The following is a 43,505-nucleotide window of genomic DNA, read 5'->3' on the forward strand; positions in this document are numbered from 1 at the left end:
GCCGGGCCGAAGCTCGTGGGGAAGCTCATGCCGCCGCTCGCGCCACGCCCCCCGTTGCGCCCCTCGGCGGGCTTTGCGTCGTCCGGCTCGACCCACCGCACGCCGCCCTCCATGCCTGCCTCGTCGCCGCCCTGCAGCCCCAGGCCCACGGGCAGGTCCGCATGGCCGCCGCCGCGCCCGCCGATGCTGTCCAGACGCCGCTGCAGGTCGGCGAGCAGCCCTTCGGTTTGCTGGCGCGCGCTGGCCGCCTGCTCTTGGTCGCGGCGCAGGTTGGACCGCTCGGATTCGAGCGCCGAGTTGATGCGCTGGTCGATGGAGTTCTCGCGCTGGCGCAGTCGCTGGTTCTCTTCACGCTGCGACTTGTTGTCCGAGAGCGCGGTCTGAAGTTCGGTGCGCAACTGCTTGACCTGCGCAACCAGCGTTGCCACGGTGTCGCGCGGGGTATCGCCCTCGATGCCCAGCGCCTTCATTTCATCGGGCGTGAGCTGGGCGCCGTTGTCCGCCGCGGGTGGCGCCGTGCTGCCTCCACCCGAGAACAGCCGGATACCGACGAACAGCACCAGGATGGCGACAGGGATCATCAGCCACTTGAGTAGGCCGTTACTGCGCATGGCGGGCCTTCTTGGCGTTCTCGTCGCCGTCCGGCTGCGGCAGATGCACGGCAGGGTCGAAGCGGTGAATCGCCGGCAGCAGCGACTGCGCGAGGCCGCGGCCGCGCGTGACCAGGTACAGGACGGTCGTGTCCTCGGGCGTGCCGCGCGGGCCCAGCGCCTCGTGCTGGAAGGTGGCGGTGAGGAAATCGCCTTGCAGCACGCGCGGGTCGAGCGTGATCCAGCCGCCGCTGCCGTTGGTCAGGCGCACGGCAGTGACCCACTGGTCCTCCAGCCGCCACGACGCGAGCGCGACCGCGCGCACGGGCAGCGTTGGCATCAGTGTGTCCAGGTCGAGGTCGCGGGGCAGGTTGACCCGCATGACGCCCGGCAGCGGCTCCACGGTGCGCAACGGCGCGTAGAGGTGCTGCGCGGCGAAGCGCGTCAGGACGACAGGGACCGGGGTTTCGCGCCGCGCGGTCCGCGCACCTGCCTGGCCCTGGGCGCGTGCCGGGGCCTCGGCACTGTCGGCCTGCTCGCCATAGCGTCCCGGTGCGCTGTCACCCTCGACGATGCGCACCGGCTCCAGCTCGGCTTCCCCGTCCTTGGGTGGTTCGGCTGCGATGTCCAGCAGGATCAGCGCGCCCGTGTCGGCGTCCTGCAGTTGCAACCGCGTGGGCTCGATCGGCTCGCTGGCGCGCAGGTACACCGCGCCGCCCGCACTCTGCACGCGCAGGCGTTCGCCCACGCCCGCGGGCACGCCCACGCGCACGTTCCGGTCAATGAACACGATGCGTTCCTGACCGACCTTCAGCGGCACTGCCAGTGGCATGCGTTCCCAGCGCAGGATCTCCACTGCATGGGCGATGGGTGCCGCGGCCACGGCCAGTAGCCCCAGCAGCGCGAATACAGGATGCTTCATGGGGTGTTTCCTCCTTGAGGCGCTTGCGGAGACAGGCCACTCGGCGCCGGGCGCGTCGGCTCCGGTGCACTGATGCGCTGGGGCGCGCCGTCGTAGCAGTCCAGCGCCAGGCCGAACGGGTTGCGGGCGGGATCGACGTCCACCCGCGTGACCTTGATCGGATAGCGCACCAGGGCGCGCTTGACCTGCTCGGCGCCGTAGTACTCGTCCGCCGTGATGTCCAGCGTCACCACCCAGTCGCGATCGGACACGGTGCGCACGCGCGCCGTGGGGTCGTCGCCATAGCCGCGGCCGGGAATCTCGTAGATGCCGCGCACGCGCTGACGCAGCTCGCCCGTGGAGCGGCGGTAGTCATAGTCCGCCCGCAGGAAGGCCTGGCAGGACGGGGTGAGGTACGGCGAGAGCGTGTGGAGGTTGCGCGAGTAGTCTTCTTCGCCATTGGTTGGCCAGCGGTTGAGGGTCTGGAACACGTAGAACGTGAACGCATAGACCGATTCGGGCGGCACTTCCCACCACTTGCGGGTACTGCCGGAGCGCAGGTCGGGCGGGACGTGGATGGTCAGGTCGCGCGGCGCGCTCCACCAGCCGCCGCCCATGACCAGGGCGACGACGACCAGCGCGCCCGCGCCCAGGCGCAAGGTCTTGATGTGCGCCTGCAGATGGGTAATCTCGTTTTTGAAGCGGCTCATCGCATGCTCCTGCGGGTGGACCAGAAGCCCGAGCGCGAGATCAGCACATGGCCACCGACCCAGCCTGCCATCAGCGGATGGCGCGTGGCGATGCGCCATTGCAGTTGCCGATACAGCCAGGTGTCGGGACGCCCACGCTTGAGGCGGCGCAGGATGCCGCCGCCGATGAAGACGCCGAGCGCCACGCCCAGGACGACGAACGTCGGCGCCAGCGCGATCGTGCGGAACACCCAGGACAGCGGCGCGCCGACCAGCAGGCCGGCGGCGCCGGACAGGCCGCAGCAAATCCAGAGTTCGTCAGCGGTGAGGCCGCGCACCACAACGGGATGGCGGTTGAGCCGGTGCGGAAGGAAGGTGACCGTTCCGTCCGCACGGACGTGCTGCTGCTCGGACATACCGGCCTCGCTTACAGGATGCCGGTGGCTTCGGTGAGCAGCCAGATGCCGATCACGAGCAGCACGGCGCCGATGGCGACCGTGAGGCCGAACTGGCCCCACGTCTTGCGGCCGGTGTGGATCTCCGCGTAGGTCCCGTAGGCGTGGTAGCAGACGCCGATGAACATCGACGCCACCACCAGCAGGGCCACGAGCATGATGATGTCGTAGCCGTAGTTGCGGATGGTCTCCATGATGCCGTTGCCGGTGCCGCGCGTGGGGTTCTCCAATTGCGGCAGACCTTGCGCGAACGACAGCGCGGGCAGCGCGGCGGCGCCCAGGGCCACGGCGGCGCGCTGGGCAAAACGGGAAGTGAGGTTGCGGTTGTGCATGGTCGGGCCTTTCAGGTCAGGACAGAAGGAAGAAACTCAGAACGAGGTACATCGCGACGAAGCGAATGCAGACGCCGAGGAACTGGCGCTGGTTGAGGCGGCTCTCGGACCACCCCACGTAGGCCGTTCGGATGGCCCAGACGCCCCACACGAGCAGGACCGCGAGCACGACGCCGACCAGGACGGTCGCCATCGCGGAAGGCGCGATACCGCTGTTGGCTTGAAATGCCGAGACCTGGGCGCCGTTCATTGCTTGCCCCCCGCAGTCGTCGCCGGCAGCGGCTCGGCCGCCCGCTCGGTGCGGTAGTCGCCGGCCAGTTCGGAGGGGTCGCGCGGCTGAGCGCGCGATGGCGTCAGGTGAAACTGGATGCCGGCGCGAACGCGCGCCAGGTCAGCCAGCAGCCGCGGGTAGTCGAAGTGGTAGCGCTCGCCCGGCTGGATGGGGGCATGCGCGGCGCTGTCCGCGACGGTGCGCTCCAGCGCGTCGAGCTGGCGCAGTGCGGCGACCAGCTCCTGGCGCTGTGCCGGGGACTCGGCCAAGGCCATCTGGGACTGACCCAGCAGGAGGGCCGTCACGAGAAAAGTGGGCACGCCGCGATGCGCGGCGCGCAGCCAGATCGAAGCCACCATCGCGCCATTCCTGTGTGATCAGCAATGGGGTGATCGTGGAGATCAGGGCTGTTTTAGGCCGCAAACAATAGGAACTGGCGGACGACCGGATTGGGCATACCGCGAGCGAACCTACAAAAGCCCGGGTTGAGTTTCGATTATTGCGTTTTTCGAGTGTTTCGAATATGATCGGCTCTGCAACCGTTTTCGCTTAGGAGCTACCCATGACCACCGCCACTGCCCAATCCAAGATGACCCTTCCCGCCGCGGGAGAGGTTAAGGCAGCCGTCCAGGGTCAACGTGCCTTGGCGGCTTACCTCGCAACCCAGTTCGAGACGCAGCACATCCAGATCTTTGATGACCACAAACAGGCTCATCAGGTGGAACTGCCTACCTCGGCTTTACGCCTGCTGGTCGACATCCTGGCCGAGTTGGCCGATGGCAATGCAGTAAAGGTGGTGCCCGTCCATGCAGAGCTGACGACCCAAGAGGCGGCGGACTTGCTCAACGTGTCCCGTCCCCATTTCGTCAAGCTGCTAGAAGATGGGGTGTTGGCATTTCATCGCACCGGCAAGCACCGCAGGGTGAGGTTCGCCGATCTGATGCAGTACAAGGAAGCGCGCGAGCGCGCCAGTGAGCAGGCGATGGCCGAACTCGCTCAGCAGTCGCAAGAGTTGGGAATGGGATACGAATGAGGCATTCCCCATTCACCGCCGTCTACGACGCGTGCGTTCTATATCCCGCGCCACTGCGGGATTTCCTGATGTGGCTCGGCCTGTCTGGCCGCTTCCGGGCGCGGTGGAGCCAAGCCATTCATGAGGAGTGGAAACGCAACCTGTTGATCAACCGCCCCGATCTCACCCGGGTTCAGGTCGACAGGACGTCGGATCTCATGGACAGGGCCATTCCGGACGGCTTGGTGGAGGGCTACGAAGCGCTCGTGGCAGGCCTGACATTACCCGATCCGAATGATCGGCACGTCCTGGCTGCGGCGATTCGCTGCGGTGCGAGCGTGATTGTGACGTTCAACGAACGTGATTTCCCGAACGATCTGCTGGCTCCGTACGGCATCGAATCGCAGCACCCCGATGAGTTTGTGGACAACCTGCTGGATCTGGATGCGGCCGCCGTAGTGTCGGCTGCGCAGCGCCAGCGTGCCCAACTCAAGCATCCGCCGATCGATGTGGACCGCTATCTCGAAATCCTGCTGCGCCAAGGCCTTGTGCAAACGACCAAGGTGCTGGCGACCTATCGCACCATTCTCTGACCCGCCGAGAGCCACGGATGACCAAGAATCCTTCATCAGACGCCACTTTGCCGAAAGGCATCCATCGAAGCTGGAAGCTGCCGGATAAGTCGCTGGGTGACTTGTGGGATTCGATCGTGATGGACGAAGCCATCAAAAAACAGTTGCTGTCACAAGCGATCGTCAACTTCACGGTGCGCCCCAAGGTGGAGCGCACGGTACTCCCCCTGCACGGCGTGATCTTGTTGGTCGGCCCGCCGGGGACTGGGAAGACCTCCTTGGCACGGGGCTTGGCGCATCGTGTGGCCGAATCTTTTTCTTCTGCGAAGTTTCGATTGCTGGAAGTGGAGCCTCACACGCTGACGAGCTCTGCAATGGGAAAGACTCAACGCGCCGTGGCAGACCTGTTCTCGCAATCGATCGCAGAATCCGCAGCGGCGGGCCCGACGATCGTCCTTCTGGACGAGGTCGAAACGCTTGCGGCTGATCGAGCGAAGCTCAGCCTGGAAGCCAACCCGGTTGATGTGCACCGGGCCACCGACGCGGTGTTGGTGCAGTTGGACATGTTGGCCGAACGCAACCCGCATCTGCTGTTCGTGGCCACCAGCAACTTCCCACAGGCCGTCGACAGTGCCTTCCTATCTCGTTGCGACATGGTGATGGAGGTGCCACTGCCCGGCAAGGATGCCTGCAAGCAGATCCTAGTGGACTGCCTGAATGGCCTGGCAAAGACATTTCCGGGGATTGGCAAGCTTTCCTCGGCTCACCAGTTCGACGTGTGCGCTGGCGAGTGCGTCGGATTGGATGGTCGGGCCATTCGCAAGGTCGTAGCCAACGCCCTCGCGGCCGACCCGCAAGTGGCTATCGATCCGAACAAGCTTTCCGTAGAGCACCTGCGCAGTGCGATACGACAGGCAAAGCAAATGCGCCTTCAAGGAGGGAAGCAAAAATGACCACCGTTGTCAGCCGGACGTTTCGCAGCTCGCCGCACCGCGATGCGTTGCAGACATGGGATGCCATTGTCGAACTGCTCACTCAGGGCAAGGACGGCACGGCTCGCTCTGAACTCAGGGCCGTGACGGGCGTGGCCGCCAGCTTGATCGCCGACCAGGCACCCAAGAGCGCGCCCATCGTTGCGACATGCGATGGACCACGGACCAGGATCTACTGCCTCTTCGACGAAGACGCGATCGATGGTGATGATGCCAACGAAGAAGTCTTGGGGTTCGAGCCGTTGAAGGGAGACTGGGGAGTCTCGCTGCCGTGTCCGAAGGAGCAGCTCGGCTGGGTGCAAAGCGCGCTCAAAAAGCACAGTTCTCGCATCATTGCACGGGACTTGAGCCAAGGAATTGCCACGCAGGCGCAGGCCGATGCTGGGCAAGCGCTGTCGCTCGACCTCGGAGGTTTCCTCAAGTCATGAGCACCGTCGCCACCTACTCGTACACGCACTCGGTTACCTATGTGACCGACAACATCCTCAAGAGCTTGAAAGACATCATCCTGCTCAGTGGGCTGGACCCTGAGCACTTTGCGGATCGCTGGGAGAGCAATACCCGAGCCATCAAGACGTGGCTCGGGACCGGTGATCTGCGCAAGGTGATTCTGGAGATCTACAACCCGGCAACCGACAAGCTCGTGACCCGATGGGATATCGACATCGTGTATGGGTGGTCCGATGGCGACGGCAGCTTCTGGACAGATACCGAGCAGTTGAAGTACGCGATCAAGAAAGCTGGGCTGCTGCCATCGCAGGCCAAGTACAAGTTAATGCTCGATACAAAGCCAGGGCGACCTGATGTGGAGGGATGGAGCAAAGGAAGTTATCGCTCGACGGATGGAATGGTCAAGCAGAGCCTAGGCTCGACTGTCGAACACAGCGGCCTGGCGGGTCAGGCCGGATATTGGAGGCAACGCTGATGCTGTCGATCGATGAAGCTTTTCGCAAGTTCAAGTCGCGTCTGGAACTCAACGAACGCGAACAGAAGAATGCCTCGCAACGCCAGAACGAAGTGCGGGACTACCTGCAGACCAAGTTCGGCATTGCGCGCAGCTTCCTGACCGGTTCCTATGCTCGATACACGAAGACGAAGCCGCTCAAGGATATCGACATCTTCTTCGTGCTGAAGGACTCGGAGAAGCATTACCACGGCAAGGCCGCATCGGTAGTGCTGGATGATTTCCACTCTGCATTGGTGGAGAAATACGGTTCGGCGGCCGTGCGCAAACAGGCGCGCTCGATCAACGTGGATTTCGGTGTTCACATCGACGCGGAGGACAACACGGACTACCGGGTGGTCAGCGTGGATGCGGTGCCCGCATTCGACACCGGCGACCAGTATGAGATCCCCGATACGGCGTCCGGAAAGTGGATCAAGACGGACCCGGAGATCCATAAGGACAAGGCGACCGCAGCGCACCAAGCCTATGCCAATGAGTGGAAAGGTCTCGTGCGCATGGTGAAGTACTGGAACAACAATCCCAAGCACGGCGATCTGAAGCCGGTGAAGCCCTCGTTCCTGATCGAGGTAATGGCCCTTGAGTGTCTTTACGGCGGCTGGGGAGGATCGTTCGATCGCGAGATCCAGTCGTTCTTTGCCACGCTTGCCGATCGAGTTCATGACGAGTGGCCGGATCCCGCCGGACTTGGCCCGGCGATCAGCAACGATATGGATGCCGCGCGCAAGCAGCGCGCGCAGCAGCTGCTGTTCCAGGCGAGCCAGGACGCAAGCATCGCCATCGACCACGCGCGTCGTGGTCGCAATATCGAAGCGCTTCGCGCCTGGCGCGCACTGTTTGGCCCCAAGTTCCCACTGTCCTGATTCCATCGGCTTCCATACACGTCCCATCGAGGTACAGCATGTCCCAGTGGTCGCTTTCCCAGCTCCTGTCGTCCCTGCATGAGGACATCCAGCAGCGCTTGTCCGTAGTACGCAAGACCTTCGGTCACCCGGGTACGAAGGGGGATGCGAGCGAGAACGTCTGGATCGACATGCTGGATACCTATCTGCCCAAACGGTACCAGGCGGCCAAGGCGCATGTGGTGGACAGCCTGGGGAACTTCAGCCAGCAGATCGATGTGGTGGTGTTTGATCGGCAATATTCGCCTTTTATCTTCACCTACGAGAACGAGACGATCATTCCAGCCGAAAGCGTGTACGCCGTTTTCGAGGCCAAGCAGACGGCTGACGCGGGGCTTGTGGCCTATGCCCAGGAGAAGGTCGCCAGTGTGCGCAGGCTGCACCGCACGAGCCTGCCGATCCCGCACGCTGGCGGGACCTACCCAGCGAAGCCGTTGATTCCGATTCTGGGTGGCTTGCTCACCTTCGAGAGCGAATGGAGTCCTGCATTGGGTCCATCCATGGACAAGGCGCTGAACGCAAACCTCACCGAGGGGCGTCTGGACATCGGATGCGTTGCCGCCCACGGGCACTTTTTCTATGACCAAGCCAGCGGCGCGCACAGCTACACCAACGAAAACAAGCCGGCGACCGCGTTTCTTTTCAAGCTGATCGCGCAGCTTCAGTTCAGTGGAACGGTCCCCATGATCGATGTGGAGGCTTACGGTCAGTGGTTGACCAAGTGAGGGGGCGCTGTGGCAAGCATACGTTCGGAGTACCACCGGTTCCTGGCGCACTTGGCGCAGCGGCACGTGCACGACGACGTGCGCCGGCTAGCGCACCTGGTGCTCGATCACCTGCAGCCACTGGCCGAGGTCGGTGCTGCACGCCGGGGGCGCTCCACGCGCTTGGCGCCGCTGGCCATCGCGCATCTGGCGCAAATGCCTGTCGCCTACGACGGGGACGCGCGCGGCCCCGAAAACGGGCCGGCGCTCGGGCGACTGCACCAGCTCGAAGTCGGGCCGTTTCGAGGATTCATGCGGCAGGAGACGTTCGACCTCAGCCATGACATCACCTTGGTCTACGGTGCCAACGGCACCGGCAAGAGCAGCTTCTGCGAAGCCTTGGAAGTGGCGATGCTCGGTTCGATCAGCGAAGCGCAGGCCAAGCGGGTCGACCAGCGGACGTACTGCAACAACGCTCGCCTGCGCCGCCACGTCGCGCCAGTCCTGTCGTCTACGGCGGCGGGCGAAGCGCAGGCCGTCCAGCCCGACGAAGCTGAGTATCGCTTCTGCTTCATCGAGAAGAACCGCCTCGACGATTTCGCCCGAATCGCCGCGCGGACCCCGAGCGATCAGCGCCAGCTCATCGCCACCCTGTTCGGCGTGGACCAGTTCAGCGAGTTCGTGCGCGGCTTCAACCCCTCGCTCGATCAGGACCTGATGCTTGCCGGCGTGCAGGCGGCGCAGCTGGCGCAGCGTCGCCTGCGGTTGGCGAGCTCCGAACAGACCATCGCCGCCTACCCGCAGAAGATCGCAGCGGTCGAGGGCCTGGAACAAGCTTTGGCGCAGCGCATGTCACCTGGCGCGACCTATCAAGCCTGCGTGGACTGGCTGCTGGGTACGCCGCAGCAGCAAGGACGGCTACCGTATGTCCAGGCTCAGCTGGACGCCAACCCGCCTGCCATTCACGAGGTGACCCAGGCCCGCCTGCAAGCGTTGCTGGCAGAGGCCTACCGCGTCCAGGGACTGTGGCAAGCGTCTTCCGCGCAACTCGCGGCCCGCGCGGGCGAGGTGTCGTACGCGAAGCTCTACGAGGCCGTGCAAGCGTTGGCGGACGGGGCGACCGCGTGTCCGGCATGTGGAACCGGACTGGCCGCTGTGGCACAGGACCCGTTCGCCAGGGCGCGAATGGGCCTGGAGCAGCTCGCGCAACTGGCCGTCCTGCAGCAGCAAGAGGCCGGGCATCGGACGCAGTTGAGCGAGGCGGTCCGAGCGCTGTGGGACGAAATGCGCCGCGTGGTGGCGGCGGCTGGGGTCGCTTGTCCTGCCGAATCGCAGGCCGCGGGCCTGCCACTGCTGCCTCCCACGTCGGCGGGCAATTGGCTCGGCGGCTGGGTGAATGGGGACCAGCGCGCCTGGCAAGCCCTCTTACGGATCGCACAGATCATCGAAGGCTTCGACGCGCAGGCGCGCGACGTGCATGCCCAGCGCGGCGCGATGGCCCAGGAGCGCGACCGCCTGCAACAGCATCAGCTGGAGATCGAACGGCTGCGGACCATGCGCACGACTGCGGATCAGGAGCTGGCGGCCGCCCGCCAAACCGTGGCCCAATTCGACGACGCGAACCGCGGCCTGATCCAGGCGGCCACGGACGAAATGCCGGTGGTGGTGCACCATCAGCGGGTCAAGGCCGCCTACGACGGCTTCCTACCCGAGATTCAGGCATACCTGACCGCTCTGCCGGGGGTTCTGCTACAGGGGCTGGGAGACCAAGCCCGCCATCTCTACAACGCATTCAACCGGGCCGATCCGCCCGGCGATCTGCTGCACGCGCTGTGGTTGCCCGTGGCCGAGAACGGCAAGATCGAGGTGGAGTTCGCCGGCGAGCCGGGCGTGCGCTACGACGCGTTGATCGTCTTCAGCGAAGGGCACATCAAATGCTTGGGTCTGGCGATTCTGCTTGCCAAGAACCTCGCGCAGGGCTGCCCCGTGGTCATCTTCGATGACGTCGTCAATGCGATAGACGACGACCATCGCGATGGCATCTGGCGTACCTTCTTCGAGGACGGTTTGCTCCACGGCAAGCAGGTTATCCTCACCTCGCACGCAGAGGAGTTCCTGCACCGCATCCAGCAGGAGTTGGGCGTGCGCCGCGCCGCGGCCATCAAGCGCTACAAGTTTCTCCCGCATCAGGGAGAGCACGAACTGCGGGTCGACAGCGACCCGCCAGCGAAGAACTATGTTCTTCTGGCCCAGCAGGCGTTGGCGGCTGACGAGAAACGCGAGGCACTGCGCCAGGCCCGGCCGGCGCTGGAGAGTCTGACGGACCGCCTGTGGACGTGGCTGGGTCGGCGGGCGGACGGCCGGATCGACATCAAGCTGAGCGGGCCCCGCGCGCCTTGGGAGCTGAACAATAAATGCACCAAGTTGCGGTCGGCCGTCGAGCGTATCGCGGCGCAACATGCGGGTGCGCCGGATGCCGTAGGGGCGTTGGTCAGGCTGCTCAATGTCAGCGGTACGAGTATTGAATGGGGTTACCTCAATAGCGGTGTGCACGACGCTCAGCGCGATCATGAGTTCGATCGGGCGACGGTAAGAACGGTCGTCGAGGCGGTTACGGCGTTGGATGCTGCTCTTGATACCCTGCAGAACCGATGAACGGCACACGGCTTTGCAGAGCAGTGCCGCCCGTGTCACCTCATAAGTACTTCTTGAAGCTGCCTGCGGTCAGGCTGACTGCCATCCCCAGCATCGCCGCGCTGGGCAGCAGGATGACCAGAGGATGCACCGATATGGGCAGAGCGAGATAGGTGACCCAAGGCAGCACGGCCAACGGCATCAGGCTGGCCTTCGCGCGGTGGTAGATGAAGCCGGATTCGCGGCCCGCGCCGAACCGGCGCACATCCCGTCGCACCAGGCCGTCAATCAGGCCGACGAATGCCGCCGTGAGGATCAGCGGCAGCGTGAGCACCAGGACCAGCAGGCGCACCAGGAAGGTGAGCGTCGTGAAGGCCGCAGCGATCAGGTAGCTTTCGGCCCAGACATAGACCTGGCTGATGTAGTAGCGGAAGTTGCGGCTCTGCCCGTGGCTGGGCGCGCGGACGCGCTCGGCGGTCTGGCTCATGCGCTCCAGCAACCCCGAGCGCACGAACACCCACTCGTACCCGGTATCCACCAGCTCGTGCGCCGTGCGCCCGGGCTCCTGCACCACCACGCTGCGCGTGAAGTGGTTGGACAGGTGCCCGAGTTCGTACTGCAGCATCTGCTGGGAGTGGCGCCAGCCCTGGTCCTTCCAGAACAGGTGCATGCCGACGCACTCCACCACGATCGAGAACAGCAGCGAGCCAATGAGCACCCCGAGCAGCCGGAACGGTAAGGTGATGGTGCCGACGATCAAGCCTTGGCGTTGGTTCTGCTCCCGCTGCGCGGTCGAGGTGGCATCCTTCATGGCACGGCCTCGTTGCCCGAGCCATCGTCGGCGCCAGTGGCCACCGCGCCGGGCTCGGCCGCAGCGGCATCGTCCAGCAGGTCGTCGGGCAAGGCCGCATCCTGCAAGGCCGGCGAGCTGGTGAACTCCCACCACTGCGTGGCCTCGCTGTAGCTCTGGCGCATGTACCCGGCCAGTTGCTGCAGGTCCGCCGGCATCACTTCATCCGGGTCCGGCGCCGGCAGCGGCATGCGTACCTTCCAAAGCTGGCCGCCCTGCAGCAGCGCGAAGCACTGGCCCTTGGGCAGACCGACGACGTGTGACGGCTCGATCATCGGCACGCTGGACATGCTGATGCGGTCCTGGGTGTTCGACGTGAAGTCCGTCGCGCCGCGGATGTCTGAGCTGTCCGTCGCGCCCGAGACGATGGTGGTCGTATAGACCTCGACCTTCGGCAACTGCCTCGTCAGCAGTTCCGCGGTGGCCGTCTCGCGCACGCGCAACATGAATAAATTGTTGAAATTCCCGATCACTTGGCCGGCCTTCGCGCGATTTCCGATGCGGGCCTCGATGTCCGAAAGCGTTTGCGTGTAGGCGGTGACTTGTAGGCCCGCGCCACCGCCCTTGTTGATGAGCGGAATGAACTCGTCACCCATCAATTCATTGAACTCGTCCGCATGCACGTTGATCGGCACGCGCGCACCAGCCGATGCGCCCGGCAGGCCATCGTCGATTCCGTGCTTGTAGATGTGTCCGGCCACCGAAACCAGGTCAGAGAACATCGAATTGCCGACCGCTGCGGCGACCTCGGCGTCAGACAACGCATCCAGACCCACATAGACGATGGCCCGCTTTCGGATGACCTGCATCCAGTCGAAGATCGGGCGCGGGTCGGCCAGGTCGGAGTAGTTCGGCGCCAGGAGATGGGCGATCTTGCCGCTCGTGAGCTTTTCCAGCAGCGGCAGCAGCGATGCAACGATCTTGTCGAAGTAGGTCTTGTCGTAGCGCACCGCCGAGCGCAGGCCATCGAGCACAGGGTCGTAGTTGCGCGCCTGGGAGAGGTATTGCTCCAGCGCCACCACACGCTTCTCGCGCCCGATCATGTTCCTTGGGATGTTCTTCTCGTTGAGCTTGGCCTCGATCTGGACGATCACCTCCCAGGCCTTGGGCTCCGTCTTGGCAAAGTAGTGCTGGGCGTACTCAATGAACAGCGCGTCGATGTTGATGACGTGGCGCTGGATCAGCATGTAGTCCGGGCGCTGCCCCAGTTCCACCAGGGCGCGGGCGATGATGTTCACGAAGCGCCATGCGAACTCGCGGAACGCCGCGCTGTTGCCTTCGCCGGAGAGCTGCCCCGCGATGCGTGTCGCCACTTCCGAGATCCGACCGAAGCGGCCCACGGCGTTGTAGCGGGCGCTGATTTCCGGCCAGCCCAAGTGGAAGATGTAGAACTCGCCTTCGCGGCCAGCGCGCTGGGCTTCGACGTACATCCGTTTCAAGAGATCGGCATCCCCCTTGGGGTCGATGACGATGACGACCTCATGCTCGCCGGCAGCATTCCTGCGGCGGATGTCCTGCGTGACGAACAATTCGGCCAGGCGCGTCTTGCCCACCCGCGTGGTGCCCAGCACCAGCGAGTGCCCGACGCGCTCGCCCAGCGGCAGGCTGACGTCCACTTCGTCGGGCTCGATGCCGTGCAGCCTTGGCAGGCCGCCGACAGGCGGCAACGGGCGCACGGGGTTGAAAGGCACGTCCCAGCCGGTGAGCTTCGGCAGGCGAGAGAGCGGCAATGGCGCGAACTCCAGCCGTTCCTCCAGGCGCCTGGCCAGCCGGTAGGCCGGCGTCGGCTCGACGTAGCGGCGGAACTCGGGCCGGTACGTCTGCATCAGCCGATGCGTGTGCTTCTGCTCCCAGAGAAAGCCGCGCCCCACGAATAGGCGCTGCTGGCTGACCGGCACGTCCTTGCTGGTCATCACGTAACGCGGCAGACGGCGGATGTTGCGCCGGTAGCGCAGGATGATGCGGGCATCGCGGTAGCGGATCGCGCCGTAGGCGCCGAACGCCAAGGCGCTGCCGATGCCCATGGCCGGGCTCAGCGCGAGCGACCATGGGGCCACCAGGCACAGAAACGCGGCGCCTGCACACGCCGCGACGGTGTATAGCTCCACCGCTGGGCGTAGCAGAACCTCGACCGGCTGTTTGCCTGACATGGCTTCATTGCTCGATGCCGGTGGCCGTGATCAGCGCCGGGTAGTGCCGCAGGCCCAGGCGATCGGCCAGGTCGTCGCCGGCCACGGGCGCGAGCGGTACGCCAGGCACCAGAGCGCGCAGCCGTGCCAGGCTCTGCGCGGTCTCGACGTTGACCACCAGGCCGACCGCGCCGCGTTCACGCAAAGCGGCGGCGCGGCGCTGCAACCAGACCCGGGAAGCCTCGTCGTCGCCGATGACCGCGAACGGCCGCAGGCCGGGCGCTTCGATCACGCGCCGCGCGACGGTACCGGGCGTGAGCTTGCTGCTGCGCACCGGCAGCATCGCGGCTTCGTCCGCTGGCGTGGCGGGAACCCGGGGCGTCGGGATGGGGGGGCGGGCCGGCGCGTTGGCGCGCGGCTGGAGGTTCAGGGCTTCGTAGTACGGCAATGCCGACGTGCCGCCACGGTCCTCGACCACGATCAGCGGCTCGCCAGCACGCGAGGCCAGCGGCAGGCCTGACAGCAGCATGAGCAGGCCCGTGAGCGCGAGTTGGACCGGATGGGGTTTCGTCATGGGGAGGTCTCCTGGCGCGCGGCGAAGACCGCGGCGGTTGGGCGCGTGCCCTGCACGCGGGCAAGGTGGCGGGACACGCTGCGCCGATAGCGGACGGCGGGCTCGCCGCCAGCGGGGCGGTGGTAGCGGCCGATCGCCAGCAGCCAGTCCTCGCCGGGGGTGTGCTGCTCCTTCAGGATCTCGGCGGCAACGGCGAGGTTGCGGTACGGGTCCAGCAGATCGCACGCGCCGGTGAAGCGGTGCTTGTGGTAGCCAAGGTTGATCTGGCCCAGGCCCGCGTCGATGCGCGTGTGCGGCGTGGCGCGCATCGCCTGCTGCAGGCCAGCGCAGGCGTCGGCGCGCGTGGCGAAGCGGCGCGATTGGCCGGCGACGTTGAGGGACCACGGCCATGGGACGATGCGCCCGTTGCGCCGGATGCCGCTCTCCTGCAAGGCCACGGCGTAGAGCACCGTCGAAGGGATGCCCGCGCGCTGGGCGGCAAGCTGGTAGGCCGGTGGCGGCACCTCCTGGGCATGGGGGGTGCTGGCATACACGCCTGCAGAGAGCACCAGTGCGCGCAAGAACTGCGATACGGGGGCAGCTACGGCTGGCGCTGCCATTGGCCGTTCACCTCGCGCACGGCTGCGGGCAAATCACCGGGCAGGCCCAGCGACAGCCAGCGGCCGCCATCGTGGTTGAGCGTGATGCTGCCGGCGCGCACGCGCGCCGGGTCGATCTGCGCGCGCTTGGCCCAGTCGCGGATGCGCGCGTCGTCCTGGCGGCTTCCGACCATGTACAGGTCGAAATCGGCGCCTGAGGATTGCAGACGCTGTACGAGCTGCCCGCAGGCAGCGCAGCCATCCTTGACGAACACCGCGGTGCGGCCTCTACCACGCACGGGACCGGCGCCGGGCTTGTCGTCGGGCAGGTTCACGCGCTGCATGCCGGGGTTCAGGCGCTGCCAGGCTTCGTCGTAGGCGCGCTGGTAGGCGAGCAGCTTCTCGACGCGGCGCGCTTCGACCTGCACCTGCAGCTCTGCGTAGCGCCGCCGCTCTTCGTCAGTGCGTGCCTCGATGCCCAGGGCGGACAGCGGGTCCAGGTTGGGCGAGTAGATGCCCAGCGGCCCGTCCATCAGCTCGCGATAGCGAGTCCACTCCTGCGGTTGCAGGCCCCATTCACTGGCCGCCCGATCGTCCAGCACGCGGGCGGCCAGCGGGCGCTCCTGGCTTTGCGCATTGCGCGCCGGGGCCGTTGCGGGCTGCTGCGCCCAGATGGGCCACTGCACCGACGCCAACACGAGCGCGGAAAGGAGGATCGACGGCTTCATGGGGTGCTCCGGTCAGGGAATCGCCACACGGCGGGTCTGGTTGCCGGCCTGGAACACTGCGGTGTTGCCCTCGATCGCCTGCAGGCGCCACGGGCCGACCGCATCCCCGGGCAGCAGCACCTGAAGTTGGGCGGGCATGAAGTCCCCGGTGCTCGGCGCGACGGACACGCTGCGCTGGCCAGCGCGCAGTTCGGCGCCGACGACGCGGAACGGCAGCGGCGGCGGTTCGGCCTTGGAGGCGGCGGCCGGGCGTGATGCGCGCGGCTGGGCGGGGGCTGCGGCACGCGCGGCGGTCTGGCGCGTCTTGATCTGCTCGATTTCGGCGCGTAGCGCCTGAAGGTCATCAGCGGCGGCATAGCCGCTCAGCGACTTCTCGACCTGGGCAGCGCGTGCTTCCAGGACTTGGCGGGTGTCCTTGAGGTCAGCGGCCGTTGCGACGGCTGGGCGCTGCTGGATGGCCTCGATGGTCTCGGCCAGGCCAGTCGCCTGCGCTTCCAGGCGCTGCAGGCGGGAATCCAGCCGATCCTGGTCGGTTTGATCGCGCATCGCCAGGTAGCCCAGCGCCACGATGACACTGAGGCCGATCAGCCAAAGCCAGAACAGGCTCTGTATGACAACCGCCGCGGTTGAGCGTTGGGCGGGATGCGAGGCATTCATGGCTGGCCTCCCGAAACCGCAGGCGCCAGCGGGAACGTCTGCACCGTCTCGGTGGCGAGTGGCCCGGATGGGGACTCGGCGACTGCACGGTCGCCGGGCCGATCGAAGCAGATTTGCCGTGCGCGGTCATCCGCGTGCAGTTCCCAGGACGGCCCAGCCAGCGTGAGCAGCGCATGGCGCAAGGTCATGGGGCCGAGATGCAGATGTGCCGCCGGCAGCGGCAGCGCGTACAGTTCGATCACGGCATGCGCGGTCTCGCAAAGGCCGTAGCCGCTGCGCTTGAGCACATGCCGCATCCCGTCGCCGACCGTGGCGCGGGCATCCTCGGGCATGGACACGTCGATGGTCTGCAACAGCAGGTCGCGCTGCGCTGCCGTGGGTGCCAACTCGACCAGCGTGTAGCGGCCGTAGCGCACGACCGGGATGTACTCGGGCGCCTCGGGTTCGGGCGCGGCCGAGACTTCCTCGATGGCATCGGGTGCGAGCGGCGCCGTGGTGGTCGCGCAGCCACTGGGCAGGGCTGCGGCCAGGAGGCCGGCGCCGACCAAGTGCCGGGATACATGGATTGCGGGCATGGCATCGGCTCTTCTGTTGCGATGCCGATACCTTGGCCGCGCGCGGCGGCGCGGTCAGTCAGGAATGCGAACTGGGAGCTACCCGCTTTTGCAGTCCAACACATAGCGCAACCCGCAAACCCAACTGTGGTTTGCACATTGATTCAATAATTGTTGTATTATCGAACAATGCAAGAAGATCAAGCCATTTCCGCCTTAAACGCCCTGGCTCACACCCAGCGCCTGCGCGTGTTCCGCGCCTTGGTCGTTGCTGGCCCGGGCGGACTGACGCCAAGCACGCTAGCCGACCAGCTCGACGTGGCCCGCAACACCTTGTCCTTCCACTTGAAGGAGCTGGCCCATGCCGGCCTCGTCACCATCGAGCAGCAGGGTCGCAACCTGATCTATCGGGCCGAGTACGGCCACATGAACGGCCTCATCGGCTACCTGACCGAGCATTGCTGCCAAGGTGGCGTATGCGAGGTTTCTCCATCCAAGACCTGCTGCTGACCATGACCGATACCACTTACAACGCCTTGTTCATCTGTACGGGCAATTCGGCCCGCTCCATCCTCGCCGAAGGCATCCTCAACGACATGGGCCAGGGGCGGTTTCACGCCTGGTCGGCAGGTAGCCATCCGAAAGGCGAAGTTCACCCGCTGGCGCTCGCCACGCTGGAGCGGCTGCACCTTCCGACAACGGGCTACCGCAGCAAGAGCTGGGACGAGTTCGTGAAGCCCGATGCGCCGGTGTTCGATTTCATCTTCACCGTCTGCGACAACGCAGCCGGCGAGGCTTGTCCTCTATGGCCGGGCAAGCCGGTGTCGGCGCATTGGGGCGTGCCTGACCCGGCTGCCGTGGAAGGCTCCTTGGAACGACAAAGCAAGGCGTTCTTCGATACCGCCATGACGCTGCGCCGACGCATCGAGTTGTTCCTGTCGCTGCCGATCAAGAGTCTAGATGCCATGTCGTTGCAGCGCGAACTGCGCGACATCGGCCGCCAGTGAGGCCTGAACCGATGAGCGCAACCGATACCGCCGGCCCCGCGCCAGCAAACTCCGCCATGAGCGGCTTTGAGCGTTACCTGACGCTATGGGTGGCGGTGTGCATCATCGCGGGTATCGCTCTGGGCCAGTTCGCGCCCGCCGCATTCCAGGCCATCGGCCGCATGGAGATCGCTCAAGTCAACCTGCCGGTGGGCTTGCTGATCTGGGTGATGATCATCCCTATGCTGCTGAAGGTGGACTTCGCCGCGCTCGGCCAGGTGCGCCAGCATTGGCGAGGCATGGGGATCACGCTGTTCATCAATTGGGCCGTCAAGCCGTTCTCAATGGCACTTCTGGCGTGGATCTTCATCCGCCACGCTTTTGCTGATTGGCTGCCCGCCGACCAACTCGACAGCTACATCGCCGGCCTGATCCTGCTGGCTGCCGCACCGTGCACCGCAATGGTTTTCGTTTGGAGCCGACTGACTGGCGGCGATCCGGCATTTACGCTGTCGCAAGTGGCCTTGAACGACACCATCATGGTGCTCGCCTTCGCACCCATCGTCGGCCTGCTGCTGGGCCTGTCCTCGATCACGGTGCCTTGGGACACCTTGCTGGTGTCGGTGGGTTTGTACATCGTCATTCCGGTCATCCTGGCCCAGCTTTGGCGCCGGGCGCTGCTGCGCAAGGGACAGGCCGCGTTCGACAGGGCACTGGAACGCATCGGCCCGTTGTCCATCGCCGCGCTGTTGCTGACGCTGGTGCTGCTGTTCGCCTTCCAAGGCGAGGCCATCATCCGGCAGCCGCTGGTGATCGCCATGCTCGCGGTGCCGATCCTGATCCAGGTGTTCTTCAATTCCGGGCTGGCGTACTGGCTCAACCGCCAGGCGGGCGAAAAGCACTGCGTCGCTGGGCCATCCGCGTTGATTGGTGCCAGCAACTTCTTCGAGCTGGCCGTGGCCGCCGCCATCAGCCTATTCGGCTTCCATTCCGGTGCGGCACTCGCAACAGTGGTCGGCGTGCTCATCGAGGTGCCGGTCATGCTGCTGGTGGTGCGGGTGGTCAACCGCTCACGCGGCTGGTACGAACGCCGCGCGACCACTTCGTAATCTCCAAGAGGCATCCATGAGCACCATCACGATCTACCACAACCCAGCCTGCGGCACATCGCGCAACGTGCTGGGCCTGATCCGCAACAGCGGCGAGGAACCGACCATCATCGAGTACCTGAAGACGCCGCCCGGCCGCGACACGCTCCAGGCGCTGATCGCGGCGATGGGCGTGCCGGTGCGGGACATACTGCGCGAGAAAGGTACGCCCTATGCCGAACTCGACCTGGGCAACCCGAAGTGGAGCGACGACGACCTGATCGGTTTCATGCTCCAGCATCCCATTCTCATCAACCGGCCGATCGTGGTCACGCCGCTGGGTGTGCGCCTGTGCCGGCCATCGGAAGCCGTGCTCGACCTTCTGCCGCAACCGCAGCGCGGCGCGTTCAACAAGGAAGACGGCGAGCCGCTGGTTGATGAGAAAGGCCGTCGTGTCTGAAGCCCGCCTCGACCTGCCAAACATCGACGCGGCGCTGTTCCAGCAACCAGACGCCGAACACCTGTTCGCGCCGGCACGGACCACCCACGCGCCGCGCTTCCTGCTGCTCTACGGCTCGCTGCGCGAACGCTCGTTCAGCCGCCTCGCAGCCGAAGAAGCCGCCCGCATCCTGCGGGCGCTGGGCGGTGAAACCCGATTGTTCAATCCGTCCGGCCTGCCGCTGGTGGACGATGCACCCGCTGATCACCCCAAGGTCAAGGAACTGCACGAACTGGTGCAATGGGCCGAAGGCATGGTGTGGAGTTCGCCGGAGCGCCACGGCGCGATGACCGGCCTGATGAAGACGCAGATCGACTGGATTCCGCTGTCGGTCGGCGCGGTGCGCCCGACCCAGGGCAAGACGCTGGCGGTGATGCAGGTGTCGGGCGGCTCGCAGTCCTTCAACGCGGTCAACCAGATGCGCGTGCTCGGCCGCTGGATGCGGATGCTGACCATCCCGAACCAGTCCTCGGTCGCCAAGGCATACCAGGAGTTCGACGAGGTCGGGCGCATGAAGCCCTCGGCCTATTACGACCGCATCGTGGACGTGATGGAAGAACTGATGAAGTTCACGCTGCTCACGCGCGACGCGGTCCCGTATCTGGTGGATCGGTACAGCGAGCGCAAAGAGGGCGCTGAATCACTGTCCAAGCGTGTACGGCAAGGTGCAATTTGACGATGCAAGGCACTGAAAAAAAGCCGACGACCTCTCGGTCGTCGGCATTGTGTGAAGTTCAGGCGGCGACCAATTGCCGGGCCAGTGCGACCTCGACGGAATCACCATCCTGGTTCAGAACATCGAGCCCGGATTCAGGCACGTCGCCCGAGGTGGACTGCGAGACCATGATCTTCTTGGCCATCAGCTCCAGGCAGGTCATCTGCGAAGAACCGGCATAGCCAAGGTAGATCACGCGCACGGGCTGCTTTTGCCCGATGCGCCAGGAGCGGCGTGCCGCCTGCTGGAGCGAGTACACGTTGTAGCCCGACTGCATGAACACGATCGTCGGGAACTCCAACAGGTCCAGCCCCGTCTTGACCAGCTCGGGGTTAGTGATGAGCACGTCGATGCCACGGTCCAGTTGCTCGGCGATCCAGTCTTCGCGGCGGCTGGCGTCCACGCTCGCGCGCAGCACCGCCACTTTGAAGCCCTCCTGCTCCAGCAGCACCTTCAGGCGCGACGTGGTGTCGCGCGTGCCGGTATAGACCGTGTAGGCCAGGACCTTGCGACCCTGTGCCTTCTCCTCTTTGCAGATGTCGATCAGCTCGCGCTCTTTCGGTGTCACCTCGAACTCGTTGAACTGAGCCGGGACGAACGCCAAGGTGTTGCGCGTGCGCGGATGCACCACGGTCTCCGACCGGAAGCAGCAATCCGGCCAGGCCAGCAGCACGTTGAGAACCACGCCCAGCAAGGTCGTATCGCGTCGCGCCAGAGCCTGTTTCAGCTCGGCGGTCAGCCGACCCGCCAGATCGCGGTAGGCCGCGGCTTGTGCCGTGTCCATCGCGACTTCACGGAACTCCTCGTCATAAGGCGGCAGGACGTTGCCGCCGATGTCCTTGAGCTTGAGGAAGATCGTGAACGGCAGGATGCAGCGCAAGACGCCCTTGGGGCCGAAGCCCGGGGCCTTGACCGTGCGCACCGATACCTTGGTGCCCTTGGCCGTCTTGTGCGCCGTGCCGGTGCTCTCGGAGTAGATGTCCTTCAAGACCCCGTGATCGCGCATGAACGCCATCGCAGCCGAGGTCATGCTGCCGCTCGTGGTCGGGCGGTAGCCGTCTTCGATCATCCGCCCAGGCAGGGCTCGGAACAGCAGATAGAACAGGTCGTCCCCATAGCCGCCCATCAGCGTGCCAGTCAGCAGCAAGGTCTTGCGAGCCTTCGCCGCCAGCACGCCCATGGCCTGGCCTTGGGCACTGCCGCCGTTCTTGTACTCATGGGCCTCGTCGGCGATCAGCAGGTCGAACGTGCCTTGCGGCAGGTACCTCTTGATGAACTCGGACGGTTGGTAGCCGCCCTCGCCGAAGCCGAACTCCATGTTGGCCATCGCACGTTCCATGCGCGTGGCCTGACGGTCAGAAAACACCAGCTCGCCGTTGCCGTCCATCAAGTTGATGAACTCGTGGATGTTGTCGCCGAGCATCGATGCCAGGAACCCGTCCCCGAACTTCTGCATCAGCTTCTGCGCGGTGACTTCCCCGATCGTCGGAATGCGCTTCAAGGCTTTGAGCACGGCCGAGGATTGATCGCTGCCGGACAGGCTGCGCGGGCGGATCAGCGTCCACAGGGGCGCGGCGCAATGGCTGCACTTCCTGCGGTACTCATCGGCTTGGAGAGCGACCGGGTTGACCGGCTCGCCGTCGAGGTCGGTGATAACCGTGCCGCAGTCCGGGCAAGCCGCCACGTCGCCGTGGCGGGTGCGTCGCGTGGTGAAGACAGGCTTCCAGTGGAAACCCATCCGCATCCTGACGCGCCCCAGGACGAAGAACTCCTGGCCCGTGGGCTGCACACCCAACTGCTCACGCAGCTTGATGAGTTTGACGAGCGTATCCGGCCCATTGAGCACCCATACCTTGGCGCCGGCCACCGTCTCCTGGATCTCCCGCCGCCACTTGTAAACCAGGTGCGGTGGCGACAGGACCAGAGTGCGGCGGTAGCCTTCGGCGTTGAGCACGGCGGCCGCGGCGATGCCGACGGTCGTCTTACCGCAGCCCATCTCGCCATTGACGATCGCGGCGCGTTCGCCACGGTCGATCAGCAGCTCGGCGGCGGCGTGGACGACTTCGGCCTGTGCTGGGAACAGCTTGCGCTTGAGGCTGGCGACGACGAGTTGCCGGTGCGCCTGCGGTTGGCCGGTATAGACCGGCGGGTTGGCGCTGTTGAGGGCGTCGAGCAGTTCGTCGCCGAACTCGCCGACGAAATCCTGAAGGCTCAGGGTCAGAGGGTTGGATTCCGCGTCCAGCAGTTCGCCCTGCACGGGCGTGGCTTCAGCGGCAGTGGTTTCGAGATCGAGGGACATGGTGATGCTCCAAAGAAAAATGGGGCATGCACCACCCCCAGCGGGGCAATGGCATGCCCCGTGGTGGGAGGAGAATCGGCGCGTGGCCGAAGGTGGTTGAAGATGCTGGCCTGGGTGGCCCGCGGGTGAACCGTGCTCAGTCCTCGGACGGCAGCACGATGGCGGTGATGCTGCGCCCCGTATCGGTGATGATGCGAATGGCGAGTCCCGGGTGGATCACGTAGTGCGATTCCAGTGGCGCGCCTGATTGAAGCGCAGAGCTGTTGGCCTCCCCCATTGCTGGGCGGTGACGTCGCCCCAGTCGCCGCGGGCGTGCCGTCTGAAGTACGGAATCGGGTCCAGGCGACCCGCGTTGAACAGGCGGTTGATACCTCTGCTGAAGATGAGCGCCCCAATGGGGAACGTCAGCCTGTGGCAGTAGGTTTCGATACGATGCGATGCCATGGGCTCCTCCTTGATGGTTCATTGGGCCACGACACCCCTGCCGGAGTGAAGTGGCTCCGTCAGGTGGATGAAGATGACGATGTGGGGCCTCAGATCAGGTCCCGCTCTTCGGGAAGCTGGACCACCGTGGTCTGGTGGTCTTCGCTGGTCTTGACGATCAGCGCCAGGTCCGGCGTGATCCTGAACTGCGAAATCATCAGGTTGTCCTGTTGGATCGCCACGTCGTTCGCTTGGCGGGTGGCCTCATCGATCTCGCCCCAGTCCCCGCGCACATGGCGCTGGACATAGGCCAAGGGGTCAATCAGGCCTCGCCGGGCCAGCCAATGCACCTTCTCGCTCAACTTCAACGTACTCGGTGTGAACAACGGTTGCTTGTGCGGCGCAGGCCGCTTGAACGGATTGGGGATCATGGTGTTTCTCCTTCGAGTTGGTACAGCAGGACGGCAGCGCGTCCGGTGGATCAGCGAATGGTCAACACCTCGCCCCGTGTCGGGGAGCCAGGCGTCATGTCCCACGCGCGGATGACAGGCACGAACTTGTCGGTGAGGATGCGTGTCTCGGCGATGGAGCCGTCTTCGCGTTCGGTGAATTCCCGCTGGAGCGTCTTGTCCTTGTGGGTGTCACCTTTGACGACGAGCACGCGCCCCGTCTGGGAGCGCACGACGCCGGAGATCGCGCCCGCGGCCAGAGCCAGGGCGAGATGCCAGTGGGACAAGGCCCGCGCCGGTGGACGCAGCGACTGCTGCGCGGTCCCCAAGTGCGTGTCCAGCGACGGCCAAAGGCCTTGCAGCCGGCCAACCTCGTCGGCGAACTGTTCGGGCTCCATCGTCACGCGGAAGAAATGCTCCGGCTCGGCCGGACTGGCGGGGACGATGTACGGCAGGAACGGCCATTCGCTCGGCAGTTCCTCGGCTTCGACTTCGCCAAGCCCAACCTGCAGCAGCAGATTGCGCACGGCCTTGACGCCATCGGGTGCCAGCTCCCGCTGACGGACCCGGCGGCCGAAGATCACCACCTGCTTGAACTGCGTTTCCACCGCTCGGTAGATACGCAGATCGGTGTAGTGGCGCGTCAACCAGCCGACCAGCTCCGCGTCGAGCACGTAGCCGGGGACGATGAAGACCAGCACGCCGCCGTATTGCAACAGCGACAGCGAACGCTGATAGAACAGCTTTTCGAGGCGGGCACGGCCCTGGCCCTGATAGCCGATGTTGCCGTTGACGTCCTTGGACAGGTCGCCATACGGTGGATTCAGCCACAGTAGTCCGAAGGACTGCTTGGAGATCATCGTGTCCATCAGGTCCGCGTGCAGGCAGTGATCGACCAGGCCGCGGGCATGGCGCGCCCGCTCGGCGTCGAATTCGACGGCGAACGCCTTGGCCTGTTCGCGCCCGAGGGCATGAGAGGCTTCGGCGATTGCCACGCCTTCACCGGCGCAGGGATCGAGGATGCACATCGGCCCGTCGCTGGGCATCAGTGCGTTGAGGGCTCTTTCGAGCGTGGGTTCGTCGGTCGGGTAGTACCCATTTTTGGCGAAATTGCGGGCGAGCCGCGGGAACATGAGAGCCATGGAAGTCTCCTGGTTGGCGGGGATGAATGACGGAAGCACGCCAAGGCGTGCCTCCGAGGGTGGGTCAAGCCGCTACCGCTTCCGGCGTCCAAATCTTGGCCGGATAGGGATAGGCGGTGAGCGCGTCACTGCGGATCAGGGAGCCCAGCGCCAAGCTCAGCGCCGGCACGTCGATGGCGAGCCGATGGCCTTCCAGCGGCCCGAGGGCGAACGGAAGGCGGGCCAGCATCTCGCGGCTTTGCAGCAGTTCCAGCACGGTCTCGCGCCAGTGGTCGAGTAGCGGTAACGGGCAGGTATCCCGCACCAACGTCCACAAGCGGTCGAGCCGGTGGGCGCTGTCGCGTGGCAGCAGTGCCAATGCGCTGGCGTTGGCCCTATCGGGCTTGACGCAGCGCCGGTCGAACAGCCACACGTTGGACAGCGAACCGAACAGCGTGCGTCGGTAAGCGCGCGTGATGCGCTTCTCCAGACGATCGACGTTGCCGATGAACACCGGGACGCTGCCGCCCTCGTCGGTGATGATGTGGAACTGGTCCAGTCCCTGCTCGTCGCGCCCGAGGGTCAGGCGGGCAAGGAACTGCTGGACGGCGGTGTCGCGCGCCCAGATGGACAGGAAGATCAGGTTGCCCTGGTCATCGCCGACGCAAGCGTCGGCCATAACGTCCGGGCATTCGTCGATGTGGAACAGCGTGGTGGATGAAGTGTGTGCGTGCATGGTGGTGTCCTCGATGAAATGAGGGGCAGCACCGCCCGCAGGGGCAGCGAATGCCCCGTTAGGGATGAAGGAATGCGGATAAGGTGTTCGATCCGCTTGGGCGTTCAGAACGTCTGTTCGGTGAACGAGCCGTCGGCCTGATGCTTGACTACACGGTTGCCAATGTTGCCCTCGCAGTCCTGTTGGACTTCGGTGAACATGCTTTCGGGCACGTCGATGTGGAAATGGCGCAGGACCACTCGGTAGTAGTCCAGGTAGTGGTTGAACGGGTCGCTCTCGTGCAGGTTGCTGTACAAGAAGTCGTCGCTCTCGACCTTCGCGGTATCGTCGATCAGCTCGGCCGGCTTTTCGATGAATAGGAAGAAGTAATTTGCCGGCCGGTCCCAGCCCAGTACGACGGTGATGGGAAAGCCCTTGTGAACGGTGTCGAAGTAGTGCCGACTCATGGTGATGTCCTCGGTGAATCGGAAACAGCACCGCCCCTGAGGCAGGTGCTGCCCCAAGGGGTGGAGAAAAGCCGCGCAAGCGGCGATGACGTGTGCCGGACCTCAATAGTCCGAATCGCAACCGGACGGGCAATAACCCAGTTCGATTCCGTGCGAGCAGTAGCCGTTTTCGGCGTTCCAGTCCTGGGTTTCCTGCCTTTCGGCCGGTGTGGCGTAGCCCCATTCCTGTGCGATCTGCAGCGCCTGTGCGCGTTGCTCTTCCGGCAATCGACTGGCTTGCGCGTCGATCTCCGAACTGAAAAGCGTGACCCAGTGGTCCCAGGACAGGCCACAACCACGCTGGGCGTGCTCGGCGGCTGTCTTGCAAACAGCTCGCCACGCGGGTTCACCCAGCGAAGAACGGGGTGTATCGCAATCGATGGTGGACATGATGGAGACCTCCAGAAGAAAGCCGGGGGCCTCCCCGCATAGGGAAAGAGCCCCGGCGGGTGGATGAAGAACACCGCGCATGCGGTGTCTGCGATCACGCAGGTTGCAGTTCGGCCTGGCGGCTCCACTCCTGCGTTTTGAAGTCCAGCGCGTAGCCCAGATCGCCCAGGCGGGCGATCTGCGCGCGCAGGGCGCGGCGGTCGATGGTCGAATCCAATTTCACGGAATCGCCCAGCGGCCAGAGCAAGCCGAACAAAGCAACGTCGCCCTCTTCGGTGCTGCCAGGGGCAGCCGCCGCAGCGGGCGTCGGTGCATCCACACCGAAGGGCGTGGTATCGACCAGCGGGTCCGCCGAGGCCTGCACGGGTGCGGGCTTGGCGGGTCTGGAGGCCTTGGCGGGCTTGGCCGGCGTTTCCGCAGGCTGCGTCCCCAGCTCTTCATCGAGTGGATCGACTTCCTGGGTGGCGAAGCTGCGGGCCTCATCACGACTCAGTTTGTCGATGCCGTTGAGCGTCATGCCGTCGAGGTTTGCGCGCACTTCAAACCGCGCGCCGCCCGCGACCGGATAGGACTTCGCGAAGATGTAGCGAATGACGAAATCCCCGTCGTACTTTCCTTCGGGGTACTGCTCCAACTCCGCGTCTTTAACCGCGAACTCGCCGATGGGGGTAGAAAGGCGCCCAACCGTGAACGGGCCGTTCTTGCCCCGGATGGTCCGCAACGTGAGCTGGCCCGGGACGACGATGGGTAGGGCTGATCTCGTAGGTGCCGATGTGGCTGCCATGATGGTTCTCCTTGGACGAATAGGAAAAAGGCAAGGCCCCGTGAGGGGCCGTGCCGGATCAGAACGAAGCAGCCAATGCCGGCTCCTGCTCCTCGACTGCACATTCGGGCTCGCGCTCGGCGGGCTCGGCAGATTGGTAGGAAACGGCGTCGGCGGCAGTGTCGATGGCGTTGGCGGCTTCGGACGCGGGTGCGTCCTCCGCTGGCGCTGCCTCGGCATGCGCCTGGCTCGTCGGATAGACCTGGGTGCCGTCGATCTTGATCAGACCGATGTGGACCAGCGTCGATTCCAGGCTTGCGGCCGGTTCCCCAGCGTGCTCGCCCTTGGTGCGGATGTACGGATCGATCTTCATGTCGTTCAGACGAAAGGCGATCAGCACCTTGCGATCCCCCTCGATGGCCTGCACGCATCGGCGAACCAGATGCTCGGCTTCAGGGGTGGCGACGATCGTGTCGAAGTACCGATATTCCGGTTCATCGACAGGTCCGGCCAGCGCGGCGATGGAGCACGACAGGAACGGGTCACCATCCTTGGGGGTGACGTCCTTCGGACGGTTGAGGTAGCCGATGCCACGGGTGATCAACTCGTGCTGCTCGATCGAAGCCAGTTCGGCCCGCTCGATCAGCTCGGCCTTGAGCAGTCGCGCCTTGAGGGATGCGGCGGCCTGGCCTTTCTGTTCGCCCTTGTCGCGGATGTAGGCATCGCCCCAGAGGTCGCCGAGGCGAAAGCGCACCAGCGGTCGCTGCTTGGAATCGTCAACGCCGATGTAGCGCTGAACGAGCTTCTTGGCCTCGGCACCCGAGACCTTGACGTCGAAGTAGCGGTAGCTCGGGTCCCTGGCGGGGCCGACCAGCGCGGCGATGGTGCAGGCCAGGAAGGGCTGCGCACGGCGGCCGCCCCTGACGGGCACCTCACGGACACGCTGGAGGTAGCCGATGCCCGAGGTGTGGAGGTCGAAATACGATTTCTCGTTGGAAGTGGTGTTCATGGTGAATCTCCATAGGGAAAAGCGGAGACACACCGAGCCCACGCATGCGGGGAAAGGTGCGTAACCCCGCGGTGGGTTGATAAGGCGAAAGCATCCGCCACCAGGGACTGGTGGCCGCTCGCGGATGGATGCGGTGCGAGCTGGCTCGGTCACGCAGTGGAAACTGCGCCGCAACCTCGAAGACCGATGGTTGCCTGGCATGTCGCTGACAGCGTCAGCAGGCATGGGGTCAGCATGGCCGGGCCTCGCGCGCGCGACAGCAATCAATTGGCATCCGCGCGTTTCCCTTTGTCCACGCAGCCCGGCTCAGCGCAAAAGAAAGCCCCCGGTGTGGGGGGCTGCGAGAGTCGAGTGGCGGTTGCCGCGCTATGCGGGAGGCACCACCTCCAGCGACAGATGTGTGGCGGTGGCCGACAGCATCAGGTCGTCTTCGGTGTGCAGGATGCGCGTGAATACGCCGTCCTTCGGGTCGAAGTACTCCCCGAAGTCGTCGCCGCCCAGTTCGGCGCGCGCCAGTTCCCACCAGTCGTCGAACGGGTCGGTATCCGGGTTGCAGCCGACGGCATAGGCCAGCAGCTTCACACGCCCATCCGGGCGGCGCTCTCCCTGCTCGGCGAGGAAGTACACGCCCTGGTCCTTGACCAGGATGACGCGGCATTGGCTGGCGATGGCCTCGGTCAGCACGGGGCGCAGGTCGGAGCCTTTGAATCGCAGTGACATGGTTGAAATCTCCTATGTGGAATAGAGAAAAGGCCCTCCATCCGCATGGATGGAGGGCCTGTGGGCACATGGCCCATGGGCGAAACTTCGTGGCGGGACCCACGGGTCAGCCGTAGAACCGGCAGGATTCAGTTTCCGGCGTCATGCCGGCACCGCCTGGCGCTGCCGGGTAGCCTTGGCGTCGATCACGCTCACATCGATCAGGCGCCAACGTCCGTCGTCGATGAGTCGCTCCAGCACTTCGCCGAGCATGTCGAAATACACCTCGTCATGCCGATCGACCAATTCGCCGTCGCGATGCAGCTCCACCACGTAGGTGTCGCCGCCTCGGTCGTACAGCACCGTCACCCGGCCCTCGAACTTCGCGGTCGAGACCGTGAAGCTGATCGCCGGAGGCGTCTCGATGATCTTGGACGGCGTCGGATCGACCCAGGTGAAATCCCGGGCACCCGCATCGACCAGCATGTGGGTGATGCGCCGGAAGCCATCGGGCGCCGGCATTTCCTCCAACTGCTGGATGAGCTGACCCAGCTCCATGCACTGCGGCTCGGGAATGGGCAGCTTGGCCGGCGCGGAGCCGAGGATGTGCGTCTTGACGGTGTAGGGAATGCCGTCGGACGTCATCTCGGTGCGCTCTTCCGGCGTGTCCGCCCGCAGCCCATCGAAACGGCGCCGTGCGTAGGGTTGGACATGCACCTTGGCGCCTTCGTCGGGGACGGTGGTCACCAGCTTGGAATCGAGCACAGCGAACTCGCTCGGCTTGAGCTTGACGACGATGGCATCGTCGGTGATGGCGACTACCTTCCCGTCGAAGGGCTGGGGGTCGACGGCGAAGCCCAATGTCGAAGATTGCGGCTGATCGTCGAACACGCGGTACTTGAACGACCGCACGTTGCGGGGCACGTGGCCTGCGACTAGCGAAGGCATCATGGATTTGATGAGGGAACGGTCCATGGGAATCTCCTTGAGGAAGAAACAAGGGATTCCCCGCCCGCAAGGGAGAGGTCCCTTGTGGGTGGTGTGGATGGACGCGGTACGTCCGTGGAAAACATCGACCAGCACGGCTTCCCGTGCTTGCAGCCTTGAAGGTCTTGGCTGCCTGGGCATGTGTCGGCAACGCCGACGAACATGGGGCAAGAATGGCCCGGGAGTAAGCGGCCCGCTTGCAGGAAACGGCACCCCATCGCACCCGCTTTCCAGCGCTGCGGGCGAGAAAAAGCCCCTCGAAAGGGGCTTGGGGGTCAGGCTTCGTACACGAAGTAGTGTTCTCGCTGACGCGGGAAGAACACGTGCTTCCACGTGTCGCCGCTTGTGTTGCCACCGTCGAATACGACCATTTCGTAGTCGTCAATGTCGGTGTCCACCAGATCGGCGCTGTCGATATGGCGCATGTGCAGCGTACCGCTCATGCGCTCGAACACCAGGATCTGGCCGATGGCGTCGTCCTGGCTCATGGCGTTGACGCAGGCTCCAAGCTGATTCTCGAAGTCGGGCGTGGGCAAGATGAGATCGGGGAACATGAGATTGCTCCTATGGAATTGAACCAGCCCGGCTCCTGGTGGGAGGCGGGCTGGCATATGGGGGATAAAGGGGAAGGCTTGCGCGTCGCGTGTCTGCTAGGTCTCGGCCAGTGGCAAGCCCAGTAGCGCGGGTGCGTCGGCATCGAGGATGAGGATGCGCACATCTGCCTGGCCGGCCAGTTCAAGGATGTTCGCCAGGTCGTCAGGCATGCCCTTGTCGCGGTGCTCCTGTCGAAGCTGCTCAGCACTGATGCCCTCGGCATATTCCAGGTTCTTGTCTGTCCAGGGCGTGGAGATCAGCTTGACGCCAATCGCCGGGCTGTACGGAACCCGAAAGGCGATGAACAGAAAAGCCTCCGGCGTGGCGAGGTCTGCCAGGTTGGCGAGGTACTGGCCGGTTTCCTGGCAGATGTGCGCGCTGCTGACTTCCCAGCACCGGCTGTAATAGCCGGTCTCGAAACTCAACCGCTGCACCACGTCTCGCGCGGCTTCGGCCGAATAGGTATCACCGACATGGACCGGGCGGCCGTCGAGGTCGTCGCCATGGATGGCATAGACCACGGCGCCCACCACGCCTTCGCCGTTGATGCCTTCAACAGCATCACATTCAGCAATCAGCTCGTCGCTGATGGCGTCAGTGCCGCTTTTGATCAACGCGAAGTCGCTGGTGACGATGCAAGGCGATGAGATCAGGTCGTTGTCGGAAAGATGCGCTTGGCTCGTGTGGATGGATCGCCAGACATGCGGGCTTCCGTCCCCGTAGCAGATGCACAGCGTTCGGACGACTCTCAGATTCCAGTAGCCGCGTACAAAGGGATTGGGATTCTGGGTCATGGAATTTCTCCAGATTGAATAATGGAGCCAATTCCCGCCACCGGGAATTGAACCCCGGTGGGTTGAAAGTGGAAAAAGCGTCAGGCGGCACTGATCGAGGGCTTTGGGCCAATCGGCGCAGGCTGACGGAAGAAAAATCGAGGGACATGGCCGCGTGGACGCATGTCCCTCATGGGCAGTGAACAAAAAGACGGTGGTATGCCGCAGACCGGCTCACCAACCGCTGTAGTTCACCAACAGATCGGCGATGACCTTGCGGCGTTGCAGATCGAGACCATCGAAGTCCGACAGTCCTTGGAAGTGGCAGCGCTTGAGCATGGCACCGCCCTCGCGCGCGTTGTAGAAGCTGAACATGGCGGACAGGAACATGCGTTCCCCGCTGCTCAGGACGCCGAGTGCGTCGTTGGCACGCAGCATGTCGGGACGCAGATCCCACTTGCTCTTTGCCTGGTTCAGGCCTTCGCGCGTGCCGTCGCCAAACCATTGCGGGCCTGCGATCTCGACGCCGCGCTTCCAGACCTCGAAGAAGGCTTGGGGCGCGGCGGCGAAATGCTGCTCTTCCCGCATGATCTGATCGACGACTTCCTGGGGCAAAAGCTGGTTCATGACGTGGTTCCTCCAGTTGGATCAGGGTGTGGCGAGCTGGGACCAGCCGCCTCTTTCGAGGGCACGTTGAGCCGCGGCATAGCTGCGGAAGTACTGGCAGGATTCCCGCGAAACGGGACCTTCTGTATCGCGCGTGCCGATGTAGTGGCCGGCGGCGCTATGCAGGATTTCGAGCGGCAGGAACTTGCCGCAATGGATCAAGGCCAACTGGCCGAAAGAGGCTTGCTGGGACATGGACGGGCTCCTTGGAAAAAGCGGGGCCTCGTCCCTCACGGGATGGCAGCTCCCGCACGCGGTTGAGAAAAAAGCATCGGCGTCACGGGTGACGCGCGTCCGCAGACTCGATGCGATGGCGGACTGGCGGGTAGCGCGGAAAGAATCCGCGGCAGCCTGGAAACTCTGGCTGCTGGCATGGTGCTGACGAATCAGCGACACATGCGGGCAGCTTCATGCGCGAGGCGAGCCGCGTCAGCCGGAAATCGGCATTTGCAACAGCCCCGATTGGCGAACGCGGAAAAAAGAAAGCCCCGCAATAAGTGCGGGGCTGTCAGGAGGATGAGGCGAAACTGGGTCAGCGAGGCCTGTCGCCCAGTACATGCTGCTTCCACAGGGCGAATGCCTCGTCCGGTCCCAGCTCTGCGAGGATGACGATGGGCTGGCCCCGACGGGCACGCAGCGATGCGAAATACGCTGGCCGGTCGGCGATGGCGTTGAGCTTGATGCCCTTTAGGAACAGCAACTGGCGGGGGCGAACTTTGGTGGTAACGCAGGCATGATTGCGCTTGTTTGGGGCAAAAGGGCCAGCGAAGCGGGCGGACACGGCCAGAAAACCGCGACGAACTACTTGTACTTGCCAGGCGAGGCGAACGGGTGACATCAGCATATCGCTATGCGGTAAAGAAGACCGTCCTAAAGCTTGCAGGATCCCGGCATAGCTTCATCATCACCTCTCCGTGACGGCTCATTGGAACGAAAAAGGCCAGCATCGCCGTGATGGACTTTCATAATTGCCAGGTCAACTGGCTTGCGTGCTGTTTATTCACAGCAAGGCATTGCGACGTCGTTGCAGCAATCGCCGCCATCGCAACAGGGCGTTGCAGCAAAAGCGGCGGTGGGCGCTAGCATGAGGGCCAAGCCGCGGCCGCTCATGCTGGGGGCCGTTCTCTTCAGATTGGTGTCCTGCACCGTGTGCATTGCGAATTTCCGGATCGTCCCAATGTCACTGGGACTCCTTTGTGGCGGCCGGGTTCTCCACGCTCATGAACGACTGGGCCACCAGCGCGATCGCCCCGCCCACGATGGCCATGTCAGCGATGTTGAAGGCGGGCCAGTGCCAGCCGTGCAGGTGAAAGTCGATGTAGTCGATAACGTGCCCGCGCGTGGCGCGGTCGAACGCGTTGCCCAATGCGCCGCCCAGAATGAGGCTGTACGAAAGGCCTTCCGTTTTGCGCAGCGGCCGGGAGAGCAGCCATGCGAGCCATGCCGATATTGCGAACGCGATCGCCAGAAAAAACCACCGCTGCCAGCCGCCCGCGCCAGCAAGGAAGCTGAACGCCGCGCCGGGATTGAGAGCGTGAACTAGGTTGAAGAATGACGCCACCTCGTGCGACCAACCCAAGGGAGTTGTCGCGTCAATGTAGCTCTTAGCTGCCTGATCGCCGGCGAATATAACGATCGCGAGTGAGTACCACTGCGTCTTGCGAAGAGATGGTTCATCCATTGTTCATGCCGCCTTGAACTTCAGGAGGCGCAGCCCATTGACGACAACCAAAAGACTTGCCCCCATGTCAGCGAACACAGCCATCCACATGGTGGCATGCCCTGTGAACGTCAACGCAAGGAACACCGCCTTGATGCCAAGGGCCAGAACGATGTTCTGCGTGAGGATCGCCGCAGTGCTACGCGACAGCCGGATGAAGGCGGGGATCTTGCGCAGGTCGTCGTCCATCAGGGCGACGTCGGCTGTTTCGATCGCGGTGTCGGTGCCGGCCGCGCCCATGGCGAAGCCGATGTCGGCACGGGCGAGCGCGGGCGAATCGTTGATGCCGTCGCCCACCATGCCCACCTGGCCCTCGCCGCCGACCAGGCTTTCGATGGTCTTGAGCTTGTCTTCGGGCAGTTGGTCACCACGGGCTTCAGAGATTCCGACCTGGGCAGCGATGGCCGCGGCCGTGTGCTGGTTGTCCCCCGTCAGCATCAGCGTGCGCACACCCAGCGCCTGCAGGTCGGCCACCGCCTCACGGCTGGTTTCCTTCACGGTGTCGGCCACTGCAAAAATGCCGAGCACGGTCGCATCGTCCATCAGCAGGATCGCTGTCTTGCCTTGGCGCTCCAGGGTCTCCAGCCGAGCCTGGAGCGTCGCTTCGCTCAGGCCCAGCTCCTGGGCGAGCCTGTGGTTGCCCATGTGCAACATGCGCCCGGCGACGCGGCCGCGCACGCCGCGGCCAGGCAGCGCCGCGAAGTCGTCGACCTCGTGCAGCGCGATGCCGTCACGGTTCGCCTTGCGGGCGATGGCCTGAGACACAGGATGGTCCGAGCGTGCCGCGAGGCTTGCGGCCCAGGCGGCAACTTCCTGCGCCTCGCCGATCAGCGGCACGAAGTCGGTCTGCTCGGGCTTGCCATGTGTGAGTGTGCCGGTCTTGTCCAGGGCCAACGCCTTGAGCTTGCGCCCGCCCTCCAGGTAGACGCCACCCTTGATCAGGATGCCGCGTCGGGCGGCAGCGGCCAAGCCGCTGACGATGGTGACCGGCGTGGAGATGACCAGAGCGCAGGGGCAGGCGATCACCAGCAGTACCAGGGCCTTGTAGACCCAGTCAAACCATGCGCCGCCGAAGGCGAGCGGCGGCACGACGGCAACCAGCACGGACACCGCGAACACCGCCGGCGTGTAGACGCGGGCGAACTGGTCGACGAAGCGCTGCGTGGGCGCACGGCTGCCCTGCGCGGACTCCACGGCATGGATGATGCGCGCGAGCGTCGAGTCGCTGGCGCCTGCGGTCACCTTGTATTCGAAAGAGCCGGTCTCATTGATGGCTCCGGCGAAGACCTGGTCACCTTCGGCCTTCTCGACGGGCAGGCTCTCGCCGGTGATGGGCGCCTGGTTGATGGCCGATCGACCCGAGGTGATCAGGCCGTCCAGTGCGATGCGCTCGCCAGGACGCACGCGGACCACCGCGCCCTTTGCGACCTCCTTGGCCGGCAGCTCTGTCCATGAGCCATCGGCCTGCCGCACGGTCGCGGTCTCGGGCGCCAAGTCCATCAGCCCCCGAATGGCGTTGCGGGCGCGGTCCAGCGACTTCGCCTCGATCACTTCCGCCAACGCGAACAGGAACATGACCATGGCGGCCTCCGGCCAGTGGCCGATCGCCATGCCGCCGGTGACCGCGATGGCCATCAGGGCGTTCATGTTCAGGTTGAGGTTCTTCAGCGCGATCCAGCCCTTCTTGTAGGTGCTGAGGCCGCCGGTGAAGATCGAAACCAGTGCCAGCACGATCACGGCCCAATGATTGCCGTCGTTGACCCAGTACACGCCTTCGGCGGCCACCGCCGCAACGCCCGAAACCGCCATCGGCCACCAATTGGTCTTGTGCGCGGCCACCGGGGCATCGCGCGGCTCATCAGTCCTCTGGACCTCGGCTTCCATGCCCAGCGATTCGATGGCTTCGACTGCCGGCTTGATCGCGTCGGGTGTGTGCCGAACCGTGAGCGTGCGCTGCATCAGGTTGAAATCCATTCCCTGCACGCCCGGCATGCCTTGCAGCTTGCCGCGGATCAGACTTTCCTCGGTCGGACAGTCCATCTTCGCGATGCGAAGTACCGTGGTGGCTGTCTGCATGTCCTGCCGCGCAGCCTGCATTCCAATGGAAGCAAGCGCCTTCTCGATCGGCGCTGAGGTCGCCAGCGTGTGCTGGACTCCCAGCACACGCTGCATCAGATTGAAGTCGAGCGCGGTCACACCCGGCAGCTTGCCCAGCCGGTCGCGGATCAGCGCTTCTTCCGTCGGGCAATCCATGTTCTCGATCCGGTACGTCACCCGCTCGCCGATCGGCGGCGCGGAAACGGCAGCGGTTGGTTGCTGCTGCAGGGCCGAGGATGGGATCACAGCCGCGGCTTCGATCGGCCCCGTGTGGCCGAAGGTCTGCTCCTTGGCGCGCATGCCGATCGAGGCCAGGACCTGCTCCATCTGCGCGCGTGCCTGAGCGAGGTGTTTCACCGACAGGGTGCGCTCAGCGAGGTCGAAGTCGAGGTCCTGAATTCCCTCGACTGCCCCGAGGTGCGAGCGGATGAGTTTCTCCTCGCTCGGGCAGTCCATGTTCTCGATGCGGTAGGTGGTCGACACGGCGGCGTCTCGGACAGCCTGAGCCTTCATGCCCACCGAATTCAGCGCTTGCTCCAAGGCATCGGCCGAGACTTCGCGGTGCGAAATGGTCAACAAACGCTGCGGAAGATCGAACAGGAGCCGCTCGACACCGGGCATGCCCTCCAGCGTTCGCCGCACCAGTGCTTCCTCATTGCGGCAATCCATGTTGCTCACGTGGAAAACGGTGGTTTCAGTGCTGGCCTGCTCACTGGCGCACGCCGTCTGTTGGCCATTGCCGCCGGAGTAGGCGCATGGGCTGGAAGGTTCTTTGTTCATAGATCGCTCTTCATTGACAAGGTTTTCCCCGGATGCCATCATTAGAAAACCTCTAGTAGATATAGAGTCAAGTTTTTTATAGGAAGCAACCATGATGCGGATCGGTGAACTGGGCAAGAAGGCAGATTGCTTGGTGCAGACCGTGCGCTTTTACGAGTCAGAAGGCTTGCTGCCCGAGCCTGCACGTAGCGAGGGCAACTTCAGGCTCTATGACGAAGTCCATTTGCAGCGCTTGCTGTTCATCCGCCGCTGCCGGGCGAAGGACATGACGCTGGATGAGATCCGTCAACTGCTGAACTTACGGGATCGGCCAGAGTTGGGCTGCGGCGAGGTGAACGCGCTGGTCGACGCTCATATCGCGCAAGTGCGGACCAAGATGAAGGAATTGCGCGCCTTGGAGCGCGAGTTAATGGATCTGCGACGCTCCTGCGATAGCGCCCGAACCTCGCGCGAGTGCGGCATTCTCAACAGCTTGGCCGAGCCCGCCTGAAGCTCGAGCGTGTCATCGGTGCTGGAAGTGATCGGGTCCAGTTCTGAGAGCCACGTGCCGCGCTCCATCATGCGAAAGCGCGCGGTTCTGACGTTTTGAGACGGCGTGCGACCGAGGGCGTGGCCCACAGGAGCCAGCGCGAGCCGGACGACCTGCGCGCCGCAATCTCCGCCACCTTACGGGTTCTCCAGGCCAGACCGAGCATCGCGGCGTGGCTGCGCAGGTGCAGGTGCAGGCCAAGGTAGCAGTGCGCCACGACGCGGCCCGACTCATGGGCACGCCACGCAACTCGCGATCGCTTCGCAAGAAGCCGCAAGGCCCGACTCGCGCAAGAATGCGACGTGGGCAAGATCGTATAGCCAGCAGCGCAAGCGTTTGCCGCTGCTGGCCGGCTCCGGAAGGGATAGACAAGCTGCGGGCCGTAGTCCATTGGAAAGTCCATCTTTCTTGAGTGTCACTCTTTGGCGCCCAGCGTGTGCTTTTGCGACCGGAAAGCGCTGAACAAGTGGCCCCCGGGCATCCAGAAATCGCCGTAGTTGACTTGGGCGTCTTCGTGCTCACGCTTGTGATGCCAGCGATGGGCTTCAGCCACCCCGATCAACAATCCCAACGGCCCGACCCGGTATCCCAGATTGGAGTGCTGGAAGGCCAGATGCACGACCAAGAAGCCGAGCCATGCGCCGACGGCCAACCACAGCTTGGAACGCCGCTACTGGCTCAACGGGGAGTGGAAAGGCCGCCCGCCCTCTAGCAAGGCGGCACAAGCGAGCGCGACGATCACTGTGAGTAGCTCCGTCGGAAAAGACGGCCGGCCGGTCGCGAGCTCGCCGAAGAGCACAACCGCAGTGGCGCCACGGATCAGTGGATAGCAGCCATACCGGATGACAGTCGCAATGAAGGGGGCGCATTGGTGCTCATCTGTTCTGTCCTAAAGCTCTGACTGGATTGGAAAACCTTCTAGCTACGGTAGAGTCAAGGGCGTCCGGGAAGACCCTGTGGCAAGTTCGTTGCATCTGCGCCTTGACTCTCCAGCCGCTACAGGCTTCAGCATCCATCGATTTGGAAGGAACAATGCATGGCTGAAAACCACAGAAATCACGAAAACGACGAGTTGGGCCGCCTAGATGCGAGCGATGCGAAGGACCGAAAGATTCTTCTGACTGTGTTGCTGATCAACCTGACGCAGTCCGCCGCCGGCATTGCCCTTGGCATCTGGGCTGGCTCTACGGCGCTGATGGGCGCCGGGTTGGACAACCTCGCCGATGCGTCGGTCTATGCGGTTAGCCTGTATGCCGTCGGTCGTGCGGCAACGGTCAAGGTGGGCGCGGCCCGCTTGTCGGGTTTCTTGCTAATCGGCCTGGCCGCGCTGCTGCTGTTGGAAGTCCTACGCCGCTTCGCTGGAGGGGAAGAGCCTGTCGGCCCAGCCATGATGGCCATGGCCGCGCTGAACGCGGCTTTGAACCTAGTGTGCCTCAGACTACTGCGCCGCCATCGCGGGGAAGATGTGAACTTCAAGGCGTCAGCGATCTTTACCAGCAACGACTCCATCGTCAATGGTGCGATTGTGCTGTCCGGGGTGCTGGTGATGGGGTTCGGGTCGAACATCCCGGATCTGGTGCTGGGCGTCATCGTGGCCGCAATCGCAGCGAATGGGGGGCGGGAAATCCTGCGCGAAGCATCGGAAACAGCTCGCCGTAAGGCGGGCACATAAGGCATGTTTTCGCCCAGTTCATCCCGAGGTTTACCTCTGCAAAAGAGGTAGTCCAGCCTTTGGGCTACGGCCTCGGCTGCAGCCGAGCGTACCATTGGCGATGGCCGCGCGATAGGCGGGCATGCCGTTCTCGACCTCCGTCTGCCGTACAGCAGCGGTGCGCAAGGTTGAGGGTGCATGTCGTCTCTCCTGTTCGTGTGGCCCAGGCCAATGGCCGGGCCGGGACGTTGATGGGCAGGAGAATGGCGCCGAAGGCCCAACGGCCTTCGGCTCGGGAGAAAAGAGGAACCACCCGTGGGCTGATTGGCAGGCCCGGTCGTCGCTAGAACCGTCTGCTCATCAAGCAATCACACCCGGCCCATGTCGTGGCTGGGGCCGGCATCGTCTGGCGCACATCCGCGCACAAAGGGAGCCCGTTTTTGCACCGGCGGGCACCGGCACCGATTACCGCTGACCACGAAGGGTCTCCCGGTGGCTCGTGCAGCCTGGCAAGCCACCGGGAGACCCTTCGCAGAGGGCGGAAGAAACGCAGATCAACAGAACGCGCGTGGTGCGGCTCGCAGAGAAGCTACCTTCAGGTCCCGCGGCCGGGGACGGCTGGGCGGGACGCGCACACGGATCAAGAAGGCGTTGCGCGCTGGGCGTCCCGCAGGGCATGCGGCGGAGTGCGGGACAGGGGCCACGCCGCCGAAGGCGGGCACGGCTCACGGGGAACGGGGGCGGTCAGGAGCCTTTGCGGCCGCTACGGCGCGGGCGCGAGGCGCCGCGCTTGGAGCTGCCGGATTCGACTGGCAGCGTGCCTTTGCAGTCCGGGTAGCGGCTGCACGACCAGAACGGGCCGCTCTTGCCGCTGCGCTGGCGCGTGGGTGCGCCGCACTGCGGGCATGCCGGCCCTTGGGGAACCTTGATGGACAGGGAGGCGCTGCCGTACTGCGCAATCAACTGCGAAATCCACGCGGCCTGCTTGCCGATGAACACGTCCAGGGTGAGCTGTCCGGCCTCGATCATGTCGAGCGCCTGTTCCCAGACGGCGGTGGTGCCAGGGTCGGCAATCGCCGCAGGCACGGCATCGATCAAAGTGAAAGCCGCATCCGAGGCGCGGATGGCGCGCCCCTTCTTCACGAGGTAGCCGCGAGCGATCAGGCCGCCGATGATGTTGGCCCGCGTCGCTTCGGTGCCGATGCCAACCGTATCCTTGAGCTTCTGCTTCAGGCGGGGATCGGACACCAGCTTGGCGACGCCTTTCATGGACTTGACCAACTCGCCTTGCGTGTACGGTTTGGGCGGCAGCGTCTTGAGTGCCTTGAGATCGACGTCGGCCACCTGGCATGCCAGGCCCTCATACAGTTTCGGCAGCGCGGGCAGCACCTGGGCGCGGACCGCAGTATCGCCCTCGCCATCACCGTCTTCGGCCTGCGGCTCGGCGAGCACCTGGCGCCAACCCGGGATGACAACCTGCTTGCCCGTGGCCGCCAGGTTCTGCCCCCCGCACGAAAACTTGGCCACAGTGCGGTCGAACTCGTGGTGAGGGAGGAACTGCGCCAGGTAATGCGACCGGATGAGCCTGTACACGGCCAGTTCCTTCTCGCTCATGGCGGAGAGCTTCGCCGGTTCGAGCGTCGGGATGATGCCGTGGTGCGCCGTGACCTTGCCATCGTTCCAGGCGCGCGAGCGCTGCGAGCGGTCGAGCTGGCCCATGATCGAGCGCAGCGAGGGATCGGTCTTGAGCAGGCTGTCGAGAACGGTGGGCACTTCGGCAAACATGCTCTCGGGCAGGTAGCCGGAGTCCGAGCGGGGGTACGTCGTGGCCTTGTGCGTCTCGTACAGGGCTTGGGCAATCTCCAAGGTTTCCTGCACGTCCAGCCCAAGCTGCTTGGAACACACTTCCTGCAAGGTGCCCAGGTCGAACGGCAGCGGCGGGCCTTCGCGGACACGCTCAGTCTCCACCGACACGACGTGGGCACTGCCCGCAGCGCGGATCTGCTGCATGGTCTGCTGTGCGACCGGCTGCCGCAGGCAGCGGCCTGCGTCGTCGGTGCACGCATCGGGTGGAACCCATTGCGCGGCGAAAGTCGAACCGCCTGCGAACAGGGACACGGCGATGGCCCAGTATGGTACGGACACGAAGCGCGCGATCTCGCGGTCGCGGTCCACAACGAGCTTGAGCGTCGGGGTCTGTACGCGGCCGACCGACAGCACGCCGTCGTAACCCGCCTGTCGCCCCAGCACCGTGAACAGCCGGCTCAGGTTCATGCCCACGAGCCAATCCGCACGGGAGCGCGCCAGCGCCGAGTGGTACATCGAAAGCGTCTCGGCCGAAGGCCGCAGCTTGCCCAGTGCCGCCCGAATGGACGCATCGTTGAGCGCCGACAGCCACAGGCGTTCGATGGGGCCGCGGTAGCCGCAAAGCTCCACGATCTCGCGGGCGATCAATTCGCCCTCGCGGTCGGCATCGGTGGCGATAACCAGGTGAGTCGCCTTCGCCAAGAGCGCCTTGACGACCTTGAATTGCGTGGCGGTCTTCGGTTTGACCTCGACCCGCCAGTGCTGGGGAATGATGGGCAACTGCTCAACGGACCATCGTTTGAGCTGCTCGTCGTAGGCCTCGGGCGGCGCCGCCTCCACGAGATGGCCGATGCACCAGGTGACCGTGACGCCGGAACCGTTGAGGCAGCCTTCACCGCGCTGCGTGGCGCCGAGAATCCGGCCAATGTCTTTGCCCTGGGAGGGCTTCTCGCACAAGAACAGCCGCATATCCGTCCATCCCGATTCCTGTTGTTCATGGAGTTGCTGGGATCGAGGATGCCGAGCGCAGCCCCTGGCAGCAGCAAACAAGCCGCATGCGGCAGCGACCGCTTTCACGCCGATGAAATGGCGAGTGCGGGGAAGGTGCGTGGCCGGAAGTGTGCGGGCCGAGAGCCGCGATTTCCGGGAGCGCGCGTGGAACTCGGTGGACGTTGGTGGAGCTATCCCCTGGGGATAATTCGCAGCGCATGGAGGGCGGCGAAGCACTGCGGCAGCCGCCCTCCATGCCCGATCACTTCCTGCGCTTGGTCTCTTTCGGCGCCGTCGATTCCTGGGTGGCCTGGGGCTTCGGCTCTGCCTCCTGTGGCTTCGGGCTGAGGGCCACAGACTCGATGCGGTACGGCAGGATGCCGACACTGCGCGCGTTGACCTGCCAAGTCTCACGCGGCTGATCTTCGTTGTCCGTCCAGGGGTCGCGCTCCATGCGGCCGACGACCAGCACCCGCATGCCCTTCTGGTAGAGCTGCTGCCAGCGGTCGGCGTCGTGGTGCCAGAGTTCCACCGGCGCCCAGAAGCCGCCGCGGTCCTCGAACTCGCCGCCCTTGGTGGGGACGGGGTTGTCGAAGTACACGTTCAGCCGGAGCAACCGGCGAGGATCGTCGTTGCCATTGGGGAATTCGCGGTACTCGGGAGGCGATCCGATGTTGCCCTCGCCGATGAATTGTGTGCTCATGTTGGAATCTCCGTGGTGGTTGAAATACCCGTGCCTCGTTGGGCTCGGGCGCGTGCTCGGATGGCAGGCGCAATCACCGATCGCGCACTGCGGCAGGAACGGACGCGAGCCGGCGCAGGTAGGTGTTGTCCGCCTGCGCGGCCTTGCTGGCGCATTCCTGTGCTTGCCTGCCCAGGGTGTGCAGCAGGCTGATCTGCATGTTCAGCATGACGCGCTGCAGTTCGATCTCGTGCAGGTCGTGCAGCAGGTTGACCGGCGTGCTGGGGCTCGCCATCAGCTCCTGCCACAACGCCACGCCCATGGCCGATCGATCGTGCTTGCGCCAGCGAAGAAAGGTCGTGCCTGCGCCAGTGGTCTGCTGGGCCAGCTCGACGGGAAGCAGGTGGAAGGGATGCCCGCACGCCTGTGGCAGCACCTGTCGCTGCGCCAGGGCAATCAACTCGTCGCGCATGGCGAAGCACTGGCTGGCCCAGGCCTCGAAGTCCCCTTTACCTTTAAAAGGCTTTAAAAGGCCTTTTAGAGAGGCCGCGTGTTCCAGCCGCATGAAGGCTGGCTGTTCCAGACGACGGAAGTAGCGCGGTTCGCGGTTCGGGTCGCTCATGCCGGTTCGTCCTCGCCGGCGGCTGTGGACTTGGCCTCGGCCGAATCGGCGGCAGCGCCTTCGTCGGTGGGAGATGCGGCTGCGGCAGCGCTATCACCACGCTGTTGCAGACCACGGCGCACGACGGGCGGCGCAAACTTCGAGCGGCGCATGCCTTCGAGCACGTCCTGCGGCAGTTCGCCGAACTTCTCCAATGCTGCCCGAGCTGCGGCGTTCTTGGCCGCGAAGTCGTCGCGGGTGCAGCCCGAGTAGCGGTATTGCTGGGCCAGGCTGAACAGGCTGCGCAGCGCGTGGGCACCTTCGTTGAGCCAGCGCTCCAACGTCGAGCGATCGATCAGCGCGGTGTGGTGGGCGAGGATCAGCTTGCGCGCGATGTCGTCGTAGTCGGCCAGGAGATAGACGGCGGCAAAGCCCAACTGCGCATTGACGAACAGCGGAAGCTTGACGGGCTGCACGTTGAGGTTCTCGCCCAGGGTCAACGCGGCGGGCACGCCGGCCAGGGCCTGGTCCACCTGGTCGCGCAGCGTCTGCAGCGTGGTCCTGGTCTGGTCGAGCTTGTCTTCGATGCGAAGCATCCACCAGTCGCTGTATGGGTCGTCCTGCTCCGAGCCGCGCTTCATCTTGTTCATGACGGCGATGTAGCCGTTCAGGCCGACGATGCCCGGTCGCCCCTCGGCGGCGGCGCGGCCATGCCAGATGCGCGAGGCGTGGTGGGTGTGCAGCGTCAGCGACATCGCGCTGCGCAGGGAGCCGAGGTTGAGTTGCAATGGTTCGTTGCTGGTTGCCATGGTGATCGCTCGCTGGTGGACAGGGAGCCGCCAGCATCCGCATGCAGCGAATTCTGTTGAAAAACTCGGT

Annotated in this window: 52 protein-coding genes and 1 pseudogene (1 of these 53 cut by a window edge); 15 read left to right on the plus strand and 38 right to left on the minus strand. The window is 64.6% G+C overall.

From position 1 onward, the window contains the following. The 7 genes in view from EIP75_RS19695 to EIP75_RS19725 are tightly spaced (at most 16 nt apart) and all read right to left on the minus strand, a layout consistent with a single transcriptional unit that may run on beyond the window. Positions 1 to 611, minus strand: partial view of a TIGR03752 family integrating conjugative element protein gene (locus tag EIP75_RS19695; protein WP_006226029.1) — the beginning only. Its footprint begins 808 nt before the window's first position; the window shows 611 of its 1,419 coding nt (coding positions 1-611); it begins with the start codon at positions 609 to 611; the stop codon falls past the left edge of the window. Beyond that, positions 601 to 1,512, minus strand: a complete 912-nt coding sequence (locus tag EIP75_RS19700) for a TIGR03749 family integrating conjugative element protein (protein ID WP_006226028.1) — start codon at positions 1,510 to 1,512, stop codon at positions 601 to 603. Before EIP75_RS19700 ends, EIP75_RS19695 begins: the two co-directional genes overlap by 11 nt. After that, positions 1,509 to 2,201, minus strand: a complete 693-nt coding sequence (locus EIP75_RS19705; RefSeq protein WP_003090182.1) for a PFL_4703 family integrating conjugative element protein — start codon at positions 2,199 to 2,201, stop codon at positions 1,509 to 1,511. Before EIP75_RS19705 ends, EIP75_RS19700 begins: the two co-directional genes overlap by 4 nt. Next, positions 2,198 to 2,596 carry a TIGR03750 family conjugal transfer protein gene (locus EIP75_RS19710; protein WP_003050133.1) on the minus strand — a complete coding sequence of 133 codons (399 nt, stop codon included), beginning with the start codon at positions 2,594 to 2,596 and terminating at the stop codon, positions 2,198 to 2,200. Before EIP75_RS19710 ends, EIP75_RS19705 begins: the two co-directional genes overlap by 4 nt. An 11-nt stretch (positions 2,597 to 2,607) precedes the next feature. Next, complete coding sequence (locus EIP75_RS19715; RefSeq protein WP_003090173.1) at positions 2,608 to 2,967, minus strand: TIGR03745 family integrating conjugative element membrane protein; 360 nt, start codon at positions 2,965 to 2,967, stop codon at positions 2,608 to 2,610. A gap of 16 nt (positions 2,968 to 2,983) precedes the next feature. Next, on the minus strand, positions 2,984 to 3,217 hold the full coding sequence (locus EIP75_RS19720; protein ID WP_003090170.1) for a TIGR03758 family integrating conjugative element protein: 234 nt from the start codon (positions 3,215 to 3,217) through the stop codon (positions 2,984 to 2,986). Further along, the gene (locus EIP75_RS19725) at positions 3,214 to 3,597 is read right to left on the minus strand and encodes an integrative conjugative element protein, RAQPRD family (protein ID WP_003090167.1); all 384 of its coding nucleotides are present in this window, start codon (positions 3,595 to 3,597) and stop codon (positions 3,214 to 3,216) included. Before EIP75_RS19725 ends, EIP75_RS19720 begins: the two co-directional genes overlap by 4 nt. A gap of 203 nt (positions 3,598 to 3,800) precedes the next feature. Between EIP75_RS19725 and EIP75_RS19730 the strand changes: the two genes are divergently transcribed. The 8 genes from EIP75_RS19730 to EIP75_RS19765 are packed head-to-tail and all read left to right on the plus strand — an operon-like array spanning position 3,801 to position 11,039. After that, positions 3,801 to 4,271 (plus strand): helix-turn-helix domain-containing protein, encoded by a 471-nt coding sequence (locus EIP75_RS19730; RefSeq protein ID WP_003050245.1) that lies wholly within the window; start codon positions 3,801 to 3,803, stop codon positions 4,269 to 4,271. Beyond that, a complete protein-coding gene (locus tag EIP75_RS19735) occupies positions 4,268 to 4,843 on the plus strand; it encodes a PIN domain-containing protein (protein WP_003153636.1) in 576 nt (191 codons plus the stop codon). Before EIP75_RS19730 ends, EIP75_RS19735 begins: the two co-directional genes overlap by 4 nt. Positions 4,844 to 4,860: 17 nt before the next feature. Continuing rightward, positions 4,861 to 5,775, plus strand: coding sequence for a CBASS system CD-NTase-associated protein Cap6 (gene cap6, locus EIP75_RS19740; RefSeq protein WP_016852809.1), 915 nt, complete (start codon positions 4,861 to 4,863; stop codon positions 5,773 to 5,775). Beyond that, a complete protein-coding gene (cap8, locus tag EIP75_RS19745; protein ID WP_003090160.1) occupies positions 5,772 to 6,242 on the plus strand; it encodes a type III CBASS phage resistance system CD-NTase-associated protein Cap8 in 471 nt (156 codons plus the stop codon). The genes cap6 and cap8 overlap by 4 nt, the downstream gene beginning before the upstream one ends. After that, positions 6,239 to 6,739, plus strand: coding sequence for a type III CBASS phage resistance system CD-NTase-associated protein Cap7 (gene cap7 / locus EIP75_RS19750; protein ID WP_003090159.1), 501 nt, complete (start codon positions 6,239 to 6,241; stop codon positions 6,737 to 6,739). The genes cap8 and cap7 overlap by 4 nt, the downstream gene beginning before the upstream one ends. After that, the gene (locus EIP75_RS19755; RefSeq protein ID WP_003090158.1) at positions 6,739 to 7,641 is read left to right on the plus strand and encodes a CBASS oligonucleotide cyclase; all 903 of its coding nucleotides are present in this window, start codon (positions 6,739 to 6,741) and stop codon (positions 7,639 to 7,641) included. Before cap7 ends, EIP75_RS19755 begins: the two co-directional genes overlap by 1 nt. A gap of 38 nt (positions 7,642 to 7,679) precedes the next feature. After that, entirely contained in the window at positions 7,680 to 8,405 is a 726-nt protein-coding gene (gene nucC / locus EIP75_RS19760; protein WP_043555297.1) for a CBASS effector endonuclease NucC, read from the plus strand. 9 nt (positions 8,406 to 8,414) lie between these two features. Continuing rightward, positions 8,415 to 11,039 carry an AAA family ATPase gene (locus EIP75_RS19765; RefSeq protein ID WP_006226025.1) on the plus strand — a complete coding sequence of 875 codons (2,625 nt, stop codon included), beginning with the start codon at positions 8,415 to 8,417 and terminating at the stop codon, positions 11,037 to 11,039. A gap of 40 nt (positions 11,040 to 11,079) precedes the next feature. Here EIP75_RS19765 and EIP75_RS19770 read toward each other — a convergent pair whose 3' ends face one another. From EIP75_RS19770 to pilL2, 7 genes are read right to left on the minus strand one after another with little or no spacing between them, the layout of a single operon-like run. Then, complete coding sequence (locus EIP75_RS19770) at positions 11,080 to 11,829, minus strand: TIGR03747 family integrating conjugative element membrane protein (RefSeq protein ID WP_006226024.1); 750 nt, start codon at positions 11,827 to 11,829, stop codon at positions 11,080 to 11,082. Beyond that, positions 11,826 to 14,018, minus strand: a complete 2,193-nt coding sequence (traD, locus tag EIP75_RS19775) for a type IV conjugative transfer system coupling protein TraD (protein ID WP_006226023.1) — start codon at positions 14,016 to 14,018, stop codon at positions 11,826 to 11,828. The genes EIP75_RS19770 and traD overlap by 4 nt, the downstream gene beginning before the upstream one ends. Before the next feature lie 4 nt (positions 14,019 to 14,022). Then, entirely contained in the window at positions 14,023 to 14,571 is a 549-nt protein-coding gene (locus tag EIP75_RS19780; protein WP_006226022.1) for an integrating conjugative element protein, read from the minus strand. After that, positions 14,568 to 15,170 carry a transglycosylase SLT domain-containing protein gene (locus tag EIP75_RS19785; RefSeq protein WP_006226021.1) on the minus strand — a complete coding sequence of 201 codons (603 nt, stop codon included), beginning with the start codon at positions 15,168 to 15,170 and terminating at the stop codon, positions 14,568 to 14,570. The genes EIP75_RS19780 and EIP75_RS19785 overlap by 4 nt, the downstream gene beginning before the upstream one ends. Further along, the gene (locus EIP75_RS19790) at positions 15,152 to 15,877 is read right to left on the minus strand and encodes a TIGR03759 family integrating conjugative element protein (protein WP_003120008.1); all 726 of its coding nucleotides are present in this window, start codon (positions 15,875 to 15,877) and stop codon (positions 15,152 to 15,154) included. The genes EIP75_RS19785 and EIP75_RS19790 overlap by 19 nt, the downstream gene beginning before the upstream one ends. 12 nt (positions 15,878 to 15,889) lie before the next feature. Then, entirely contained in the window at positions 15,890 to 16,534 is a 645-nt protein-coding gene (locus EIP75_RS19795; protein ID WP_003120009.1) for a PilN family protein, read from the minus strand. Beyond that, positions 16,531 to 17,109, minus strand: a complete 579-nt coding sequence (pilL2, locus tag EIP75_RS19800; protein WP_016852812.1) for a PFGI-1 class ICE element type IV pilus protein PilL2 — start codon at positions 17,107 to 17,109, stop codon at positions 16,531 to 16,533. Before pilL2 ends, EIP75_RS19795 begins: the two co-directional genes overlap by 4 nt. 168 nt (positions 17,110 to 17,277) lie before the next feature. Here pilL2 and EIP75_RS19805 point away from each other — a divergent pair, with 168 nt between their 5' ends. From EIP75_RS19805 to arsH, 5 genes are read left to right on the plus strand one after another with little or no spacing between them, the layout of a single operon-like run. Then, complete coding sequence (locus EIP75_RS19805; protein WP_003120011.1) at positions 17,278 to 17,598, plus strand: ArsR/SmtB family transcription factor; 321 nt, start codon at positions 17,278 to 17,280, stop codon at positions 17,596 to 17,598. Positions 17,599 to 17,600: 2 nt separating this feature from the next. After that, complete coding sequence (locus EIP75_RS19810; protein WP_006226020.1) at positions 17,601 to 18,095, plus strand: arsenate reductase ArsC; 495 nt, start codon at positions 17,601 to 17,603, stop codon at positions 18,093 to 18,095. Between the two features lie 11 nt (positions 18,096 to 18,106). After that, the gene (arsB, locus tag EIP75_RS19815; RefSeq protein WP_006226019.1) at positions 18,107 to 19,183 is read left to right on the plus strand and encodes an ACR3 family arsenite efflux transporter; all 1,077 of its coding nucleotides are present in this window, start codon (positions 18,107 to 18,109) and stop codon (positions 19,181 to 19,183) included. 16 nt (positions 19,184 to 19,199) lie between these two features. After that, entirely contained in the window at positions 19,200 to 19,622 is a 423-nt protein-coding gene (gene arsC / locus EIP75_RS19820; RefSeq protein WP_006217715.1) for an arsenate reductase (glutaredoxin), read from the plus strand. Continuing rightward, complete coding sequence (gene arsH / locus EIP75_RS19825; protein WP_003120015.1) at positions 19,615 to 20,337, plus strand: arsenical resistance protein ArsH; 723 nt, start codon at positions 19,615 to 19,617, stop codon at positions 20,335 to 20,337. The genes arsC and arsH overlap by 8 nt, the downstream gene beginning before the upstream one ends. A gap of 58 nt (positions 20,338 to 20,395) precedes the next feature. Here arsH and EIP75_RS19830 read toward each other — a convergent pair whose 3' ends face one another. The 18 genes and pseudogenes from EIP75_RS19830 to EIP75_RS19920 all read right to left on the minus strand — a co-directional run bounded on the left by EIP75_RS19830 (position 20,396) and on the right by EIP75_RS19920 (position 36,367). After that, positions 20,396 to 22,675: a helicase-related protein gene (locus EIP75_RS19830; protein WP_006226018.1), complete on the minus strand. Its 2,280-nt coding sequence runs from the start codon at positions 22,673 to 22,675 to the stop codon at positions 20,396 to 20,398. Between the two features lie 136 nt (positions 22,676 to 22,811). Next, positions 22,812 to 23,119, minus strand: a pseudogene (locus tag EIP75_RS19835) (hypothetical protein). Between the two features lie 89 nt (positions 23,120 to 23,208). Beyond that, entirely contained in the window at positions 23,209 to 23,529 is a 321-nt protein-coding gene (locus EIP75_RS19840) for a hypothetical protein (RefSeq protein WP_003120017.1), read from the minus strand. Positions 23,530 to 23,579: 50 nt separating this feature from the next. After that, on the minus strand, positions 23,580 to 24,713 hold the full coding sequence (locus EIP75_RS19845) for a DUF6094 domain-containing protein (RefSeq protein ID WP_254919932.1): 1,134 nt from the start codon (positions 24,711 to 24,713) through the stop codon (positions 23,580 to 23,582). Positions 24,714 to 24,753: 40 nt separating this feature from the next. Then, on the minus strand, positions 24,754 to 25,404 hold the full coding sequence (locus EIP75_RS19850) for a hypothetical protein (RefSeq protein ID WP_006226015.1): 651 nt from the start codon (positions 25,402 to 25,404) through the stop codon (positions 24,754 to 24,756). 104 nt (positions 25,405 to 25,508) lie between these two features. Then, the gene (locus tag EIP75_RS19855; protein ID WP_016852814.1) at positions 25,509 to 25,850 is read right to left on the minus strand and encodes a hypothetical protein; all 342 of its coding nucleotides are present in this window, start codon (positions 25,848 to 25,850) and stop codon (positions 25,509 to 25,511) included. Positions 25,851 to 25,952: 102 nt separating this feature from the next. Next, positions 25,953 to 26,279, minus strand: a complete 327-nt coding sequence (locus tag EIP75_RS19860) for a hypothetical protein (protein ID WP_006226013.1) — start codon at positions 26,277 to 26,279, stop codon at positions 25,953 to 25,955. A 94-nt stretch (positions 26,280 to 26,373) separates the two neighbouring features. Beyond that, positions 26,374 to 27,063 carry a DUF3275 family protein gene (locus EIP75_RS19865; protein ID WP_006226012.1) on the minus strand — a complete coding sequence of 230 codons (690 nt, stop codon included), beginning with the start codon at positions 27,061 to 27,063 and terminating at the stop codon, positions 26,374 to 26,376. A gap of 58 nt (positions 27,064 to 27,121) precedes the next feature. After that, entirely contained in the window at positions 27,122 to 28,051 is a 930-nt protein-coding gene (locus EIP75_RS19870) for a DUF3577 domain-containing protein (protein ID WP_006226011.1), read from the minus strand. A gap of 366 nt (positions 28,052 to 28,417) precedes the next feature. Continuing rightward, complete coding sequence (locus EIP75_RS19880) at positions 28,418 to 28,771, minus strand: DUF3085 domain-containing protein (protein ID WP_006226010.1); 354 nt, start codon at positions 28,769 to 28,771, stop codon at positions 28,418 to 28,420. Between the two features lie 141 nt (positions 28,772 to 28,912). Continuing rightward, positions 28,913 to 29,725 (minus strand): hypothetical protein, encoded by an 813-nt coding sequence (locus EIP75_RS19885; protein ID WP_006226009.1) that lies wholly within the window; start codon positions 29,723 to 29,725, stop codon positions 28,913 to 28,915. Positions 29,726 to 30,012: 287 nt separating this feature from the next. Beyond that, the gene (locus EIP75_RS19890) at positions 30,013 to 30,291 is read right to left on the minus strand and encodes a hypothetical protein (protein ID WP_003108989.1); all 279 of its coding nucleotides are present in this window, start codon (positions 30,289 to 30,291) and stop codon (positions 30,013 to 30,015) included. Between the two features lie 96 nt (positions 30,292 to 30,387). Next, positions 30,388 to 31,125 carry a DUF5983 family protein gene (locus EIP75_RS19895; protein WP_003098947.1) on the minus strand — a complete coding sequence of 246 codons (738 nt, stop codon included), beginning with the start codon at positions 31,123 to 31,125 and terminating at the stop codon, positions 30,388 to 30,390. Positions 31,126 to 31,338: 213 nt separating this feature from the next. Further along, complete coding sequence (locus tag EIP75_RS19900) at positions 31,339 to 31,731, minus strand: hypothetical protein (protein ID WP_003098949.1); 393 nt, start codon at positions 31,729 to 31,731, stop codon at positions 31,339 to 31,341. Between the two features lie 21 nt (positions 31,732 to 31,752). Further along, on the minus strand, positions 31,753 to 31,965 hold the full coding sequence (locus tag EIP75_RS19905; protein WP_003116833.1) for a hypothetical protein: 213 nt from the start codon (positions 31,963 to 31,965) through the stop codon (positions 31,753 to 31,755). A gap of 337 nt (positions 31,966 to 32,302) precedes the next feature. Next, positions 32,303 to 32,614, minus strand: coding sequence for a hypothetical protein (locus tag EIP75_RS25045; protein WP_003108988.1), 312 nt, complete (start codon positions 32,612 to 32,614; stop codon positions 32,303 to 32,305). Positions 32,615 to 32,950: 336 nt separating this feature from the next. Next, entirely contained in the window at positions 32,951 to 33,451 is a 501-nt protein-coding gene (gene lspA / locus EIP75_RS19915; protein ID WP_003098955.1) for a signal peptidase II, read from the minus strand. A 3-nt stretch (positions 33,452 to 33,454) separates the two neighbouring features. Beyond that, a complete protein-coding gene (locus EIP75_RS19920; protein ID WP_199758655.1) occupies positions 33,455 to 36,367 on the minus strand; it encodes a heavy metal translocating P-type ATPase in 2,913 nt (970 codons plus the stop codon). Between the two features lie 91 nt (positions 36,368 to 36,458). Between EIP75_RS19920 and cadR the strand changes: the two genes are divergently transcribed. After that, entirely contained in the window at positions 36,459 to 36,857 is a 399-nt protein-coding gene (gene cadR / locus EIP75_RS19925) for a Cd(II)/Pb(II)-responsive transcriptional regulator (RefSeq protein WP_003098965.1), read from the plus strand. Between the two features lie 67 nt (positions 36,858 to 36,924). Here the strand turns inward: cadR and EIP75_RS24670 are convergent, their stop codons facing one another. Both EIP75_RS24670 and EIP75_RS24675 read right to left on the minus strand, forming a co-directional pair. Continuing rightward, positions 36,925 to 37,299 carry a DUF3703 domain-containing protein gene (locus tag EIP75_RS24670; protein ID WP_055312603.1) on the minus strand — a complete coding sequence of 125 codons (375 nt, stop codon included), beginning with the start codon at positions 37,297 to 37,299 and terminating at the stop codon, positions 36,925 to 36,927. A gap of 12 nt (positions 37,300 to 37,311) precedes the next feature. Beyond that, entirely contained in the window at positions 37,312 to 37,548 is a 237-nt protein-coding gene (locus EIP75_RS24675; protein ID WP_003098970.1) for a sterol desaturase family protein, read from the minus strand. Between the two features lie 384 nt (positions 37,549 to 37,932). Between EIP75_RS24675 and EIP75_RS19940 the strand changes: the two genes are divergently transcribed. Further along, positions 37,933 to 38,568 (plus strand): cation efflux transmembrane domain-containing protein, encoded by a 636-nt coding sequence (locus EIP75_RS19940; protein ID WP_003098972.1) that lies wholly within the window; start codon positions 37,933 to 37,935, stop codon positions 38,566 to 38,568. 723 nt (positions 38,569 to 39,291) lie between these two features. Here EIP75_RS19940 and EIP75_RS19945 read toward each other — a convergent pair. From EIP75_RS19945 to EIP75_RS19960, 4 genes are all read right to left on the minus strand, one after another. After that, the gene (locus EIP75_RS19945; protein ID WP_003116834.1) at positions 39,292 to 41,322 is read right to left on the minus strand and encodes a DNA topoisomerase III; all 2,031 of its coding nucleotides are present in this window, start codon (positions 41,320 to 41,322) and stop codon (positions 39,292 to 39,294) included. 283 nt (positions 41,323 to 41,605) lie between these two features. Further along, positions 41,606 to 42,046, minus strand: a complete 441-nt coding sequence (locus tag EIP75_RS19950; protein WP_003098976.1) for a single-stranded DNA-binding protein — start codon at positions 42,044 to 42,046, stop codon at positions 41,606 to 41,608. A 73-nt stretch (positions 42,047 to 42,119) separates the two neighbouring features. Beyond that, complete coding sequence (locus tag EIP75_RS19955; protein WP_003098978.1) at positions 42,120 to 42,647, minus strand: DUF3158 family protein; 528 nt, start codon at positions 42,645 to 42,647, stop codon at positions 42,120 to 42,122. After that, positions 42,644 to 43,435 carry a PFL_4669 family integrating conjugative element protein gene (locus tag EIP75_RS19960; RefSeq protein ID WP_003098981.1) on the minus strand — a complete coding sequence of 264 codons (792 nt, stop codon included), beginning with the start codon at positions 43,433 to 43,435 and terminating at the stop codon, positions 42,644 to 42,646. Before EIP75_RS19960 ends, EIP75_RS19955 begins: the two co-directional genes overlap by 4 nt. Positions 43,436 to 43,505 lie beyond the last annotated feature (70 nt).

It is taken from the genome of Aquabacterium soli (assembly GCF_003933735.1).
In the GTDB taxonomy this organism is placed as follows: Bacteria; Pseudomonadota; Gammaproteobacteria; order Burkholderiales; family Burkholderiaceae_C; genus Aquabacterium; species Aquabacterium soli.

Excerpts from the sequence above, each read along its gene's own strand:
- EIP75_RS19730 (WP_003050245.1), top strand. The coding sequence starts at position 3,801 with ATGACCACCGCCACTGCCCAATCCAAGATGACCCTTCCCGCCGCGGGA.
- EIP75_RS19870 (WP_006226011.1), bottom strand. The coding sequence starts at position 28,051 with ATGAACACCACTTCCAACGAGAAATCGTATTTCGACCTCCACACCTCG.
- EIP75_RS19860 (WP_006226013.1), bottom strand. The coding sequence starts at position 26,279 with ATGTCCACCATCGATTGCGATACACCCCGTTCTTCGCTGGGTGAACCC.
- traD (WP_006226023.1), bottom strand. The coding sequence starts at position 14,018 with ATGTCAGGCAAACAGCCGGTCGAGGTTCTGCTACGCCCAGCGGTGGAG.
- EIP75_RS19735 (WP_003153636.1), top strand. The coding sequence starts at position 4,268 with ATGAGGCATTCCCCATTCACCGCCGTCTACGACGCGTGCGTTCTATAT.
- EIP75_RS19905 (WP_003116833.1), bottom strand. The coding sequence starts at position 31,965 with ATGTCCCAGCAAGCCTCTTTCGGCCAGTTGGCCTTGATCCATTGCGGC.
- EIP75_RS19880 (WP_006226010.1), bottom strand. The coding sequence starts at position 28,771 with ATGTCACTGCGATTCAAAGGCTCCGACCTGCGCCCCGTGCTGACCGAG.
- EIP75_RS19865 (WP_006226012.1), bottom strand. The coding sequence starts at position 27,063 with ATGGCAGCCACATCGGCACCTACGAGATCAGCCCTACCCATCGTCGTC.
- arsB (WP_006226019.1), top strand. The coding sequence starts at position 18,107 with ATGAGCGCAACCGATACCGCCGGCCCCGCGCCAGCAAACTCCGCCATG.
- EIP75_RS19950 (WP_003098976.1), bottom strand. The coding sequence starts at position 42,046 with ATGAGCACACAATTCATCGGCGAGGGCAACATCGGATCGCCTCCCGAG.
- cap7 (WP_003090159.1), top strand. The coding sequence starts at position 6,239 with ATGAGCACCGTCGCCACCTACTCGTACACGCACTCGGTTACCTATGTG.
- EIP75_RS19945 (WP_003116834.1), bottom strand. The coding sequence starts at position 41,322 with ATGCGGCTGTTCTTGTGCGAGAAGCCCTCCCAGGGCAAAGACATTGGC.
- EIP75_RS19895 (WP_003098947.1), bottom strand. The coding sequence starts at position 31,125 with ATGACCCAGAATCCCAATCCCTTTGTACGCGGCTACTGGAATCTGAGA.
- cap8 (WP_003090160.1), top strand. The coding sequence starts at position 5,772 with ATGACCACCGTTGTCAGCCGGACGTTTCGCAGCTCGCCGCACCGCGAT.
- EIP75_RS19720 (WP_003090170.1), bottom strand. The coding sequence starts at position 3,217 with ATGAACGGCGCCCAGGTCTCGGCATTTCAAGCCAACAGCGGTATCGCG.
- EIP75_RS19885 (WP_006226009.1), bottom strand. The coding sequence starts at position 29,725 with ATGGACCGTTCCCTCATCAAATCCATGATGCCTTCGCTAGTCGCAGGC.
- EIP75_RS24670 (WP_055312603.1), bottom strand. The coding sequence starts at position 37,299 with ATGGACTTTCCAATGGACTACGGCCCGCAGCTTGTCTATCCCTTCCGG.
- cap6 (WP_016852809.1), top strand. The coding sequence starts at position 4,861 with ATGACCAAGAATCCTTCATCAGACGCCACTTTGCCGAAAGGCATCCAT.
- EIP75_RS19785 (WP_006226021.1), bottom strand. The coding sequence starts at position 15,170 with ATGGCAGCGCCAGCCGTAGCTGCCCCCGTATCGCAGTTCTTGCGCGCA.
- EIP75_RS19700 (WP_006226028.1), bottom strand. The coding sequence starts at position 1,512 with ATGAAGCATCCTGTATTCGCGCTGCTGGGGCTACTGGCCGTGGCCGCG.
- nucC (WP_043555297.1), top strand. The coding sequence starts at position 7,680 with ATGTCCCAGTGGTCGCTTTCCCAGCTCCTGTCGTCCCTGCATGAGGAC.
- EIP75_RS19830 (WP_006226018.1), bottom strand. The coding sequence starts at position 22,675 with ATGTCCCTCGATCTCGAAACCACTGCCGCTGAAGCCACGCCCGTGCAG.
- EIP75_RS19920 (WP_199758655.1), bottom strand. The coding sequence starts at position 36,367 with ATGAACAAAGAACCTTCCAGCCCATGCGCCTACTCCGGCGGCAATGGC.
- EIP75_RS19810 (WP_006226020.1), top strand. The coding sequence starts at position 17,601 with ATGACCGATACCACTTACAACGCCTTGTTCATCTGTACGGGCAATTCG.
- EIP75_RS19770 (WP_006226024.1), bottom strand. The coding sequence starts at position 11,829 with ATGAAGGATGCCACCTCGACCGCGCAGCGGGAGCAGAACCAACGCCAA.
- lspA (WP_003098955.1), bottom strand. The coding sequence starts at position 33,451 with ATGGATGAACCATCTCTTCGCAAGACGCAGTGGTACTCACTCGCGATC.
- EIP75_RS19840 (WP_003120017.1), bottom strand. The coding sequence starts at position 23,529 with ATGATCCCCAATCCGTTCAAGCGGCCTGCGCCGCACAAGCAACCGTTG.
- pilL2 (WP_016852812.1), bottom strand. The coding sequence starts at position 17,109 with ATGCCCGCAATCCATGTATCCCGGCACTTGGTCGGCGCCGGCCTCCTG.
- cadR (WP_003098965.1), top strand. The coding sequence starts at position 36,459 with ATGATGCGGATCGGTGAACTGGGCAAGAAGGCAGATTGCTTGGTGCAG.
- EIP75_RS19790 (WP_003120008.1), bottom strand. The coding sequence starts at position 15,877 with ATGAAGCCGTCGATCCTCCTTTCCGCGCTCGTGTTGGCGTCGGTGCAG.
- EIP75_RS19755 (WP_003090158.1), top strand. The coding sequence starts at position 6,739 with ATGCTGTCGATCGATGAAGCTTTTCGCAAGTTCAAGTCGCGTCTGGAA.
- EIP75_RS19855 (WP_016852814.1), bottom strand. The coding sequence starts at position 25,850 with ATGAGTCGGCACTACTTCGACACCGTTCACAAGGGCTTTCCCATCACC.
- EIP75_RS19710 (WP_003050133.1), bottom strand. The coding sequence starts at position 2,596 with ATGTCCGAGCAGCAGCACGTCCGTGCGGACGGAACGGTCACCTTCCTT.
- EIP75_RS19715 (WP_003090173.1), bottom strand. The coding sequence starts at position 2,967 with ATGCACAACCGCAACCTCACTTCCCGTTTTGCCCAGCGCGCCGCCGTG.
- EIP75_RS19725 (WP_003090167.1), bottom strand. The coding sequence starts at position 3,597 with ATGGTGGCTTCGATCTGGCTGCGCGCCGCGCATCGCGGCGTGCCCACT.
- EIP75_RS19960 (WP_003098981.1), bottom strand. The coding sequence starts at position 43,435 with ATGGCAACCAGCAACGAACCATTGCAACTCAACCTCGGCTCCCTGCGC.
- EIP75_RS19780 (WP_006226022.1), bottom strand. The coding sequence starts at position 14,571 with ATGACGAAACCCCATCCGGTCCAACTCGCGCTCACGGGCCTGCTCATG.
- EIP75_RS19805 (WP_003120011.1), top strand. The coding sequence starts at position 17,278 with ATGCAAGAAGATCAAGCCATTTCCGCCTTAAACGCCCTGGCTCACACC.
- EIP75_RS25045 (WP_003108988.1), bottom strand. The coding sequence starts at position 32,614 with ATGCTGATGTCACCCGTTCGCCTCGCCTGGCAAGTACAAGTAGTTCGT.
- EIP75_RS19705 (WP_003090182.1), bottom strand. The coding sequence starts at position 2,201 with ATGAGCCGCTTCAAAAACGAGATTACCCATCTGCAGGCGCACATCAAG.
- EIP75_RS19940 (WP_003098972.1), top strand. The coding sequence starts at position 37,933 with ATGGCTGAAAACCACAGAAATCACGAAAACGACGAGTTGGGCCGCCTA.
- EIP75_RS19850 (WP_006226015.1), bottom strand. The coding sequence starts at position 25,404 with ATGCACGCACACACTTCATCCACCACGCTGTTCCACATCGACGAATGC.
- EIP75_RS19890 (WP_003108989.1), bottom strand. The coding sequence starts at position 30,291 with ATGTTCCCCGATCTCATCTTGCCCACGCCCGACTTCGAGAATCAGCTT.
- EIP75_RS19795 (WP_003120009.1), bottom strand. The coding sequence starts at position 16,534 with ATGAATGCCTCGCATCCCGCCCAACGCTCAACCGCGGCGGTTGTCATA.
- arsC (WP_006217715.1), top strand. The coding sequence starts at position 19,200 with ATGAGCACCATCACGATCTACCACAACCCAGCCTGCGGCACATCGCGC.
- EIP75_RS19955 (WP_003098978.1), bottom strand. The coding sequence starts at position 42,647 with ATGAGCGACCCGAACCGCGAACCGCGCTACTTCCGTCGTCTGGAACAG.
- EIP75_RS19900 (WP_003098949.1), bottom strand. The coding sequence starts at position 31,731 with ATGAACCAGCTTTTGCCCCAGGAAGTCGTCGATCAGATCATGCGGGAA.